Raw genomic sequence first — 56,742 nt, forward strand, 5'->3', positions numbered from 1 at the left:
TCCATAGCTCAGTTGGTTAGAGCACCACCTTGACATGGTGGGGGTCGGTGGTTCGAGTCCACTTGGACGCACCATTTACTTCGCAAAGCAATTTTCACACAGTGCGTCCATAGCTCAGTTGGTTAGAGCACCACCTTGACATGGTGGGGGTCGGTGGTTCGAGTCCACTTGGACGCACCATTTCTCAGCAGTTTCGTTTTACCTCCCTTTTCAATTCATCCGGTTTTCAGTCAGTTACCCTCTTCTGTTTTCATGGTACTTCTGCGTATTAATACGGCTGATTTCTTGCGTTACCGCAAGAATGTTAATTTATTTCTGATTTTATGATTCAAATCACACTAATAACCCTCTATAATGCCTGCATAGTTGTTGAATGGATTCAGCTTGCTGATTTACAAGCACTGAAACAGAGAGGCGTGATAAAAAACACGCTATACTGAATCTGTTTTTTTACAAAAACGACTAATTTTAATAACCGGGGATCCCGACAATTGCCTATTCTTACTCATGCGGTGTGAATACAGGCAGTTGTTCACTATTTACTCTCAATAACTGTAGATGGGCTGTCATGAAAAAGACCAAAATTGTTTGTACTATCGGACCTAAAACCGAATCAGAAGAGAAACTCGAAGCACTGTTAGATGCCGGCATGAATGTTATGCGTCTGAACTTCTCCCACGGCAATTACGAAGAACATGGTCAGCGCATCAAAAATCTGCGTGCTGTCTGTGCGCGTACCGGTAAGAAAGCAGCCATTTTGCTGGATACCAAAGGCCCTGAAATCCGTACCATCAAACTGGAAGGCGGCAATGATGTCGCACTGGTGGCGGGTCAAACCTTTACCTTTACCACGGATAAATCTGTCATCGGTAACAATGAGCGTGTTGCCGTCACTTATGCGGGCTTCGCTCAGGATCTGAAACCGGGCAATATCGTTCTGGTCGATGACGGCCTGATCGGCATGCGTGTCAAAGAGACCACCGCAACAGAGGTTATCTGTGAAGTTCTGAATAACGGTGACCTCGGCGAAAACAAAGGGGTTAACCTGCCGAATGTGTCTATCGGCCTCCCGGCCCTGGCAGAGAAAGACAAACAGGATCTGATTTTCGGTTGCGAGCAGAATGTTGACTTCGTTGCCGCTTCCTTTATCCGTAAACGTTCCGATGTGGACGAAATCCGCGCTCACCTCAAAGCCAACGGCGGCGAACATATCCAGATCATCTCCAAGATTGAAAACCAGGAAGGGATGAATAACTTCGACGAAATCCTCGAAGCCTCTGACGGTATCATGGTTGCCCGTGGTGACCTGGGTGTGGAAATTCCGGTTGAAGAAGTGATTTTCGCGCAGAAACTGATGATCGAAAAATGTAATACCGCCCGTAAAGTGGTCATTACTGCAACTCAGATGCTTGACTCCATGATCAAAAACCCGCGCCCTACCCGTGCGGAAGCCGGTGACGTTGCCAACGCCATCCTCGATGGTACCGATGCGGTTATGCTGTCCGGTGAAAGTGCGAAAGGGAAATATCCGGTTGAAGCTGTCAGCATTATGGCGACTATCTGTGAGCGCACTGACCGCGTGATGCACAGCCGTCTCGGCGATTTACAGGCCGGTAAAAAACTGCGTGTGACTGAAGCAGTCTGCCGTGGTGCGGTTGAAATGTCAGAAAACCTGGATGCCCCGCTGATTGTGGTGGCAACCGCCGGTGGTAAATCCGCGAAATCTGTCCGCAAATACTTCCCGAAAGCCCCGATTCTGGCCCTGACCACCAACGAAACCACTGCCCGTCAGTTACTGCTGGTGAAAGGCGTGACCACCAAACTGGTCAGCGAAATCTTATCAACTGATGATTTCTACCGTATCGGCCGTGAAGCGGCGCTGGAAAGCGGTCTGGCCACCAACGGTGAAATCGTGGTGATGGTCTCCGGTGCATTAGTGCCAAGCGGCACCACCAATACCTCATCCGTACAATTACTGTAATATTTTTCAGCATTATCTGAATTAATGAGAGCACCCGCTGCACGGGTGCTTTTTTTATTCTAAACTGTAGAGGAATATGAAATGAAGCAACGGGCCGCAGAATAATTGTCGCTTTCTGAATACGGGATGATACTGCGCTGTCTTATCAGACCCCGCATCAGATTATTTGGTTGAGAATTACGCAATTGCCGTTTTTTTTTGATTTATTTTGCGGTTTCAGGAAAATAATCTTTGTAAACGCTGAATTTCTATTCTCTTTCCTTATTGAAATGTGTAATATCATTACTGCTACTTGGTGATTAACTTTAATCTAGAGGGTATTAAAATGGGTCGTTCTAAGATTGTATTAGGTGCTGTAGTTTTAGCTTCTGCATTATTAGCAGGTTGTTCTTCTAACGCTAAATTTGACCAACTGGACAACGACGTTAAGACGCTGAATGCCAAAGTTGATCAACTGAGCAACGACGTTAACGCAATCCGCGCTGATGTTCAGCAGGCTAAAGACGAAGCAGCACGCGCTAACCAGCGCTTAGACAACCAGGTTCGTTCTTACAAAAAATAATTTGTAATCACGATCTGAAGAACAGGTGGCGTAGCATAAATTATGTTACGCCATTTTTTTATGCCTGAGATTTATGCCGGGGATAAAAAAACCGCCTCACAACGGAAGCGGTTTTCATCTGTCACAGCGTAAGAGCGATATTACTCCGCAGTGTTTTCCTCACGGACAATCGGACCCGGCTGGGTTAACTGACCCGGTGCAAAATCGGCCGGTTTCAGGTTCAGTGCTTTCACTTCCGCTTCTTCGTCCATTTCCACCGGTGCAAAGTTGGTTTTCTCTGCCGGTACCGCTTCCTGCTTATACTGTGCATCACGGCTGACATTGACCGGCATACCGGAGCGGCGTGCAATCGCCTGCTCAACGATAGCACTGTTGGTGTCCGGAGACTGAATAAAGCTTGTCAGCCCGGCTGAACGCGCAATCGGCATAGTCTGCGGATCGTCATTCTTATTACGGGACAGCGGCTGATGCACTTCCACATAACGCTGACCATCCGGTTCAATGGCATATTTCACCGGCTCATTCACGATCTGAACCCGGGTACCTTTCGGAATGGTTTTAAACAGCGCTTCGATATCATGCGGACGCAGACGGATACAACCGGAGCTGACACGCATACCGATACCAAAGTCCGCATTGGTGCCGTGGATCAGGTATTCACCGCGACCGTGCGCCAGACGCAGAGCAAACAGCCCCATCGGGTTTTCCGGACCGGCCGGGATAACGGCAGGTAAGGTGATCCCCTGAGCCGCATAGGCTTTGCGGATATTTGTGGTTGGTGTCCAGGTCGGATCTTTGATCAGCTGGGAAACTGAGGTGGTCATGACCGGGGTATCACGCCCCAGCTGACCGATACCAATCGGATAGACCCGCACGGTATTGGTGCCCTGCGGGTAATAGAACAGACGCAGTTCCGCCAGGTTAATCACAATACCCTGATGCGGAGTGTCCGGCAGGATCAGTTGTGACGGGATAATCAGTTCGCTGCCGGGTTTCGGCAGATACGGATCCGTCCCCGGGTTAGCTTCCAGCATCGCCAGCAGGCCGATACCGTATTCGGCGGCAATCGCTTCCAGTGAGCGTCCGTCATCCGGCACAACATAGGTGACGTTTTCACCGATGACCCGGCCCTTATCCGCAGGGAGTTGATATTCGGTTGCCCGGGCTGTTAACGCAGTAACCGCTAACAACAGCCCGCCCAGCAACGGGAGAATTCGTTTCATTCCAGATCCTCAGCTGATGGTATAAAAAAATACGTGGCCGCTTTCCGGCCACGCCAGGTAATATATTATTAGCAGAGTAAGTAAAAGGGAACGATGTTTTATCTCATTTGCTGCGTGTTTTGTATGATTGTTCTGACCATGGCGTTCAGTCCCTGAGTACGGGACGGGGTCAGATGGACAGAAAGCGCCAGTTCCGAGAAGATTTGCGCGATATCCAGATCATGGATTTCCGCCGGCGTTTTTCCCTGATACAGCGCGATAACCAGGGCCACCAGGCCTTTGACAATCGCGGCATCGCTGTCACCGGCGAACCAGACCCGCCCTTCCTCATCCTGCTGCAGGATGATCCAAACCTGACTCTGGCAACCCGATATTTTATACTGCGGCTGCCGCTGCTCCTCAGTCAGCACCGGTAATTTCTCTCCCAGCTCAATCAGATACAGATAACGCTCCTCCCAGTCATGGCAACGGGAAAAATTGCGCAGTAATTTTGCCTGATCCGGCAGCGTAATTTTCATCAGGATCCTTAACCCAGCAGTTTTGCGGTACGTTTCAGTGCGTCCGTCAGTATATCAATATCAGCTTCCGTGGTGTAGAGCGCCAGTGAGGCACGGCACATGGCACTGACACCATAGTGCGCCAGCAGCGGCTGTGCACAATGATGGCCGGTGCGGACAGCCACGCCGTAGCGATCCAGAAAGGCACCGGTATCAAAAGCATGGTGCGCTCCGAGGTTAAAGGCGATCACCCCTTCCCGCTGTGCATTGCCGTATAAAACAATACCGGGCACCTCTGCCAGCCGGGTCAGTGCATACTGCATGAGTGTGTGCTCATACGCGGCAATCTCCGCCATCCCGATGTTATTCAGGTAATCCAGCGCAGCTCCCAGGCCGATAATGCCCTGGATATTGGGTGTTCCCGCCTCAAAACGCCACGGCACATCCGCATAGGTAATGCCGTTTGTCAGGCTGACCTCTGCGATCATCGCACCGCCGCCTTCGCGGGGCGGCATGTTATCCAGCAGAGATTTGCGTCCCCACAAAATACCGATGCCGGTCGGCCCGTACAGCTTATGGCCGGAGAATGCATAGAAATCACAATCCAGCGCCTGCACATCCACCGGCTGATGCATTGCGCCCTGGGCACCGTCCACCAGCACCGCCAGTTCCCCTCCGGCGGCACGGCTCAGTTCACGCGCCTGTGCAATAATCGCTTTCACCGGGTTCACGGTGCCGAGCACATTAGAAAGATGGGTAAAGCTCAGCAGACGGGTGCGGCTATCGATCAGCGCCGGCAGTTTGCTCAGCACCAGGGTGCCGTCATCCGCCATCGGCAATACACGGATTTCAATCCCCGCACTCTCTGCCAGCATATACCAGGGCACAATATTGGCGTGATGTTCCATCTCCGTGATAACGATATTGTCACCATCGTTACAGAACGCGCGGCCAAAACTGTCCGCCACCAGATTGATAGCCTCCGTGGTGCCTTTGACAAAGATAATCTCTTCCGTCTGCGGCGCGTTAATAAACGCCGCCGCTTTCTGCCGCACCGCTTCCGTAGCCGCTGTTGCCTCTGCGCTTAATGTGTGAATGCCGCGGTGAACCGCGGCGTAATGGTGAGCCGTAAAATCACTCACCGCATCAATCACCTGCTGCGGTTTCTGGGCGCTGGCAGCACTGTCGAGGTAGACCAGGGGTTTGCCGTTCACCTCCCCGGCCAGCACCGGGAAGTCAGCCCGCCGCTGTTGTGCTGAATAACTCATTACTGTTTATCCCCCTGATCCAGCGACTGACGGATACGCGCCATCACCACGTTATTCAGGACTTCATCGCTGATCGCATCCGTCAGTTCTGCAGCAAACGCAAGGATGATCATCTGCTTCGCGGCTTTTTCCGCGATCCCGCGTGTGCGCAGATAAAACAACTGCTCCTCATCGATCCGTCCGACCGTCGCACCGTGGCTGCATTTAACATCATCGGCATAAATTTCCAGTTGTGGTTTGGTATCGATTTCCGCTTTCCGTCCCAGCAACAGGTTATTGTTGGTCATCTGGCCGTCTGTTTTCAGTGCATGCGGTGCCACTTTGATCATGCCGTTAAATACCGCACGGCTGTTATCCATCACGATAGTTTTATGACGCTGGCGGCTTTCACAATACCCTTTGTTATGTTCCAGGTACGTGCGGGTATCAGCGATTTCGCCGTGTTTCGGCAATACCAGGCTGTTCATGGCCAGCACAATACCTTCGCCGTTAAGCTGTGTGCTGGTGTGATGCCGGGTCAGTTTACCGCCGAACAGGAAACTGGTGCTTTCCACACGGGCGTGTGCTGAGATAACCAGGTCATTATGGGCAAAATGATACGCCTGCGGATTTTCAAACCCCAGTTTCAGATGGCGGAAGTCACTGTTTTCACCAATAGCGGCAGTCATCCGGGCACCGGTGAAATGCGCTGATTGCTCATCCGGACTGATAAAGTGCTCAATCACCGATACAGCCGCGTTCGCGCCGATATCGAGGTGATAACGGCTGTGACGCATATTCAGTGCATCATTATGTGCCGTTGAAATATTGACGATATACAGGGGTTTTTCCGCCTGCGCACCCGCTTTCACACGGATCATCAGCGGTGACTGCGCCAGGCTTTCTGTCAGATGCAGGAAAATCTCACCGTTAACCGGCTCAGGAAATTCGCGGTGACTGTCAGCGACTGACAATTCAAACACCCCCAAATCCGTATCACTCCACTGCGGGGCAAACACGCCATCCACCAGCACCACCCGGCAGGCATTCAGCGAGGTCAGCACCGCGTCCGGTAACGCATTCAGTGTGCCGGTCTGCTGCTGATAATCCGCCGTCAGCAGCGTATCCAGTGAGGTATAGTGCCAATCCTCCTGATGAAACACCGGGAAGCCGGTTTTTTGTGCCTGCTGCCAGTGCTGCGCCGCGTGTCCGGAGAGCGGATGCTGCGCGATAAGCTGCTCTATCCGGCCCATGGCAGCCAGGTTGCGCTCACTGACCTCACGGCGTTTCAGCGCACGTTCACTGTTGGTCAATAAGCCAGCCATATCCCTGCTCCTCCAGTTTTTTCGCCAGTGAGAAATCACCGGATTTGATAATTTTGCCCTGATACAGCACATGAACAAAGTCAGGCTTCACATAATCCAGGATGCGCTGATAGTGAGTGACAATAATAAAGGCACGCTCCGGGCTGCGCAGCTGATTCACGCCGTTAGCCACGGTTTTCAGGGCATCGATATCCAGTCCGGAATCCGTTTCATCGAGAATGCAGAGTGACGGCTCAAGGGCAGCCATCTGCAGGATATCGTTACGCTTTTTCTCACCGCCGGAGAACCCGACGTTCACCGCACGTGTCAGAAGATCCTGCGGCATATTCAGCAGCTCAATTTTATCTTCGATAAAATCAGCGAAATCAAAGCGGTCCAGCGCCTCTTCACCACGATATTCGCGCACTGCATTGACTGCGGTTTGCAGGAAGAACTGGTTACTTACCCCGGGAATTTCCACCGGGTACTGAAAGGCGAGGAAAATGCCTTCACCGGCACGATCTTCCGGTGCCAGCTCCAGCAGGTCTTTACCTTTAAAAGTGACGGATCCGCTGTCAATTTCATACTCTTCCCGGCCGGCCAGTGTGGCAGACAGGGTACTTTTACCGGAGCCGTTCGGCCCCATAATGGCGTGGATTTCCCCCGGTTTCACGTCCAGTGATAACCCTTTGAGGATTTCGTTACCTTCCACGCTGACATGTAAATCTTTTACGCTTAACATAATGTACTACTCCGTCCCGCCGGTTATCCCGCAGGCGCTGATTCTGATGGATTAACCGACACTGTGTTCCAGGCTTATCGCCAGCAGTTTCTGTGCTTCCACGGCAAATTCCAGCGGCAGCTCAGAGAACACGTCTTTACAAAAACCGTTTACAATCATTGAGATGGCGTCATCTTCGCTGATCCCGCGCTGTAAGCAGTAAAACAGCTGGTCTTCACCGATACGCGAAGTGGTGGCCTCATGCTCCAGTTGCGCACTGTTATTCATCACTTCCACATACGGGAAAGTGTGCGCGCCGCACTCTGTGCCGATAAGCATCGAGTCACACTGGGTAAAGTTACGGGCGTTTTCCGCGCCCGGCAGTATCTTCACCAGTCCCCGGTAGCTGTTCTGGCTTTTCCCGGCGGAAATCCCTTTCGAGATAATGGTAGATTTGGTATTGCGGCCGATGTGGATCATCTTGGTACCGGTATCCGCCTGCTGTGTGCCGTTGGTCAGGGCAACAGAGAAGAATTCACCGACAGAGTTATCCCCTTTGAGGATCACACTCGGGTATTTCCAGGTGATAGCTGAGCCGGTTTCAGACTGTGTCCACGACATTTTGGCGTTTTCGCCCTCACACAGTGCCCGCTTGGTGACAAAGTTGAGGATCCCGCCTTCGCTGTCACCGCCGGAGAACCAGTTCTGAACAGTGGAATACTTCACTTCCGCATCTTTATGGATGATCACTTCCACAACCGCCGCATGCAGCTGATAAGTATCACGCACCGGTGCGGAGCAGCCTTCAATATAGCTGACGTAACTGCCTTCATCCGCAATCAGAATGGTGCGTTCAAACTGGCCGGTTTTGGCCGCGTTAATGCGGAAATAGGTGGATAACTCCATCGGGCAGCGCACCCCTTTCGGGACATAGACAAAGGTGCCGTCAGAGGCAACCGCCGAGTTAAGCGCGGCAAAAAAGTTATCGTGATTGGATACCACGGTACCGAGGTATTTCTGCACCAGTTCCGGATAGTCGTGAATCGCTTCCCCGAATGAGCAGAAAATCACACCGTGTTTTTTCAGCTCATCACGGTAAGTGGTTGAGACGGATACGGAGTCAAAAATCGCATCGACTGCCACCGCCTGCCCTTCGCGGACCGGTACGCCGAGTTTTTCAAAGGCTTCTTCCACCTCACTGGTCAGGAAATTGCCTGCCGGGCTTTGCACCGCCCCCGGCTGTGAGCCGCAGGTATCATCACACGAGCCGCATGACGGCGCGGAGTAATAGCTGTAATCCTGATAATCCAGCTGCGGATACTTCGCCTTCAGCCAGTGCGGCTCTTCCATCCCCAGCCAGTGCTGAAAAGCCTCCAGCCGGAAATTGAGCATCCACTCCGGTTCATTTCGTTTGGCGGAAATGGCGCGGATCACATTTTCATTGATCCCTTTCGCCAGTTCGTCCGTGGCGACGTTCGTGAAGAAGCCCTCTTTATAGCGCCCGTCATTCAGCCAGGTCTGAACGTCTTCACCAATCTCTGCATTGCTCTGAGACATAATATGGCTTCGCTCTTAAACCCCGAAGCTTTCACCACACCCGCAGGCATGCTGAGCTTTCGGATTATTGAATTTAAATATCTGATTCAGCCCTTCACGGACAAAATCCACTTCGGTGCCGTCGATAAACGGCATGGCTTTGCGCGGAACATACAGCCGGGCGCCGTCGCGCTCAAACAGCATATCCTCTGCCTCTGCCTGAGTAATCATTTCAAAAACGTAACCAAACCCGGCACAACCGGATTGTTTGACACTCAGGCAAAGCCCGATACTGTCCGGGGTGTTCTTCATCAGTGTCACAATCTGTTTTGCAGCGGCCGCTGTCAGTGTGATACCTGTCCAGTCATTATCATTCAGTGAAAAGGTTTCCACCGGGTTGGTGCTGTGTGTTGTCATTATTGACCTCATAAAATTCGACGGGAGCTCTCCGTAAACATCATGTTAATGATAATATTTCTCACTTCAACCACTTGCTTTGAAAGGATATTCCGATTATTGATTAAATAATAGACAACCATGTCAGGCAGGCGTTATCATTTTTGAGCGGAAAATGAATTAATCTTTTGTTTATAAAAGAGATTATTTATCAATGATAAATGCTTATTACCGTACCGGGTAGTACAGTATCAATGGCACAAAAGGATCATTATAAATACGACTTTTGCAGAGAAGTGCCGGTACACGGAAATTCCGGGCGGAATTCACGCAATACCGGCTGATATGTTGCTCAGATGTTAGTTTTTTGACCCGCGCAGAATTGCAGTGGTCAGACGTGAAATACAGCATAACCGCTGCTGTTCATCAAAAATCTCAATAGACCAGACCTGCTGGTTACGCCCCAGATGTACCGCCTTACAATAACCGGTGACAACACCACTGCGCACCGCACGCACATGGTTGGCGTTAATCTCAACACCGACCACGGTTTCATCCCCTTCACTGCACAGATAACCGGCCACTGAGCCGAGACTTTCCGCCAGTACCACCGATGCCCCGCCGTGAAGCAGCCCGTGCGGCTGTTTGGTCCGGTCATCAACCGGCATTGAGGCAATCAGTTGTTCCGGCTCCACCGCCGTAAACAGAATGCCCAGATGACTGAGCATATTGCCTTCCGAGATGCGATTCAGTTCTGCCGGTGTTGCAGGTCGTTTCCATATCATTAATAAGCTCTCCGCGTCGTGTTTTATCCCGCTGTCAGGATACCAGTGTCAGCAGCGCCTGCAACGGGTGCAGCATCACGTTACCTTCCATCCGCTTTACCTGGCTGCGGCAGGAGTACCCGGTGGTCAGGCAGCGCTCTGACGGCAGCGACTGGTACGGCTGTGCCCAGGAAAGCTGATAAATCCCTTTCGAACGCGCCAGGTTCGGCATCTCATGGCCGTAAGTCCCCGCCATACCACAGCAGCCGGTGCTGACCGATTGCAATGTTGCGCCAAAACGGCGGAACAGATTCTGCCAGATTTTCACACTGTCCGGCAGCGCAGTCGCCTCGGTACAGTGACTGAACAGATACCAGGGGGGAGTATCCTCACGGACATCTTTCACCGGTAATAAATCCGTATATTCCGTCAGAAATTCATGGACTAACATCACGCGAAACTGCTGTTTCTCCGGTGGCAGAACGGTTTTGTATTCATCACGGTAACAGAGCACCAGCGCCGGATCGACACCCGCCATCGGGCAACCGAGCCGCGCCACCCGGTTGAGGAAATCCGCTGTTTTGTTTGCCGTGCGGGCAAACCGGGAAAGAAAACCTTTAATATGCTGCGCTTTTCCGTTCGGGCTGAACGGCAGCAGCACCGGCTGAAAACCAAGCTTTTTCGCCAGCGCGGCAAAATCAGCCACCACTTTTGCGTCAAAATAGCTGGTGAACGGATCCTGAACGATAAAGAGATAACGTCCGGCCCGGCGCTGTTCCTCACTCATGCTTTCCAGCATTTCCAGTGTGACAGAAACGGCGTTACTGCCTGCCAGCTGTTGTTTCAGTGACGGTGACGACAGCAGCGGTAAATCGGTCATACCCACTGTTTTTTCACTGAGTTTCTGCACCCACGGCTGTTTCAGGAAAAAGTTAAACACCTTTGGTGCTTTCGCCATCAGCGGCGCGCCGGTTTCCACATTGGCCACCAGATGGTCACGCATCGGGCGCAGATAGCGCCCGTGATACAGTGCCAGAAAACGGGCACGGAATTCCGGCACATCAATTTTTATCGGGCATTGTGTGGAGCAGGCTTTGCAGGCCAGACAACCGGACATCGATTCCTTCACTTCATGGGAGAAATCATATTCCCCGCGGGATGCCCGCCACGTATTGCCGATTTTTTCAATCAGTCCGCGCAGAGAAATCCGGCTCTGCGGTACAGCCTGTGATAACAGCGCCGGGTCCGTGCCCTGCTCTGCCAGCAGCCGCAGCCACTCTCTCACCAGTCCGGCACGGCCTTTCGGTGAATGAAAGCGCGATTGCGTCACTTTCATTGATGGGCACATCGGACTTTTGACATCAAAATTAAAACACAGGCCGTTGCCGTTACAGTTCATCGCACCGGAAAAGGTATTTCTGACCTCAACGGGGATCGTTCTGTCATAGGTGCCGCGCTTAATAGCATCCACCTGCATCATTGGTGCGTCACTGGTTAACGGCGCACAGATTTTGCCGGGATTAAGCCGGTTTTCCGGGTCAAATGCCCCTTTTATCCGGCGCAGTTCGCGATACAGCGTGTCACCGAAAAAAGCCTCACTGTACTGCGCCCGGAACCCTTTACCGTGCTCACCCCACAGCAGCCCGCCGTATTTGGCGGTCAGCGCAACGATATCATCGGAAATCCGCTTCATCAGTATTTCCTGTTCCGGAGAGCACATATCCAGCGCCGGACGCACGTGCAGAACACCCGCATCCACATGGCCGAACATGCCGTATTCCAGATGATGGCTGTCCAGCAGCGCGCGGAACTCAGTGATGTAATCCGCCAGATGTTCCGGCGGCACACAGGTATCTTCCACAAACGGGATCGGTTTTGCCGCCCCTTTACTGTTACCGAGCAAGCCTACCGCTTTTTTGCGCATTGCATAAATACGCTCAATACCACTCAGTTCACGGCAGACCTGATAGCCAATCACACCCGCTTCATTATTTGCCATTAATGAATCCAGGCGTTCACACAGCGACGCAACCTGTCCGTCGATAAGCGCTTCATCATCACCACAAAATTCAACGATATTTAATCCCAGCAGGGTTTTATCCGGCACATCCGTGATCAGTTCACTGACGGAATGCCAGACGATATCTTCCCGCGCCAGATTCAGCACTTTTGAATCCACGGTTTCCACTGACAGCGCCTGAGCCGCCACCATAAACGGCGCATTGCGCAGCGCAGAGTCAAATGCATCATATTTGACATTCACCAGGCGGCGCACTTCAGGGAGCGGCGTGATGTTGAGTTTTGCCTCAGTGATCACCGCCAGTGTGCCTTCCGAGCCGGTCAGGATGCGGGTCAGGTCAAAGGTCTGCATATCATCACTGAAGACATGGCGCAGATCATAGCCGGTCAGAAAGCGGTTGAGCTTCGGAAAGCTGTCCAGAATGGTCTGCCGGTGAGTTTCGCAGCTTTCCAGTGTGGTTCGGTAAAGTTCTCCCGCAGTACTTTCCTCCTGCGCACAGCGCCGGGCCTCACTGACCGGCAGCGGCGCGGTATCCAGCAGATCACCGTTAAGCAGTACCGAACGCAGTCCCAGCACATGATCAGAGGTTTTGCCGTACACCAGTGAGCCCTGGCCGGAAGCATCAGTATTAATCATTCCGCCGAGGGTCGCCCGGTTGGAGGTGGATAACTCCGGTGCGAAAAAATAGCCATAAGGTTTCAGATACGCATTGAGCTGATCTTTAATCACGCCCGCTTCCGCCCGCACCCAGCCCTGCTCAGGGTTAATTTCAAGAATGCGGTTCATATAGCGGGATAAATCGATCACCACCCCGTTATTCAGCGACTGACCATTAGTGCCCGTACCGCCGCCGCGCGGGGTAAAGGTAACAGATCGGAATTCATCCTGTGCGGCAAGGCGCATCACCAGAATCACATCAGCGGTCGAACGCGGGAAAACGATTGCCTGCGGCAGAAGCTGATAAATACTGTTGTCGGTCGCGAGTGTCAGCCGGTCGCCATAGCGGGTGGTGGTATCGCCGGTAAATCCGCTTTCATTGAGGGCGTGAATATAACGTTCAACCGCCGGGCTTACCTGTGGGGATTGCGTTAATCGTGGGATCATTATCTGCGGCTCTTTTATCATAAATGGTCACATTGCAAATCTGACAATATAATTATGTGGTTAACTCTTCATTCTGATGCATGATTCATGCGAGAATATTCACCTTAACACACAATGTATTCATTTTGCGCCTGCAATAAAATAACGCAATATTTGCGCTCCTTTATCGGGAACAACCAGTTAATTCATTTACAAAGGGAAACTTATCCGTGGAAAAATCGCAACCGGGTTATGATTTACCTAAACTAATATTCGCCGTCGGAGCGATATCAATTCTCATTGTCATTAGTTTTTGGGTATTAAGTCCGTTTCTTCCCGGCTTTGTCTGGGCGGGTATGATAGTCATTGCCACCTGGCCGGTTTATACCGCTATCCGCCGCCGTGTCCGCAACAGCCGCTGGATAGCCGCATCCATTATGGTCATGCTGATTATTCTGTTGTTTGTCTTTCCGCTGGCATTGCTTATCAACAGTATCGTCGAAAACAGTGAGCCTCTGATGCGCTGGGTCAAATCCCCGGGGCAACTGACACTGCCGGAGCTCTACTGGCTTGACTCAATCCCGGTTATCGGGCCGAAACTGTTTGCCAGCTGGACAACCCTGGTCGCCAGCGGCGGCAACGCGATGATGGCCAAAATCCAGCCTTATCTCGGACAGGGCGCGGCCTGGTTCCTGACTCAGTTACTGAGCGCCGGTAAATTCCTGTTCCATCTGGCGATTATGCTGCTGTTCAGTGCGCTGCTCTATCTCCAGGGCGAAGAAGCGATGCGCGGCTTCCGTCACTTTGCTCTGCGTCTCGCCGGCATGCGCGGTGATGCCGCCGTACTGCTGGCAGCGATGTCTGTACGCGCCGTGGCACTGGGTGTGGTGGTCACCGCACTGACACAGGCAATTATCGGCGGCCTGGGGCTGGGGCTGGCCGGTGTGCCGTTTGCCGCTATCCTGACGGTGCTTATTTTTATCTGCTGTGTGGCACAACTCGGCCCGCTGCTGATTATGATCCCGTCCATCATTTATCTGTTCTGGACCGGAGATACCACCTGGGCTGTCGTCATGATTGTCTGGGCCGGTATTGTTGCCACCATGGATGGCGTACTGCGCCCGTACCTCATCAAAATGGGGGCGGATTTACCGATGGTACTGATTCTGACCGGTGTTATCGGCGGGATGTTATCGCTCGGAATGATCGGGCTCTTTATCGGCCCTGTCGTGCTGGCGGTATCCTACACACTGCTGAAGGCGTGGATGAATGATGTGCCGAAGCCGTCAGATGACCTGACCGAGGTTCGCGCTTATATGGAAGAACAACTCTCAGAAAAAGAATAAGTTTTTAATCAGAGGTGCAGAAATGCACCTCTGATATATTTAATTAATTATTCAATTATGGTTCATAAATAGCATTAATAATTTGAAATATTAATATAGATTGCGAGAACCACACCGGACTTATTCCGGATACGGACAGAGGTTCTGAATATATTTCACTTATCTAACAATCAGTAAATATATATATTGAGACAATTCTTAATGCAGGCATATCTTAATTATTTTAATATATCAGCCATCAAGTAACGAATTAAAAGGTATTGTTATTCATTACAATGATACCTTCCGAATACAAATATTGCTGTGTGTAGTCTTTGCCTGTCAGCCCATGATAGGCTTTTTTTTGCCTGAAATTCAGGATATCTGATTTGGTTTTATTTTGATTTGCCTTAAGTGCTCACAGACATTCTAACACCGAATGATAAAAAAAAGCCCGAAATAATCCGGGCTTTTAATCATTTTAAATGATTGAATCAGTGATTTTCTGCTAATGAAATCCAGGTTTTCACTACAGTATCCGGATTAAGAGAAACACTGTCGATTCCCTGCTCCATCAGCCAGGCAGCGAAATCCTGGTGGTCGGATGGTCCCTGACCACAGATTCCCACATATTTGTTACGTGCTTTCGCCGCTTTGATAGCCATCGACAGCAGCGCTTTCACTGCATCGTTACGCTCGTCAAACAGAGTGGAAACCACACCGGAATCGCGATCCAGACCCAGTGTCAGCTGTGTCATGTCGTTAGAGCCGATAGAGAAGCCGTCAAAATATTCGAGGAACTGGTCTGCCAGCAGTGCGTTTGACGGGATTTCACACATCATGATCAGGCGCAGGCCATTTTCGCCGCGTTTCAGACCATGAACCGCCAGTTCATTCACCACGGCTTCTGCCTGTGCCACAGTACGGACAAACGGGATCATCACTTCGACGTTAGTCAGATCCATATCATTACGCACACGTTTTACTGCTTCACATTCCAGCGCGAAACAATCACGGAAATCATCATGCACATAACGGCCTGCACCACGGAAGCCCAGCATCGGGTTCTCTTCATGCGGTTCGTAGATATCCCCGCCGACCAGGTTGGCATATTCGTTGGATTTAAAGTCAGACAGACGGACAATCACTTTCTTCGGATAGAACGCCGCAGCAATAGTGGCAATCCCTTCAACCAGACGGCCGATATAGAATTCAACCGGATCATCGTAGCCCTGCATCATGCTGCGGATTTCAGCCTGTAATTCCGGAGTCTGCTGATCAAATTCCAGCAGTGCACGCGGGTGCACACCAATCATACGGTTGATGATAAATTCCAGACGTGCCAGGCCGACACCTTCATGCGGCAGGCAGGCAAAGTCAAATGCACGGTCAGGGTTACCGACGTTCATCATGATTTTGGTGCCCACTTCCGGCATTTTATCGATTTCAGAAGAGTGGATATCAAAATCCAGTTTGCCGCCGTAGACGTAACCGGTATCCCCTTCAGAACAGGAAACAGTCACTTCCTGGCCTTCTTTCAGGAGTTCGGTGGCATCACCGCAACCAACCACCGCCGGGATCCCCAGCTCACGGGCAATGATTGCTGCATGACAGGTACGGCCGCCGCGGTTGGTAACAATCGCTGCCGCTTTCTTCATGATCGGTTCCCAGTCCGGGTCAGTCATATCAGTGACTAATACATCACCCGGCTGAATACGATCCATCTGGCTCAGGTCATGGATAACTTTGACCACACCGGCACCGATACGGTGACCGATTGCACGGCCTTCAACCAGCACATTACTCTGGCCGTTCAGCTGATAACGTTCCATCACCTGCTGGTTAGAACGAACAGTTTCCGGACGCGCCTGAACGATATACAGTTTGCCGTTGTTACCGTCTTTCGCCCACTCGATGTCCATCGGACGACCGTAGTGTTTTTCAATGGTAACAGCCTGTTTTGCCAGTTCTTCCACTTCGCTGTCGGTCAGTGAGAAACGTTTGCATTTTTCTGCATCCACATCCTCAATACGCACCTGTTTGCCGTGGCTGGTGTCATCCGCATAAACCATCTGGATTTTCTTGGAACCCATGGTGCGGCGGACAATGGCCGGACGGCCTTTTTCCAGGGTTGGTTTGTGGACATAAAACTCATCCGGGTTTACCGCGCCCTGCACCACCATCTCACCCAGCCCGTAAGCGGATGTGATAAAGACAACCTGGTCAAAACCGGACTCAGTATCGATAGTGAACATCACGCCGGAAGACGCGAGGTCAGAACGCACCATGCGCTGAACACCGGCAGACAGTGCAACACCACGGTGGTCATAGCCCTGATGCACGCGGTAAGAAATCGCACGGTCATTAAATAATGAAGCAAATACGTGCTTGATGGCGACCATGATCGCATCAATGCCCTGCACGTTTAAGAAGGTTTCCTGCTGTCCCGCGAAGGAGGCATCCGGCATATCCTCAGCCGTTGCGGAAGAACGCACAGCAAAAGATGCGCCTTTCTCGCCTTCAGACAGCTGCTCATACGCGTGACGGATATCCTGCTCAAATTCCGCGGAGAACGGGGTATCAATTACCCATGCGCGGATCTGTGCACCGGCTTTCGCCAGCTGGTTGACATCGTCAACATCCGTTTTATCCAGCAGCTCATAAATGCGCTGGTTGACGCCACTTTGCTCAAGAAAGTCATTGAAGGCCTGTGCCGTGGTGGCAAAACCATTGGGAACAGACACGCCTAATCCGGAAAGATTGGTTATCATTTCGCCTAAAGACGCATTTTTACCACCGACACGGGGTACGTCATTCATACCTAACTGGTTATACCAAAGTACATTACACGGGGTTTGACCATTGTTGGACATTGCAAGCAATCCTTTTAACATTCAAAAGAAGGTAAAATCGGAAATACGGGCTCTGCTGAGCATCAGAAACAGATTATCACAATGTTTGTAAGAATATAGACAGGTGAATCGATCAACCCGATTACAATATTTTTTTATCCTTTATAATCATGTTTTAATTTATTTGTGCCGTTGCTCCGGATTATCGATTCAGCAAAAAACATAGGAAAATAAATAACATGTCTATCACAACCGGCTCATCTTCTGATACACAAAATAAAGAAACACGGAGTGTCTTCTTTATTTCTGACGGAACGGCAATTACGGCGGAAGTATTAGGTCATGCTGTATTGTCACAGTTCCCTATTGATATTATCTCTTACACCCTGCCTTTCGTGGCAACTGTCGAGCGCGCGCTGGAAATCAGACAAAAAATCGATACCATTTTTGAAACCACCGGGTTACGCCCTCTGGTGTTCTACTCCATTATCTGTCAGGACGTGCGCGAAGCCATTACCGGCAGCCAGGGCTGCTGCCAGGACATAGTGCAAACCCTGGTCGCGCCGATTCAGAAAGAGATTCAGATGGATCCGCAGCCGATATTCAACCGGACCCACGGCTTATCCAAGCGCAATCTGAGCCAGTATGATGCCCGTATCGCGGCCATTGATTTCGCACTGGCACATGATGACGGTGTCTCCCTGCGCAATATGGATCAGGCGCAGGTCATTCTGCTCGGCGTTTCCCGTTGCGGTAAAACCCCGACCAGCCTGTATCTGGCCATGCAGTTCGGTATCCAGGCCGCCAACTATCCGTTTACCGCAGATGATATGGATAACCTGCAGCTGCCTGCTGCCCTGAAGCCGTATAATAATAAGTTATTCGGTCTGACCATTGATCCTGAACGTCTTGCCGCTATCCGCGAAGAGCGCCGCGAAAACAGCCGCTACGCCTCAATCCGCCAGTGCCGGATGGAGCTGGCAGAGGTGGAAGCGCTGTACCGTAAACACAAAATCAGCTACCTCAATACCACCAACTATTCGGTGGAAGAGATATCGACAAAAATCATCGATTCTCTGGGATTAAACCGCCGTATGTTCTGACAGCGGAAACGGTTAAGTGGATCACATTCCCCCGGTGATCCACTTTCTGCAATTGTACCTTGTAATCATCACGTTTTCGTTTATTGTGATCGGTATCACTGTGGTTTAACACAGCAACTGACCGAATTCAGAGACAGCACTAATCTATGGAAAAAACGGATGAACTGCGCACACGGGCGATAGACAAACTGATCACCCCGTCCGCGCTGGCCGGTGAGTTTCCGGCCACAGAAGCAATTAATAAGAATGTCACCACATCACGAACCCGTATTGAACGTATTTTAACCGGTGATGACCCGCGTCTGCTGGTGATTGTCGGCCCCTGCTCCGTGCATGACCCGATTGCCGCGCTGGATTACGCTCAGCGCCTGAGCGAACTGCTGCCGAAATACAGCTCACGCCTTGAAATCGTGATGCGCACCTATTTTGAAAAACCGCGTACCGTGGTCGGCTGGAAGGGGCTGATTTCAGATCCGCGCCTGGATAACTCCTGCCAGGTCAATGAAGGTATCCGGCTGGCGCGCAAACTGCTGATCGACGTTAACGCACTGAATGTCCCGACAGCCACCGAGTTTCTCGATATGGTCACCGGGCAGTATATTGCTGATCTCATCAGCTGGGGGGCCATCGGTGCCCGGACCACGGAAAGCCAGATCCACCGTGAAATGGCCTCCGCGCTCTCCTGCCCTGTCGGCTTCAAAAACGGGACTGACGGTAATATCAAAATTGCGATTGATGCCATCCGCGCCGCACAGGCCGGTCATATGTTCCTGTCACCGGATAAAGACGGGCAGATGACCATTTACCAGACCAAAGGCAACCCGTTCGGGCACATTATTATGCGCGGCGGCAAAACACCGAACTATGCTGCCGGTGATATTGCTCACGCCTGTGATCAGCTGCGCCAGTTTGATCTGCCGGAACATCTGGTGATTGATTTCAGCCACGGCAACTGTCAGAAAATCCACCGCCGTCAGCTGGATGTCGCCAAAGATGTCGCACAGCAGATTAAAGATGGTTCGCGGGCTATCGCCGGTGTTATGGCCGAAAGCTTTATTCAGGAAGGCACACAAAAACTGGTGAATCACAAAGCGCCGGTTTACGGGCAGTCAATTACCGATCCGTGCCTGAGCTGGGCAGATACCGTCACCATGCTGGATATTCTGGCTGACGCGGCGGATGCCCGTTTCAGCTGAATCTATTCCCTTGTTATGAAACAGGATGCGCCCGCATCCTGTTTATTCATCACCCGCAGTTATCATTCCTCCCCCATATAGTTGAGATGCCGCTCACTTTTTCCGTGTAAATTCACTCTCCCGGAAAAAATCACTTGAACCGGTTTCGTCAGCTGCTGATAATAATTTGCGAATACGAATTGATATCAAATAAAATCATATGACTGAAAATAATCAGAATTCTGTGATATCCGGACTTGCCGGATATAAAAATACAGCAACAGATAAAATCACGGTTATCAGCAGTGAGGCACTCCTGGGGCCGCAGCAGCGGATTATTATCCGCCACCAGAATGAGCATGATCGGAGAAAATACATTATTTATCAATGTTATACATAATAGAATATCAACAAAAAATATGATTATGAGCATCATTATGTACACATGTCTAGTGATTGCTGGTGACTACTCTTGACATCTACCGGTTACAAATCTAAATTGGAACTGTATATTTAACCAGTAAATTAAGAGGTGCTCACATGCTACATATTGAAGTTATTTTCAGCAACAACCAAAAAGAGATGGTACCACCAGGCACATTTGAAGCACTGGAAAAGGAAATTGACCGAAAGCTACGGGCTCAGTATCAGGATATGAACATTCGTATTGTGTGGGGAACCAATGCGGCAATGTCAGTAACCGGCGGGAAAAATGATAAAGATAGTAAAAAAATAAAAGAGATAGTGCAGGAGATTTTTGAGGATGGCAGTTGGGTGCCTGAAATGGAAGGCGCCTCTGATGATGTAGATTATTTTGATAAATAACACTATTGAATTCATATTTTGTTACATATTTCAGAAAAGGAGATTATAATAAAAAAAATTATCTATCTGATCTCTCTAACAATGACGAATACAAAAAACAGCGTGGACATCAACATAGGTTGTAAAATTAAAGACGCGCGAATATCTGCCGGAATGTCCGGGAATGACCTTGCCATAAAGATTGGTGTCTCACAGCAGCAGGTATCGCGTTATGAATCCGGGCAAACGCCAATGACCATAAACACGGTTATAATGATTGCTCATGTACTTAATGTCTCTGTAAATGAATTACTGAGTGATTACCTTTCCTCAGAGTACAGTGACATCATGCTTTTGATGAGCAATCGTAATACAGAAAAATAGTCACACCGGACGTCCACCAGCGCGGCTTTGTTTATTTACATTGTGGCAGGAAAATACCGGTAAATTGTCGATACCCCCACACCATAAATAATCGCCATCTGCTGCCGTGAATGCCCTTTATCCAGCAGACGGCCGATTTGCTCCCGGTCATTCTGTGTCAGTGCCGCTGGTCTTCCGCCGACTCTGCCCTGTGCTCTCGCTGCGGCCAGCCCTGCTAATGTCCGCTCTACTATCAGTTCGCGTTCCATTTCTGCCAGTGCTGACATGACGTGAAAGAAAAAGCGCCCCATAGCCGTACTGGTGTCGATACTGTCCGTCAGTGATCGGAAGTGTGCGCCGCGTTCGTGCAGATCAGATATCAGCGCTATCAGGTTTTTGACACTGCGCCCGAGCCTGTCCAGTTTCCACACTGCCAGTGTATCGCCCGGCTGAATGGCCTTTAATGCCCGTTTCAGTCCCGGCCTGACGGCGGTTTTACCGCTCATTTTGTCCTCAAAAATCTGGTCGCAATTTATGCTGATGAGCGCATTTCGCTGTAAATCGCTGTTTTGGTCAGTTGTTGATACGCGGATATAACCGATGACCGCCATTGTTTTCCCTCATGTTTACTGTAATGACGGGATTATTACGGATTTATCCGGTTATGGCTGCATTCCCGGAAACCTTGGTTTGGGAGAAGCGGCAAAAAGTGATGTGGTTCAGGTGGCTGGATCATCAAAAATATCAGTGATCAGTCAAGATGGTGCGACAAAAGCATTCGCATCATCTGAATTTTTTCGTTATCTGCCAAATGAATACACAGTTATATATTCACCCAACAAAACATACAGAATTGTTGTTTTTAATGATGGTGCATTTGGTTCATATCTTACTGATGGCGGCGTGGCAATTGTCTCGTTTGATAAAACCGGAAAAATGACGAAGGGCGAGATACCAACAGATAAAATTTCCGGGCTTAAACAATCTCTGGGCAGTGGCACGGATACGATACCAAGCGAAAAAGCGGTAAGTGACGCACTCGATAAACAAAAACCGCTCGGCATGGGGCAGTCATGGCGAGATGTGACTTTCGCCAGGAGCGCGGGAGTGGCATACCCAAACAATAAAAACAGGTCTATCGAAGTTAACGTAAGAACAGAGCGACTAACAGGAAGTGGTGTGGCGGGAATCACGCTTGAATGTGATGGTCTTGTTATATCATCAAACCGGGTGTCTGGCTCTGGCGCTCAGGCTTTTGTTTCTGCGGTTATTCCGGATAAATCAAGTTATAAGGTGTCTGTGGAAGGTAGTACTATATTTCAATGGTCGGAGCTGACAACACAATGAATACTCAGATTATAGGTCAGAAATTTTTTAAAGATGCGGATGATAATGTTTTTTGCCTGGATATCATGCCGATGAATGAAGATAGCTGGGAGAGCGAGATAAAATACGGATGGACTGAAATCAGCAAAGATGATGCGATGAGTATAGCCAACCCACCGCCGACAAAAGAACAGTTGGTTGAGCTGGCAGAGGCTGAAAAGCAAATATTGATTGCGGAAGTCACCTCCGAAACAGAAATGCTTCGGACAAAGTTGGCACTTGGCCGCATCAAAGATGATGAAAAGGCGCTGTTAATCGCCTGGCTGGACTATCTGGACGAACTGGAAGCGGTGGACGTATCCACCGCCCCGGATATTATCTGGCCGGTGAAGCCGGAGGTGTAGGCCATACCACAGCAGCCCCGAGGGATGGATCTACCGCCTGAACCTCCTGCACGTACAGCATCCATTCTTTAAGGCTGGCTTTATCTTCTTCCGTGATGATGCCGAGCATAAGCTGAGTCTGCCAGAGTTGGGTTTTCTGGCTGGCCTCCGCAATCAGTGCCTGCTTTTTGGCCTCTGCCTCTGCAGTCAGTTGCTCTTTAGTTACCGGCGGGTTGATGTGTGCATCAACCTCTTTGGCTGTCATTTTGTGCATACCTTTAATTTTCTCGTTAATTTCAAAGAAAATAGCCGGAACCTGCTCTTTTTCATTATCAAAATCAGGCTCATTTATTCTGTCAATCACAGCCATTTGTTCAATATCGTATGCATAAACAGTGCCTGATTTATCTTTGTAGTAGTTCATGGGCGAAATTCCATCCATTTTTTGTAATTTATTTGAGTAGGGTCGGCATTAAAGACATACTCCCCGCCTGGCTGGACTGGCACCGATAGCGCCTCCATCCACATGTTATTTGTCGCGGTAGCGGAGTAAAGTACTTCCCCGTCAACCCCAAAACCAAAACCAACATATTCGCCATTCGCTTTGTTTGAGTGAATGTGGCTTATTGCAATAAAAATAGTTTTTGGTGTTGTGTTGGTATAAACAACCCCCTGCTGCCGTGATGCAGTAACATTCACCCACCGCTGTCCGGCACCGAACAGTTCATCTGTATGAGCCACATCCCCAGTTTTTCCCTCCCTGAAATTGTTGTATCCAACAACACCGTCTTTTGTTCTGGCTACGCCTGAACCACCTGACACTGAACGATAAAACCAAATCCTGTCATTCGGGTAGTCTTTATTTTGATACGAAATATCAGGAAATGAATTATTATCAAGACTGCGTTTTTTATTCACCTCACTTTGCAATGCGTAATCACCTGCTGGTTGATAATCACCTTTCGGCTGATATTTTTCCGGTAAACCAAGGTTTTTGATAAAGGTCTCTTTATTTGGGATGTCTGCGCCGTTCTGGTCTTTGGCGAGATATTTCTTCAGGTCTTCAAGCGTGGCGTAGTTCCAGCTGGAGATTATTTTTTTGATCGCTTCCTTCAGCTGGTTATCATTATTTTTATCCTGTGAAATACCAGCTTCAATCAGCACACCAAGAATTTCCCGCTGGACGGAGTTAAGCCAGCCCGCTTCCAGAATTGTCGGTGCGATACCGGCGGCCACGTTGCCGTTTGTCCACTCGCCGTTTTTATCGGCGGTACTGGTGACATCACCAATTTTTTTCATAACAAAGCCTCACTCAGTGAAGGTGATAATTAGTTGTTGATAATCAGGGTTTACTGGCCGTAACCGACCTGAAGGATCGTGTGAGAGGGGGAAATCTGGTTAAACTGGCACTCGAGGTAATGTTCCCCCCACGAACGCAGCGGATCACCACAGTAACTGCCGCCGGCGACCGCATATGTCACCTGGGTGTTTCCGGCATTTATACGCCAGACGAACGGCCATTCATCACCGTTCAGTGCATCACCGCAGGCCGACAGCCCCGCCCTTGCCTGCCGGAATTCGGTAATGGTGATGGTGTAACCCATCTCGGCCGCCAGGCTGATGTAATAGGGCTTTGACATCCCGCCGGTACGCAGCAGCGTTGAAAGAACCGCGGATTGTCGTTTCGGAATGGTGTCCATCTCCCCGATCCCACAATCATCCGGCAGACCGAGTGTTTTTTCCCACTCAGGTAATAACGTTGTGGCCGTCTTCGGAAATGCTCCCTCAAGCAGCTGAACAGCGTCAATATCCGAAGCCTCATAACCGCGCGCCAGTGCCCGGAGAATAGCATGCATATTCGACCCCGGCCGCCAGTCCCACGCCATGCCCTGCGGTGCCAGTCCGATCATCGCCTGAGTGTAATCGTCAGCGGTGTAATTCATGTGTATGACACCTCCCCGCGCTGCGCCAGTTCACCGGTGCTCAGAACTATATTTTCAGCCGGTTTTTTCAGGACAAAGCCGGTGGTGCCGGGGATATCAGCAATCGCATACTGCAGGTCAGAAAGGTAGATTTTTGTGCCGCCGGTCGGGTCACTGTCCCGGAAGAACACATCATCAATGGCTTTGGCTATCTGCTGATGTAATTCCGAGGTTGCCCGGCTCAGCCCTTCAATTTCAAAATCTATCTTTTTCGCAACAGGTGAACAGACCCACACCAGCGCCGTTACCGTCTGCACACCCCAGATATGATCTGCAACACGCAACTGGTCACCGGTCGCATGCACTGAATAAGTTTCTTTGGTAGCCGGTCCGTCTGTTCCCAGCGGAAAGCCGCCGTTGCTGTTGCCGTCACACATAATGTAAATGCCGACCGACCCGGCCCCCAGCAGGCGGCGTTTTACCCAGGCGCGGGAAATGCCCGGCACTTCTTTCGCCCAGCCTTCATAGTCTGTATCGCTGCCGCCCTGCGGTGGTTTTTGGTACGCATGCAGGACCCGCTGCCGGAAAGCCTCTTCATTCTCAATATCACTGCCGCCGGTGATCGGATCAACAGCAATACAATCTGAAGACACTCCGGATATCGCTATCTCAAGCGTCAGTTTTGTCCCGGCCGGTGAGTTACCCGCCGCGCCGCCGCCGTAAATATTATCGTCAATGCCGGGCAGAATGGCTTCAACAGACGTGAAGCCTTTCCCGTCAGCATTAATATGGACCTCAGTAACAAACTGGTACCGGTATCCATCTCCGCGGGTCATCGCCGTACCGGCCGGAATGATACTGCCCGGCACGCCGTCAAACTGCACCTTTGTACAGGTGGCTTTGTTCGGTGGTTTGCGGTACACCCGTTTCAGCGCCCCCCATCCCGCCAGGTTTTCATCCGTTGCGGTAAACGGAGTTGCCTGTTTTGCAATGTAATCCAGATAGGCATAATGCAGGTGCGCCATACCGGCATCCATATCCGCCAGTACCCGCATATTGGAATACCGCAGCAGCGCACCGGGCTCTTTCAGTTCATTGCGCAGGAAATTCTGGTTCTGCTCCCGCAGCTCCGTCAGTGTTTTACGCTTAAACGGCATTTATTGTTTCTCCCATACCCAGTAAAAACGCAGATCTTCCGCACCGGCGTCCGGCCGGTGATAACGGATAACCATGTTCAGTCGCTGCGGCCACACGATTTGTGTCCGGATCTGAATATCAGACACGACCCCGTCGGTTATCAGCCAGGCCAGCGCCTCGCGGGCGTAATCCTCGGCTTTCTTTGCCACCTGCGTAGTCAGTTTCTGACGTCTCAGCAGCCAGAGACGGGAGCCGATAAACCCATCAGTTCCTGTATCTGCCCACCATCCCCGCCGGTACTCATCGTCGTAATCATCATCACTGTGCGCCAGCCGGTCAGTGAACAGACTGATCATAATCGCTGACTGTAAATCATCACCGGAAAGCAGGTCACCGTTTCCGGCTATCCAGTCCGCCCGCAGTGTGTCCGCGTTCCACCAGGAAGAAATATCAGACATCAGACTTTCTCCTTAATCGGATTACTGGTTTTGGTGGCACTACCCGGTTCCACATTTTCCACATCGTGGTCGTGCTTGTTATAACTGTCCCGCAGTGCTTTCAGTGTGGACGGGTTGCTTTCGTAGTTATCAATGACATCACCGGACACTTTCAGGATCGGCGTATTCAGCACGACTTCTGTTTTGGCATTGACCGTCACCTTATCGGCGTTATTGATGGTCACGTCTTTATCTTTGGCTTCAATCACAATGCCGTCCTCTGTCATGTGGATGTACATACCCCACAGGTTGTACATCACGCTTTCACCGGGTGAGAGTCCGGTATGACGGGAACCGGGGTGATTACTGCCGATGACCACCGCACTGGAGCGGTTTCCGCCGAGATAGGCAATCAGAACATCCGACCCCGGCGGAAGAGAAGACGAAAAACCAAATTCCGTCATACGGTAAGTGCCGTCCCGGACTTCCAGCGCGGTGCTGTACTGAATGGTCTGAATCGCTCCGTCATCTTTGGTAATACTGGATTTACCGGCGCCGATCATCATTGACATCCGGGTTGTTAAATCGCGGACCTGATCACTCATCATTACACCCTTATTACCTGGTAAAATTCATACGGTTCAGCAATGAAGGCTTCCGGCGGCATCAGCTGTAATGTCGCGCGTGTCCCGCCGGCATCCCGCAGATAGGTCACATCAGAAAGTGTCCAGAATTTATCCGTCACACCCAGAACGGGGATATCTATCGGGATCAGTGTATTCGGTTCCCACAGCTTCCCTGAGGCGTCCCGCCAGCTGTCCACCATCACACTCAGGATTTTGGAACGGCCGTAACGGCGGTTCATTTCCCAGTCGATACTTTCCTGCTCACGTTTAGCGGTGATCAGGGTGCTTTCGATGATGGTGATATAATTCCGGTACCGCATTTTTCCCGCTTCCGGATCCCGCGCCGAGGCGTTCTGTACCGCTGACACATCTCCGGCAAACGGGGTAACAGACAATGACACGCCGGTATAATCGGAATAGCGCTCTGCCATAGAATCCGAGAAATCAGCACTTTCGATATTTTTCCCCTGCTCCACGCCGCTGGCCGCCACCTTGTCACTGACGCGGGTCAGCAGCAGGTTTCCGGACGGCTGTTCGTAATACAGCAGCGCAGAATACCGGCAGCAGCGCTCGATCACCTGTTGTGAGGATTCACCCCAGTTCAGGGTGAATTGCGGGACAATCTGTAACCCGCCATCGGAAACGGTGCTCGATACTTCAATGCCGTACCACTTCGCCAGTTTCTGTGCGATTTGCAGGGCGTTAGACTGGCTGATCACGTTGTTCGGCCAGTTGGCAGAGCAGTCCACCAAATCCTGACACTTACCCCTCCCGGAGACGCTTATCTGGTGCTGGTTTTTATTGATCTGCCCGTTCCACGTGTCGATATAACCGGTAATAACCCGATCCTGACCGAGAAACACCTCACAGGGATCACCCGGTTTAAACAGCTGTTTTTCATCCGTTGCCGGGTAGTAATCCATCAGGCTGATTTCAAAATCGTTCGGCAGCCGTTCAATACCACGGGTAACCCGGACACTGTCCCAGCCGGAAATACGCTTGCCGTTTATTACCAGGGATAATTCTTCGGTTTTTTTCGTCTCTTCCGTCATTTTTTCAGTGCCTTAAATCTGACCGGCATAAACGCCGGATGTCGTGGCTGAGTCTCCATCACCAGTTCGTCACTGCGGGTTGCATCCTGATACAGGCGGTTAGCCACATTGAGAGACGGCAGCACCGACGGCAGAGCGTAAGACGACAGGCGGCCGCGTTCAGAGCCTTTATCGGTGAAGAAAATGACAACCTGTTCGCGCCGGTTCAGGAGGGTAAGATAGATGTCATCCAGCGCCAGATCCCCGGTGATAGTCATGGCATCATCGAGGGATTCACAGACTTCCCGCTGATATCCGGCGGACTCAGTGCTGTTTGTCGGGTCAGACTGACCGGCCACCACGGAAAGTGCCGATGCAGCCAGCACAACCAGCATCATTTCAGTCAGTGCGGCAATTCTCTTATCCTGCTCCGTCTGCTGATATTCCAGATTGCGGAAACGGGATAATGTATTCAGGATCCGCATCTTCTGGCCGGTGTCACCATCCATTGTTATCAGGATGACAAACACCCGCTGTATCTGTGCAATCACATCTTCGGGGGTTTCAGCATCACTGACCGCGCTGAGTGTTTTATCCAGCCGTTGCCGGTCAATAATGGCCTGATTCAGCGTTTTATCGATAATTTCACGGTCATCAGTATCACCCTGATGTATGCGCTTGCCGGTCGCACCGGACACCGCCCCGCCCGCGCTGCCTTTCTGATAGCGACCGTATTTATTGCTGCCGAATACGCTGTTCAGCGAGTTACTGAGATTAGTGACCTCATCAACTGAACTGCTGACCATATTTACCCAGAAATCCGCAGTCTGTTTCAGCGTCTTCATCATCTGCGTAACAGATCGGACTTCGCCTTTAATCATGGCGATCGTTTTCAGGGTGGTATGCGCTGCTTCTTTCAGCCACTGCCCGAACGTCAGTTCACCGGTTTTTTCACTGCCGGTGATGGCGAACACCTTCAGGCCGGACTCGATAACCACCAGCTCAAACTCAAACACCCGACCGCTTTCTGCGTTTTCAGACACCCGCAGGCCGCTCTCAGTCACGCTGACGGTCATTTCTCCGAGTGTCGGGTGAACCAGCGTTCCGGCCTCACCAACTTCACAGGCGGCCACCAGATTATCGCGCTGGGTGATAACATCCGGCGCGTCATAAACGAGACTGTCCTGAATCAGAAATCCCTTTATGGTGATCCGCCGGTTGCTGCGCCCCATATCCTCTATCCAGGACTGATCGCGGTAGGCATATTCGTGAATAGCCTGGCGGCGGCCGAAAACACTTTCACCACTGATCACACCGAACGGCACACCACGGAATGAAGCCTGCTGCAGGTGTTCAGACCAATTCCAGTCCGGCTCAATGCCGAGTACATCAGATATGGCGTCTTTGATAATTGGCATGTGGGCTCCAACGACAAAACCCGCAGTTAAGCGGGGAGCATAAATTATGGGAGTTATTTGAGGAAAGTGACTGTTAAATTAATCATGGTCACATAATGCACTTTCCTTCAGATAGCCTTGCTTATTCATTATGCAAATTTCTTTTTTTAGATTAAAATTCGCCACCTGAATACTTTAAGCAACGCAAGAATATGAAATACACCTTATTACTACTGACGCCATTACTCCTGACGCCATTACTCCTCACCGGATGCCAGGGAAAAAATTATTGGGAATTAACTCCGGCAGAAAAAGCAGAGGTCAGAATCATGCATGATAAGAACGCTAATGTATCCAGAAAATGCAACCGGATAAAAAACCAATCTGAGCGCACCGAATGCTTTCTCGACAGAAACGACGATGACTTTAATCGAATGTACTAGATGATAACTCCCTGGCGGGAGAATGTCGGACGTAAAGCTAAACCAACAAAAAACCCGCCGGAACGGGTCTTTATGCCGAAGCGTTTAATGCCTGGTATAATTTATATACCCCAAAGATCACGGATGGCAGCCCGAGAATCCACAAAATAATATTAAGCCTGATATCTTTTAATTTACCTTCAGTTTTTTCAGTAAGCAGTTTTATTTCGCTGCTCATTTCAGTGAATTTTACATTTAACTTATCTTCTGATGGGCGCTTAGATACCTTGTCCGTCATCTCGGCTAATGTACTGTTGATTAAATCAAATTTACCATTGGTTTCTTCAGATGATGGTTGGCCGATAACCATTCTTTTTATGTCAGATGTTGCATCAGTGAGTCCATCTATTTTTTGTATCAGGACTAACATGTTTGCTTTAAGATCAGCGTTATCTGAGGACAGTTTTCTGATATCAAATTTTATATCTGAAATGTCGGTTCTGATATGGCTGACATCAGACTCCAGCCGAGCTACTCGTGATTCCATATCTCCGCCTCCCCCTCCAGAGTTATTTTTTCCATCTTTAATTTTTTCTCTGGAACCTTTATTTTTAAAATCAGCAAAACTAATATTACTGGGTCCCATCTATTGGTTCTCCATATTTATGTAAAAATATGTATCCAATGTATGGATGACTTCTCTGGCAACATCATCCCCTTCATTTGGTGTAAGCCCTTCCCGCAGCTCTATAGTTGCTTTGTGTCGCCCTGATTTCAAAATATTAGTATCAACATCCATTTTTGCCAAAGCTATCACTTCTTTCTCGTATTCTTTAATTTCCGAAGATATATTGTATCCATCAACAGCAATACGTTGATCTTCCGTGCTTGATAGCTGGTTTCCACTATCATCGGCAATAAAAATTACGGTATGATAATTGTTATCAATAGACAACATGACACCAAAAGAAAAACCAACGGTGATCACTCCACCTTTGGGTAAATTGTAAGTCGGGCTGGGTGGTGGCAATGCCCCCTCCCTAATATTGAATTGCTCACGATCAAGTACTGTATAAAAAAACATGATTTTGGATGAATCATTCATATCAATACCAAGCAGTTAATACCATATACCTTATTTAACCATCAATACCTAAATTTGGTTACTTGTTTTTGTCTTTTTTGGACAAACATGGCACCATTTCCCCCGGTTACAACCACTACGGCATATTCATCGCAGTTGTCACCCTGCCTTTCGGTTTCACGTTTACGGTACTTTTTGTTCCGGTTTCCGCGTTAGTCAGGACAATTTCCAATGTGCCGCCCGCCTTGTTTTCCTGAAGAACTTGTGATAATTGCTCGGTGAAGGCCAGTAATGCCTGGGTCGGGTCTTTGTCTATTTTAAAGTCAGTCGCTGCTGATGCAGTCTCTTGTTGTTGAGTCTGCTGCATGGCTATCATGTCACGCTGTTCTCTGACCCTATCGGGGTTACGAAGCCCTTTCCAGCGATCATCCATAATTGAATCCATTATGCCATCCATTACCTCCTGGTAGCTGTACGGCTGCTCGATGTTTTCGACCTTAATCATATGAGGAATGACCTTAGCCAGTACATTAGGATCATGCATATTAAGCGGCTCATGCGGACCAAATCCAGTGCCTTTTGATACCCGATCTATGTATCCCTGAGTGTTATTTTTTGCCTTAGCTGGTGCGTACTTCTTCAGGAGTCCGTCGAAAGTATTCAGCCCATCTTCAGCATCAAGCATTAGCTGGCGTGACATTGCTGCTATTCCGTCTCTGGATGACCCGAATTTGACGTACCGATGGTCGTTACCGTAATCATACCCCGTGCTGTTTGGTGCAGCGATCAGGTTGCCAGGGTTGTTATTTCTCAATCCGCGCCGGTTTGGGTTATATTTTTCATCCTGCACCCAGTTATCAGGCACCTTGCTATTTAATGCTGGCTTGTTTTTACCGGCTTCAGCTCGCTCCCTCTGTTCCTCCCATTTATCACTCCATTTGTTATAGATATCAGTATACATTTTGTCGTCCGGGTCGAGGGCGGTCATCCGCAAGTCCTCAAACCAACTTAGTGAATCCCTGTACTCCTTGTCTTTAGCAGCCCAACGAATAATATCCTGACGCTTATCACCATGATAAAAGTTATCTTCCGTATCATTTATACGCAGCTCGGATTCACGGATATTTTTCATAGCACCATCAAGATCACCGAAATCAGGGATTATGCTGGGTGAATCAATAAACTCATAAAGCGACTTCTGTATCTGATTCATTTTACCGGTCAATTTAGCACCAGCTTCGCTTAACTGAGTATCCACCTCAGTCATTTTTTCAGCGAACTCCCCATCCATGGTCAGGCCAAATTTGTCCGAGTTATCCAATCGCTCCTGGAGTTTTCCTTCCCGTAACAGGGCAATAAGCTCCGGTGGTAACTTTAGTTTATCCCGAAGCTCCCAGTTTCGATGTTCCGGCAGTATTTTAATCGCGGCTTCAAGACTCTTTAGTGTCTCAACCATATTAACGCTGCCGTCTTTATTGGTGGAAATTTCAGCGCCAATACTGCGAATGGCAGCCCGTAAATCATTATCATCGCCATTTTGAGCGCGGCTGAACTGCTCAAACTGCTTTTCAATAATATTGCGGGAATCGTCCACACTAACACCGCGCTGATGGAGAGTTCCGCTCAGCCGGGTACTTTCCTCTACCGTCATACCAGTATTGGCGGCTGATGTAGTGATATTTTTACCTTCCTCCGCCATCCCCGTAATCAGCTTTCCGCCACCGGCGATAATTGCACCGATACCACCAATACCAGCCAGCTTCCCGGCCAGCGCACCGAAGTTTTTCAGCGGCGGGATCATGTCTCCGATACTCTGAACGCCGGATTTCGCCTCCTCGGATACATCACGGAGTAAATCACCGATACCACGCAGCCCGGTTACTGATTCATCACCGCCGAGTTTCAGTTTATCCCGCGCCTCATCCAGTGCCGGATTCAGACTACGGATCTTTTCCTCAAGAACCGTAATCTGACCGCTTGCTCGATCATCCGCATTCAGTTCAAAATCAAAGGCATTACCCGCCATAATTAATCTCCGCTTTTAATCTCTTCGGCCTGCTCAACCCACCAGTGCAGACGGCTTTTTGACAGGAGCCACGCATCACGCGGCCCCCACCTGTAAAAATATGTCACCTTTGCCGCCAGCCGCTGCCATGACCGGAGAGCATTTATGCCAAAAAAGGGGTCAGAAAATCACGGCACTGTTTAAAGTCTGTGATCGCCATTTTTTTCAGTTCTGTTTCCGGGATTTCACTGACCAGGGAAATCAGCCGGCGCATACCGGGAAGCGAGTTGCTGGCCTTATTCTGTACATCATAAAACTGCTCTACTTCGATAAGGCACGGCTCACGCAGGTTAACTTCCTCATAACGGACTTTGCCGTCATTGGATTCCAGCGGTTTACTCAGGGTGATAGTTTTTGTTGTTTCCACAATTAATTCTCCGTTACCGAACGACCTTCAAAACGCACGTCAAATACAGCGTCTTCGCTGTTTACTTCCTGAGTCTGAACAACCCAGAGCCCCTGACCGATGATGGTTTTGCCGTTCGCCAGTTCGGCCACCACGTTCACATTGGTCATGCCGTTAAAATCCGCCACGGTGGTACCGCCGGAATCACGGACACGCATCGCGATAAAACCGGCAACCGGCTTTTCTTTGTAACCGTGGACAAAGTCCATACCGCTCAGGGTTTCGCGGGTGACAGTGGACGGACTGTATTTAAAGTCCGCCGCCACCATAATTGACATACCGTTGACGGAGACGTGAGCCGTTCCCGCCAGACGGTTGGATGTATCGCCCATGATTTCTCCTTAGTTGCCCGGCATCAGGCGGAACTGGTTAAGCAACGCAAACACGCGCAGCTGGTTAATGAGGGTGCCGGTCCACAGGACATCAACACGATTCGGGTTCTGGCTGTTGCGCTCGACTTTCAGGCCTTTGGCAAACCCTTTCGCGTCCTGCACATGACCGTTAAATTCCAGGAAGCCATACTGGGCGATCAGTTCTGCTTTAATGATATTCGGCGTGACGATTGCAGCCCCCGGCGCAAAACGGGTGCCGTCTTCAGCCAGCTTCATACGCCCGAATTTACTGGTCACCTGGGTACGCAGATAGCGTGATACAAACATCAGCAGATACAGGGTTTCCACCTGCAGATAACTGTCGTCATTGTCGCCGTAGGCATTTTTCTGGTAGGTCGTGATGATATTCTCAACCCGCACGGTACCGTCATCGTCCACGGTAAATGTGGAAATGCCGCTGTGCAGCAGATTGTTACGCTCGGTCAGTTCAAGAATCTTCGTGTCGTCCGGCGGCAGCACACCACTGATAACCAGCGTCTGTAACGGGCGGCCCGGGTCATTACGCAGGCTCTGGGCAATGGCACCGGTATATGCCGCACTCCACTGATAATCCGGTGAGGGTGAACCGTTGACCCCGAGCAGTGAGGCATGCTGGTCGTTCCGCTTTTCACCAAGATCAGCCAACTGACCATAAGTGCCGGTGATCACCCCGTAGCTGTGTCCGTATAACTGTTTGTCCCACGCCCAGCGGTCTGCCAGAAAGGTTTTCACCACATCGAGAGACGCCGTATCGGTATACGGGTTCACGATAAAATCAAAGGATCGGTCTTTCAGGTTCGCCAGACCATTAAGCAAATCCGGAGCGCCGTTACCGCCGGACATCGCCGTGACGGTCATTTCAAAACCGGACGGTGTCGACTCGCCCCCGGTCAGCCCGAGGTAGTTCAGCCGGATATCAATCCCGTTACCGTGAACGCCTTTGTTTTTGGCCGTCAGCGTCACCGTATCTGTCTCGGCTGCTGCCGTTACCGGCAGGTTCGCATTGCGGTTAATCACTTTAGCCAGTCCGGTTGCGATAGCTTCCGCTGTGTCCGTGGCCACAACGGCCATCTGAACACGGATACCCGCGATATACAGTGAAATCACACCGGTATCATTGGCAGCACTGGTAATTTTCAGTTTACCGGCGGCGGCTGTCTGCGATTCAGTATCTGCCAGCGGTAACACCCACACCTCACCGGCGGTATCATTGCGGAAATACGCATCAGCCTCTGTGTGCAGCATGGATCCGCGACCGAAACGCTCTGCGGCCTGCATCCCGGATGTGATGCGCTCAGGAATGCTGTCTTTTCCCGCCGCACCGTCCAGCATCTGGCCGATTAACAGCGTGCGCTGGGTGGCGGTTGCGGTGTTGGCCATCGAGTTATCAAACTCAACGAAAAACAGCGGGGTCCGCAAATTCTGCGGAATAGTGGCAAATGGCACGGTCATGCTTTTTGCTCCTTCACTTTCTGAGGATTACCCGGCACGACATCCCCCTGATTCAGACGGGTGCGCCAGAAAACATTATCGGGGACGTCCTGCCCGGATTCAGGCAAAAGCTCCCCTTTGACCGGACAGCGGACGCTGCGGCCTTTTACAGGTTTTACAAACATGGTTACTCCTGATTAGTCAGGTCGATGGAGACGTGATGTTCCGGGCTGCCGTCAGGCATCTGAACGCTGATGTCGATACCGGTTAGCGGATCCGCATCAACCGGGTAGAATTCCTCCGGCCCCTGGTAATACTCGATATCCAGATCCATCAGCAGTTGCGCCATATGGCCTTCACCGGCAGCACTGATGTTTATCTGAGATCGGATATTCAGGAACTGCTGGATTTTCCGGGTCAGCTCATAACTGTTAATTACCGCCCGTTCAATCTGTTCCCGCAGGGCTTCGAGAGCCAGCTCTGCTTTTATGGCGCCGTTCCGGTCTGCCTCATCGAACTCTTCCAGGCGGCCGGTGACCCGGACCGTGGTCACGGTGTTAAACTGCGGAACGTTACGGCCGAGTGAATGTTTTTCATCAAACGGGGTCTGCACGATAATGCAGGGGTATTCTGCATTTGTTGTCGGCCAGTCCTGCGGGGAATACACACGGTCTTCCGCGCTGGTTTTCCCCTTCAGGGCCGCGACAACGAGCTCACGAACTCTGGCTGCATTCATTATTTCACCTTATTCAGGATCAGGTGTGTCCCGCCGTGACTGTCCGGCTGCACATCGGATACCACAAACAGAGTGCTGACGCTGTAGACAAATACCCGATCCCCTTTCGCCGGAGGCACAGTAAAAATAACATCGCGTACACCGAGGATCGGACGGGTGGTATTGATACCACTTTCACCGTCCATGCTTTCATAGTTCTGGAAATAGGCCCGGTCAAAAATGCCGTCGATGTCGTAAAATCCGGCGCCTTTGGCACTTTTCACCGGTTCCCAGCGTACTTTTTCCGCAAAGACGTTATGCAGCGGCCCCAGCAGGTGTTTATCCCAGTCAATGCCCATTGATGGTTACAGTGCCGGGCGGGTTGGCTTTCGCCAGTTTTTCCCGCACTGCCTCCAGAGACATCACCACGCCCAGCTCAATCAGGCGGACAGCATCAGAATCATCCAGCGTGATTTGCTGGTTTTCCCGGTAAAACTCACCGTCATGCTGCACACTGCGGCCTTTGACCACCACATACACACCATCGGATTCCGGGCCAGGTTCCGGAGTGAAATTCTGCGCTGATACAGTTTCGGTTACCGGCTCATTGCCGGCAGTCTCCGGATCCTTCACCGGATTAACCTGACCGGGAACCATCAGCTCGGGCGGCAGGCCGCCCGGCTCCTGTGGTTTCTCCGGCGTATTTTTTTTATTCACCATCAAATCCCCCTGTTAAACCACAACGGCACACAGTGATGCGTTAACACGGCTCGGAATGACCAGCGGCGCAGACTGAACCATAATAAAACGCTGCGCCGGATCGTGCTGCAGCCAGGACTTCGGCGCATATGCCATCGGGCCGTAATTGAATGCCGGGTCGATAATGGCACCAAATGCACGGGTCCCCATCAGGTCAGCGCCTGACATAATCACCGAGCCGTCAGCAATCATCGGTTTTTCTTTACCGTCCAGCGGATCAATAAACCAGTCGTTGTATACCCACAGGTCATAGTTACCCCAGCGGCCTTTGTATACAGCACCTGTTTTGATTTGCGCACCGGGGTTAATCTGGTTACCGAACGGAGAAAGCGCGGGGAAGGTAATGGCGCTATCCTTAACCGAAGTGTCCAGACGGAAAGCTTTCCACGATTTGGTGGTGAACACGATATCGGTCGCCACCGCACCGGACTCCTTCAGCATACGCTGCGCCCAGTCTTCGATGTCAGCGCTCGGTTTGGTGTTGGTTTTTCCTGCTTCCACGGTTTCCGGCCATTTATCGGCACCGCTCAGGGCAATAGTCAGATCGGACGAACGCCCGAAATCCACCACCTGAGTTTCATAACCTTCACCGGTTACTGTCACCGTGCCGGTCTGGAGTGCGCTGGCCGCCATCCATTCCAGGCGGCGGTTAATCATGTCAATCTGGTCAGTCAGCTCGAACTGCAGGTTCAGCATTTCACGTTCAGCGGCAGAATACTGACCGCCGATGCGCTCACCAATCTGACGGCGGATGGGTTTACGCAGATCCGGTGCACGTTTGTCTTTGATGTACGCTGGTTTAAAGCTGTTGGTCTGGAACTTACGGGCTTCCACCAGCTTACCTTCCACCAGCGGCGAAACGAACGGAGCCAGACGGCGCAGACCGACATCAACATCAATGGAAACCTCTTCGGTATCGGATTCCGTGATATTCGGGAAAAACTTATCCAGCAGCCAGTTCTGACTGGTCATCAGATTCGGAACAACCTGGATTAATACATTGGTATCGAAAATATTCATGCTTTTTCTCGTATAAAAGACGTCACAACGCCTGCCGTGACCGGCATCAGGACGTCTGTATTAAAGGGAGGGATCAGGCCTGTATGCTGTCGCGCAGGAAGACGGAGAACTTACGCAGGGCATCTTTCAGCTCTGCCGCAGTCCAGCTTTCATCATGAATAATGCGGTTCTGATTAAATTCACCCATCAGATAGACACCGCCGGAAACGCTGCTGTCAGTGGTATCGACATCATCCGCCAGGATAGCACACGGAATTTCACTACCGTCAGCCGCCCCTTTTTTGCTCAGCGCATACTCACCGGAATCAGTGACTTTACCGAGGATGGTACCGCGTTTCAGAATACCGGCTTTGGCAATCATGCCGGTATCTGTCACGGTCTGTAACGGACCGGAAATCAGCTGATCCGGATTAAATACCGCCTGGCGTACTCCCGGCTGAAACGGGTTCTGTGAGAACTGATCCATTATTTCGCTCCCTTGTTGCTGTTATAAAGACGGGTCATCTGCTGCACCAGAGCATCTGCAGATCCGCGAGCCGGTGCCTGTGCATCCGGACTGATACGCACCTGCTGCTCTGCCCGCATGCGGCTGTCGAGCGATGCGCGCTGTGTTGCAGGCTGTACCGCACCCATCGCTTTCAGGGTGCTGATAGCTTCAGATGAAGACATGCGGGTATTGAATGCCAGATGTGCAGCCATATCCGGACGACCGGCAGCAGCCTTGCTGCCAAAGATGCGGGCACAGCGCTTGCGTTCAGCGCGGCGGCCTTTTTTCACATCTTTATTTTCATCGTCGTCTTCGGCGTCTTCGTCATCACCTTCCGCGTCTTCATCATCTTCGGCGTCAGGGTCGTCGTCATCACCTTCAGCTTTTTTGGCTTTGCGGCCCTGCTTTTCGTCGTCCTGTTCTTCTGCATCCTCACGATCTTCATCGTCTTCCGCATCTTCGTCGCGCTCGTCCTTTTCCGCTTTGCGGCCTTTGGCTTTGCGCACTTTTTTATTTTCATCCTCTTCCGAGGCTCTGGCTTTTTTACCCAGGCCAATCAGATGTGCAAAGGTAAACTTATTGTCTGCCATAGTTAAATTACTCCGGATTCTTTCATCAGTTCCTGAAATGCGACATCAGGACTGGCAACCGCATCAGCCAGACCCATCTGTACGCCCTCGGCTGCCAGATAACAGGCGGCCTGTGTATTGCGGATCACTGTCTCAGACAGTCCGCGGTTACGGGAAACAGTGCTCACAAACAGACGCCCCATTTCATCGACATCGTGCTGAATGGCCGCTTTCGCCTCGTCACTCAGCGCCACATACGGGTTACTTTCCGCTTTACGGTTCCCGTAGGTGATAATGGACACTTTCAGCCCGTCATCCTTGATACGCTGTGACCAGTCACAGTGAATAACGATCACCCCGACCGAACCGACACCACCGGTGCGCGGGACGCAAATTTTGTCCGCAGCGCTGGCAATGGCATAAGCAGCGGAAAAGGCATTTTCGGACAGAATGGCGTGAATGGGTTTTTTGCTGCGTTCGGCATAAATCAAATCAACCAGGTCAAAACAACCGGCCACTTCACCGCCGGGAGAATCGATATCCAGACAGATACCCTTCACTTCCGGATCGTTAACAGCGGTCAGGAAGACCCGGCGGATGCCGTCATAACCGGTCATACCGCTGTACGGCCGCAGTGTGCCGAGTTTCTGAACCAGCGTGCCGTAGACCGGGATAACCGCGATGCCCTCCAGCACGTCATACCCGCTGTCTTTCCGGGCTTTACGACTGAAATATCCGTCATCGTCTTCCATCATGGTACTGCGGATCTGCGTGATACCGAGCCGCTCTGTCAGTGATGACACAATCACTTCCGCTTTCTGCGGGTGTATAGCAAGAGGCGTGTTAAACAGCTTCTGTGCCAGGTGGGGTAAATTCACTTCGCCTCCTGTTTGTTATCGGGGTTTGGTGCAAACTCTTCTGCCACTGCCCAGCTGGGCGGCGGCAATCCGAGCTCTTTAAACCGCTGAAGTTCATAGCTGCGCTGATCGACCAGCTCTTCCCAGTCCTCACCCATGTTTTCAGCCACTTCCATTTCCAGTGTTGAGAAACCGGCTTCCATACTGAGGATGGCGCCTTTTTTCTCTGCGACCGGATCCACCCAGCCGCGACCCGGCCCCATCCACCGCGCGCGGCAGTAGGATGCTGATGCGTCCATAAAGTCCGGGGCATCATTCGGTAACGGAACATCTTCCACATCGTGGATTTCTTCGGCAAAGGCCACCGCTATCGGTTGTGCGAAACCGTTTGAGAAGTCATCACGGCGCCGGGTCAGGGTTTTCCAGGCTTCCAGCATGGCGGCACGGGCTGAGGAATAGTTAACATCAGACCAGTCCTGTGTGACCTGCTGGGCTGACAGGCCGGTTGCCGCAGAGATGTTCCGCAGCACCGCACTCTCAAAACCGTCAAAATTACTGGTCGGCCGGGCAGCGGACAGTGTGACTATTTTTTCATTCGGGAACAGGTGCGGGATCCGTGCGCCGTTCTGAAGATTGAGACGCTTGTCCTGATAGTATTCTGTCCGCTGTGTCTGGTAGGCGCTGAGTTCATCACCGGTAAAATCGCCGGTATCCCCCAGGGCGGAAGCCACCATCTGCGCATCATACGGGGATTCGATATACGCCCCGAAAATAGCGTTGAGGATTGCCGCCTCCAGTTCTGATTCATCGTACTTAATCAGCATTTTCAGCTTCTGAACGATAGGGGCCAGAATACCGATCCCCCGGTGCTGAGCACCGCGCTCCATATCAAAATCATGCACCACCACCGGACGACCCCATGAGGTTTCACGCTGAATGCGATTCCAGGTCATGGTTTTTTTACCCGCCCACCAGTCGCCCATATGGGCTTCACGGATGTGATAGGCGATCGGGGCACCGTCGCTGTCAATCTCCACCCCGCCGCGTATATTCGGCATATCAAAATTATGCTGCGGGTTACTCAGGCGGTCGGGATCAATAATCTGAACTGTCGTCGCATAACGGGCCTTACCGTGACCAAGCCGGTCAGGACGGTACTGCAGAACCGCCAGCGCGTCACCGTCCAGCAACTTGTGACGGAAAGCCAGCCGCAGCATCTGCGATACGGTCTGTTTACGTTCAACATCACAGTACCGGCCTTTGTCATTCGCCCATGAGCGCCAGTGCGCGGTAATAAACCGGCTGTATTCAGCTGCCCACACCGCATCAAATGCCTTATTGCCGGTCAGTTGCCTGAGCATCCGGTAATCGGGTTTGAATACCGGCCGGTAACAGGCGCCCACCGCATTATCCAGGACACGGGTTATTGAGCCGGACGCCCAGCCGTCATTTCGCGCCAGGTCACGCATACGTGACACAATGCGGTCACGGTAGATGTTAATTTCATTATCCGGTGACCACAGCGCTGGCTGCCAGTTCGCCATCTGATCACTGAATGAATCCGCCGCGTCATACGGCACTCTGCCACTGCCGGACAGTGCTCCATACTTCATTTTCGGGGCAGAAGGTGGCAACGGGCGCCCGTCTGCCCCTAAGATTTGTACAGTCATCAGTACCTCACCCTGATTGGACGCCTGCGGGATATCCCCAGCATGGCCTGTATTGTCTGGATCAGCGCCAGCAAATCCCCCAGGCTGGTCTGCTGATAGGACACCGACCGCGTTCCGTCACCCTGTGTATAGGAAAATGAAACGCCTTTGGCACCGGTTGACAGATCGATATAGGCCTGCTGCGCCTGAACAAGCGCCTGCTTTAACTGCGCATCACTCATGCCGGTAAGCAGCGTGGTAATTCGTGACATTGACACTCCTTATGGCAAAAGCTGGGATATCCGCTTCCGCTGAGGCTTTTCATTGGTTTCCTCCGGGATGATGGCCCCCGGGAAGCGAAGGTTAACTTTGGTTTCCGGATTCTCTGCCGGTGCAATAAGCCGTTCCGGATTACCGGCGACAGCGTCAGCCAGCGCATTAAGTTTCAGCCCCATATACATCAGGCCGCACAGCGCGGCATAGCTGTACACGCGGCAGTCCAGCGCTTCGTTTGCCCGCCCCGGTATCTGCTCCCAGACCCGGTACCGCTGACCGCCGGACACTTTAATTACTGACCGCTCGGCCAGAAGCTGACCGAAATACTGCAAATCACGATCAACCGGGAAGTGCATATACGCCGGTGCCGGTTCGCCTGCTGCCGGCGGTTCCAGATGCAGACGACCGCGCACCGCATCTTTGGCCGCGTTCACACCGATAATTACCGGTTTAAATCCGGCTTTCGAACGGGATGTAATGCGTTTTGTCGGCCAGATCGGTGAGCGTTTACCGCCACGGGCGGATTCGCCTTTGACAGCCCAAATCCTGCGACCGAGACGCGCTTTACAGAAATCATAAACGGCCTGGGTGTGATGTCCGCCGGAGTCCATGCAGGCCGCCATGATGGCAAACCCACGACCATCAGCACGCCGCCAGATTTGTTTCAGGTACGCATCGAGGCGCTCCCACGGCTCCGGTGTTTCCAGATCCCCCTCAATCACATCATGTGCGACTGACCAGCTTTCCTCACTGCGCCCCCAGCCGACCACCTCAATTTCAAAACGGTCATCCTGTGTATCGATACCGGCAGTCAGCAGCGTGATGCCGTCCGGTACTTCCGCCGCCCACACTTCACAGCGTTCCAGCAGTTTTTGCTCACTCAGGGCTTTTTCGCCCCGGTCCTCATATGGCTCACCGAGAACCAGGTTGATAAAGGTCTGCCGCATCAGCGGATCATCTTTCACCCGCAGCCATTCTTTCACCAAATTCGGCCATGATGCATTCGGGAACAGACTGTACGCCGCCCAGATATGAAATCCGGCGTGACCGGTAAACGGCTTTTCAGCGCGCCATTCCCCGTTTTTAATCATCAGCGGTTTGTCGCTGTCGTGAATAACACATCCATTGTGGCGGCAGACGTAATAGGCGGTATCCGGCAGGCCGTTACCGTCAGTATCCTTATCCCACTTCATGCCGTACGGTGTATCGGGCCCGCCCCATTCCAGAATCTGAAACTCGCCGCAGTGCGGACACGGTACCCAGTAGTGCCGCTGATCACTTTCGTTATAGGCTTTCTCGATACGGCTGACATTCTTTACGGTCGGCGTTGAACCGAGGCCGATTTTCCGGTTCCAGAATGTTTCCGAGCGTTTGATACCCAGAGCAATCTGGTCACCCTCCGAACCGGCACCGCCGGACGGATAACCGTCCACTTCATCAAACAGGATGATCCGGCAGGTGATACGACGAAACCCGCCGGGTGAATTTGCACCCACCAGCGTTAAATTGGCTCCGTTGGAAAACTGCTTTTTGAGGATGGTCTGGCCGCTGTCTTTAGCTTTGGCCTCACCTGCAATGGCTTTCAGTGCCGGGGTATCACGCAGCATCGGCGCAATTTCGGTCTTACTGTAATCCTCCGCATCCTCCACGCGGGGCTGAACCACTAGGATCGGGGACGGGTCATGCGACAGGTAATAAGCAACAGCATGGTCGAGAATCTTGGTATACCCGACACGGGCAGATTTCATCACGGACACCTGGGTTACCGAAGGATCGGTAAAGGCATCCATAATGCCGTCCTGATATTTAAATGACCGGAAGCGACCGGTCTGTGCGGCGTTTTCTTTCGACAGCACCGCGTATTTGTTCGCCCACTCGCTCAGCGATAAGGCTTCCGGAGGTCTGACGACAGCGCGTTTCTGACTCAGTGCACGGGTGAATTGTTGCCATGCATTATCCCCCCTGTTCACTGTGGTCAAGGCTCAATTCCTCCATCGCCTCATGAATAATATCCTGCAGCGCGGCCACAAACTCTGTATCAGAGGAAGTCAGTGCCAGCGACCGCAGGCGGGGGCCGTGTTCAGGGGCTATAGCAATCAGGCGGGTGCGCATGGCGTGGTACTCCTCCCCCACCTTGTCGATCATGTCCTGCCACGGCAGAACCAGACCGGATTTCTCTTCGTACTCCAGCCGGGCCAGCTCTGCAAAGTAGTGCTCTTTGATAGCTTTCGACTCTTCCAGATCCCGGACTTTCACATCACCAGAAACCAGACCGGCATACACCGACTCGGCGCGCTGCTGAAAACTGCCTTTTTCTTTTGCCGGTTTTTTCTCCGGAGCATTGGATTTTTTCGCTGCATTTTTCGTGCGTGGGTCTTTGCTGTCCCGGTACTTTTTCAGATTCCGGTCACTGGCCTCCACGTCGATTTCATCACCGGACATCACAATGTATTTTCCGGACTTCATCCACCGGGTGATCGTCTTGCGGTTCACATCCGCATGCTTCGCATAGTCGGAAATATTCATCGTGGTCATGGGACATTTTCCTGCTGACGTGGGACATCGGGACACATGGGACATTGCGCGGGACATGTCCCACATTTAATGGGACACAAAACTCAGAAATTTTTTACGTAACTTACTGAATCAGAAATGAAAGCACCTGCCCGCTGTCATGGGACATGGGACACAAAATCAAAATTTCACAGCTAGCCGCAGAACGCGGCGCGCAATGCCCGTGTAATATCAAAGGCTTAGGAAGGACCCAAAAAATTCTATGGGTGACGCTGCCACTTGCCCCACTGAAAAATCGGATGATTTTCTTTATTTTCCGGTTCAGTAGTCAACTTTCCTGTCACTTTCATTATTCACCTCGCTGTTCGTATCGCCTCTGCTATTGCCCGGTTAATCTCCTGCGGCAGCAGCGACTGTGTCATTTTCATTGCTCTGTCCTGATATCCGAGCACAGGTTCAACAGGCAGGGCATCACCGAAACGGATTAACAGTTTCGGCATTGGTTGTTTCTTCCTGTCTCTGCGGGTTCCGTTAGGTGACCGCTGCAGGCGCTTCCGGCCTTTCTTACCCTTCTTCGCTTTCTTCCGTTGCCACACGCCATTAACACCACCGATATCACCGATGAAAGTGTTTTCTTTGCTCTTTAGGCTGGATAGTTTATTGCGCGGCAGGTTACCGTATTTGTTCAGCTTGATGTCTTTAGGGTTCAGCAGTGCAGACCCGTTGAGTTTGTGCACCCCGCCGGTTTCAAACGGCTCAAGGTATGCAGCAGCGGTATTCATCACGAACACTTTCGCTTTCAGGTCGCTTTTTCTGGCACCGCGGCTTTTAACACTCTTCACCGTGAATGGTGTCGGATTATCCAGATTGCGCTGCATAGCAACCTTCTGAGCACCCTCAATCTTTCTGACGACCGATGTCATAGCCTGCGCAGTGGCAAAGGGTATCTGCTTCCGCAGGGTTCGGAGCTGGTTGCTCAGGTCTGTGAGATTTGCCATAGACACCTCTGTTTTATATTCCGCTCACCACTCGTAAATGATGACCGGAATACCGCCGTCTCTCCGGCTGTCACGCCTTGCTGCTCCGGCAGCTGACGTTGCTGCCTACCTCGGTAGTAGCTGACCGTGGATTCGTTGTTTTTGATTCTCCCCGTGCACTCACCGCATAAGGTGGACGGGTCATAGTTAACACAGGGAGACTGCGACAACGCCGCGCATAAAAAAGCACCCCGCTATTTAGCGAAGCGCTATTGATTAACTCACAAAATTGCCTGTATATTGAACACGGTAGTTAGAGTAAACATCCTTTATCAATTGCTTATTTGCCCTGTAAAGCAGGGCATTTTTTATTTGTTCCGCATATTGAAATTACGGAATTATCGGGGATATACTCAGCACGAAAATAACAATAACTATTTCCTGAATCTTCCATATGCGCCCCTTTATTCTGGGGCTTTTTTTTGCCTCTCCGCTTCAATCTCCCGTATTGCCCGTTTATCGTGATTGCAGTTGGCAATGTATTTCATAGCATCAGCCAGCAGCTCTACGGCACCACCGAACGTCAGATCATCCGGTATCTCTACCTGCTCACAATCGGCGGTCAGTTGCGGCGGAAGCGGCACCACTGGCGCGGGTATTAATTCCGGTCGCGTATCTGCGCAACTCACTGACAGCATCAGCGGGAACAGGAGCAACAGCGCATTCACTGTCTTTGAAAACAGTTTTGATAACAGTTTTAACGTTGACATGCTCTATGTCCTCAACCTGTTTGGCTTTGATATTGTCGAGTGCTGCGCGGTGTCTGATGGCAACGGCTGAAAGCGTGATGGTATTTATCGTCTGCTGTGCTGACAGCTGTCCGGACAACGTTGTGTTATTCACCTTCAGCTGCTGGTTATCCCGGTAGGTGTCATATACCCACCAGGCAGCAGTAATAAACAGCGCAGCAATTACCGCTTCTTTCCAGTTCATGGCGCTTCACACTCATAATGGATCACACCGTCCAGCGGGTTACCCGGCAGCGGACTACAGTGATTCGGTAGTGAATACAGATAACAACCCGCCAACAGAGCGGTAGTCAGCAGAATGATAGCAATGATGATCAGCGTTAAAGGGTTCCGTGGCATACCGCTTTCTCCGTACCTTTCATGCATCCTTTTGACGGTGCATATTCACCATAGTAGCGATTTTCCGCCTCTATCCGCGCCGCTATAGCTTCCGGTAATGTATAGAAGTTACCTACCGACAACCTTTTCTTTCCATGTGTAATTCGGACCCTCCACTTTGGTCTGCCGGTTTTCGGATTATGGTATGAGATCCCCCTGAAGCCAGACCTGTTTACAGATGATTGCCAGTTCTTATTCAGGCAGTTTTTCGCATCGTTAGTGACACGGAGATTCGATATCCTGTTATCAGCCTGCTCACCATTAATGTGGTCAATGTCACCCGCTGGCCATACTCCGTACACATACAGCCACGCAAGGCGGTGCTCTTTAAAACTTTTGCCACAAAAACCAATGTACCGGTACCCGCTCTTATGGACATAACCAGCCCTGTCACCGGGTTTTGACTGCCCTCTTTGGATTTTGTAAGTAAAAATTCCTGTGTCATGGTCATAATGCAGAACATTTCTCAATAAAAACAAATCAATGGTCATCCCGCCTCACTTACTGAACACTCAGAAAAAAGACATAAAAAAAGCACCTTCAGGTGCTATTTCGGATAATTGCCAGGTGTTGATGTCTATTACTCCATCATGCAGAGTTCGCGCTCAATCTCACGACGAGTAACCAAGCCATTCCATTTAACGCCACCGGCATAAATCCATCGTCTGAGTTCGTTACAAGCACCAACCTGATCGCCGGCATTTAGCTTTTTAAGCAATGTTGATTTTTTAAATGCAGCGACACCGATGTTGTATGTCAGTGAGTACAATGAAACTTTCTGGTAATCATTCAGCGGGACTTTTACCAGCGTATCTACAGCCCTGATTGCTGGCTGCATGTGTTTTACCAGAAGGTCATCACATTCTTTCTGTGTGTACTTCTTACCCTGAATGACATCACTGCCGGTTATTCCTGCACAAACCGTCCAAACCCCTGCCACATCCTGATAAGGCTCATATCTGACACCTTCTAACGCGGGAATCAGCACCAACGCACCGGCAATCGCGCCAGCAGCACAAGCGGCCATTACTTTTTTATATAATCGGTTATTCATGATGTTCTCCGGCTTTCAGCTGGAATTCCTTCCGTTTGTAATACCAGTTCACCAGGAACGTCCCGACAGTACAGATGATCCCGGCGACAATAGCCCACTGGTCCAGAGATAAAACGCCAAAAGCAGAGGTTATAAGTCCCCAGGCGTATGCTGTAGGGCTGGAATATTTGTCAGGCATGCGCATATCCACCCCCTGCGGAGTGTTCCGTATGTTGAGTGATAGGGGTAATGCCGCAACCGGGTTATATGTTTTAAACAGGTTAAAATGAGGTGGCTGCGGCATTGTTCTGGTAATCCCACCAGCGGCGGGAAAGCAATAAAAAGAGCACTGTGGCCGAATACGGATTAGGTAATGAGCCTGTCTTATTCCAATGCTCTTATTGTTGCTAATGGTAAAAAGCCGCACACAGCTCTTGTGTTAAGTGATAACGAGGTGATTGATACTGTGGCGACGTAAACGGAAAAGGCCGCACATGGCGACCTTTGTAATACGTATACTTTTAATTCACACAATAAATATCTGATTGATAAGTCTATAAAAGACACGTTCGCATGTTTAATCGTTTTTCAAACTTATTACGGATAAATGCGCATTTTCAGGTTATAATCGAAATGTAACAAAAACCTAAAGTTATATGTCGTTTATTCTTTATGCCGGTTATTCCCAAACCGGCTTTTTTTGTACCTGAAATGAGTGGCTGATTTAGTTCAGCCGGACTGCCCCGCGCTACCAGAGCCTCACAGCAAAGTATCCTGTTGTTCCTGGGACCATTCGATATTTTGAACTACGAAAAGTTTTCTCGCAGTTGCTCTGTATCAATGCAGCGCTGCCGGTCACGAACTTCTTTGATGCTCATGCCGAATACTTTTCTGTGATTAGCGCACATCCAGCAACCACACAATGCGGGAGTACGGTAACACATACCGATGTTGCGCTTAGTGGCGTATCCGGCATTGTAATATTTGCTGCGCTTAGATTTGAGGCGTTTCTCGTGATGGCGTCTTATTGCTTTACTTCGCATTAACGACTCCGTAATTCAGTTGTTCGGAATAACCGAACATGTGAACTATCCGGAAATTCCGGAAAGTTGAACCTGTAAGTAACTCTTACGAGTTGGATTTCAGGCAATAAAAAACCTGTGAGTGCGAAATTTAAGCTTATAAGCAATAGATACAGCAGGGATCACCCAATGGCAATCTCTGTAACTTATTTGTACAGAGAATTCTCTCCCGGAGGTCTGGTCTTAAACCTTCTGTGTGCCCACAAGTATTGGTCCGGAGCATGCATGATTTCTGTCTCAATAATTTGATTTAGCTTCTCAGCATCTGCCGAGTCATCTCCACGCGGAAAATCAGTAATTTCTTTACCAATTATTAATTCGTAAGGCCTCTTACCACTTTCATTATTTCTTACCATCGTTGCAGTAAGTATCGGGGACTTTGATAATTTGGCTATAGTTGCCACACCTTTTGATGTTGAAGCCTTCGCTACCGAAAAGAAAGGGGCGAAGATAGTGCCTTTCGTTCCAAAATCCTGATCAGGAGCAAACCAAATAGCCTGCCCGCGTTTTAGTTCAGATACCATAAACTTCAGATTCTTACGGTCGATCATCCCACTTCCGGAACGGCTTCGGCATCTTGTTTGTATATACTCCATTGCTTTATTGTTGTGGGGACGATACATCGCATTTACAGGAAAACACAGCCCCATAACTCTGCCCCCAAGTTCCAGCGACATGGAATGAATACCAATAATTAAAACACCATTATTTCTGTCATATACATCATTAAAGTTATCACAACCCGTTACTCTAAATATTTCATTAATTCTTTTGTCATTCCAGAACCAGGCAATACCGGTTTCAAATAATGCAATCCCTAAAGATGATAGATTACTTGCGACCATACTCTCTATCTGGATTTTATTTCTGTCAGGAAAACATAATTCTAAATTTTTTTTAATTATGGATACCCGCCTTTTCAGGAATAAACCAGAAAAACGACCTAACTTATCGCCTAAAAACACAAGCCATGGATAAGGCATCTGAACCAAACAGAAAAGCAATAGGATACCAATCCAGGTTAAAATGTACCTTGGGTGAAGAAGCCTGATAGAAAATTTATTCAGAGAATACATTTTTTCCTGATAAGTAATAATTACTACATAATAAAAAGGCCTGATAATATTATCAGGCCTTGGAATTTAGTTTTTCTATTGCCTGGACAACAGCATCACCGTTTTACAAAAAATGCATTTTGCTCCATGCGGATTTGATGCAGAAACATCAAAGTGCGAAGTTCGGTATTGTGTTCCACTGCAACAGGGGCACTGAAAGAACAGTGCTATCATCACCGGTGCGCCTTAAAGACCCACCACATTTGCAGCAGACGGACCTTTTGCCCCGTCTTCAATATTGAAGGTAACATTCTGACCTTCATATAACGTTTTGAAACTGTCGCTCTGGATCGCAGAGAAGTGAACAAACACATCTTTGCTGCCATCAGCCGGTGCGATGAAGCCAAAACCTTTCGATTCGTTAAACCATTTTACTGAGCCAGTCATTGTATTAGACATAGAATTTCCTTTAATTTTTTTTGATTGCCATAAGGCATATGAGGTTTGTTTTTTATTTTTACTTATGGGAATTAATTAGAAGGAATTCGCAATGAAGTGGTATCAGGGATAACGCTAAATGGTGAAAAACTTTAAACTGACTAACATAAATAGGCCTGTACTTCCAAACCAGTGACACCATTAAGCCACAAACCTTCCGCTTAAGCAAATTATATTTTAAACTTTATAAAAATTTTGCATTCTATAATATCCGAAACTCCGGAAGTACATGGATTACATACCATGAACTTCCGCCCGAACTTACCTGAATAATACCTCAGCACACGCCAGTTCCGCTGCAGTCTGCTCAAACCGCTCTGCTTCCATCTCTACACCCAGAACGCGGCGGTTGTGCTTCAGTGCGGCTTTCAATGTCGCTCCGGATCCCATAAAGAAATCAGCGACCAAATCACCTTCGCGGCTGCTGGCTTTTATGATGTGCTCCATCATTGCAGCCGGTTTTTCACAGGGGTGCTTTCCGGGGTAATACTGAACCGGCGGGAATGTCCACACATCGGTATAAGGCACATCAACTGATACCGTGAAGTATCGACGTAACAGCGAATACTGATCTGCCAGTTCGTGATATTCATGCCTGAGTGTATGTTGCTCACTGACCAGATCATTATGTTCACGGTATAACGGGTTATTTCGCTGACACTCTGCAGCTGTCCGCTGAAAAAGTGCCTGTAATTTCCGGTAATCCGCTTCATTCGGTAACTGCCACTGACTGTACCCGAACCAGTGTGAAGACATCTGCTTGCCGGTTGCCTGGTCAATTTCTTTTGCCGTGATACCCAATGCATCACGCGCCTGCCGGAAATACTCAATCAGCGGGGTAAACACATTTTTCTTCAGTTCATCCCGCAGCTGATGGTACTCACTGCCTTTTCCTTTTACCGGCCCCTGATAATGCTCCGCAAACAGAACCCGCTCAGTAGACGGGAAAAAACAACGCAGGCTTTCTTTGTTTTGCCGCCGCCACGGGCCGGAAGGTTTCGCCCATATGATATGACTGAGAACGCTGAACCTCTCCCGTAACAGTATTTCTGTATCTGAGGCCAATCGTGAACCACAAAACAGGTACAGGCTGCCGTTTGGTTTCAGTACCCGCCAGAATTCAGCCAGCATTTCGTCCAGCCAGGAAAGGTAAGCAGAAACATCCGGCCACTGATTATCCCAGGCACATGTTTTTACCTGAAAATACGGCGGGTCAGTGGCGATTAAATCAATGCAATTATCCGGGAGGGTTTTGATATAGCTGAGTGAGTCGTCGTTGACTAAATTAATACTGTTTAAATTAACAGTGTTTTTCATAGATCCGGGTAACCTTTTTTGTTAAGCTCCCTTTGCTTTGTGCACACAAGCAGTGGGCCTTGGTTTATCCGTGATCTCACAAACGGGTAAATGGCTGGGAAGGTGCTACCAACACCCACCAGCCGCCCATTTCACAGTTTAAAGTCGCTTGAATAGTTCACCGTTGCCACAGTCTTTCAAAAGACCAGCAAGGCTGAACTGAGTAAGAAGCAGTTGGCAACGCGGCAGGGAAAGCCCTGACAAGGCAGCCGCATCACTGACAGAGAAAACCCCGTCCGGTAACACCTCAAAAAAACAAGCCGCTGCTGTTGTCATATCACTCTGTTTTAACATGATATTTTATACCTTTGGTCAGTTATTGTGCATAAATACACATGTAACTCTGACCAAACGTAACAGCAAGTCTTATGTTTATTTCAGGCAATAAAAAGCCCGGTGCATTGGCTGTGCTTTGTTCTTGTGAGAGAGAATGCACCAGATACAAAAACGCCCCGGTGCAGTGTCGAGCTACAGAGGGGCATAACAAACATACAGGATGTTACAGGCATAAAAAAACCCCGCAAATGCGAGGTTTAGAATTTGTGTAGTGCGGATATGTATAGAAATCCCACTATTGAGAGATAATAAGGCAATTTTATGCAAAAAGCAAGTTCAATGTATAGATATACAGTTACCGTGTGATTTTACCGAAAAATGCCTCAGCCTCGCTTTCCTCTGTGTAGCACTTTCCTGCCAGGCTCTCATAAAATGGCTTCCAATTCCGTGACCAGGTTGGCTGTGTTAACTCTGGTACAAGATGTTTTATCGCCTGATAAGCCACTGACGACGGAACTCGCTTATACCCGCGCCCTGAGCATTTCGGGCAGTCTTTGAATACCGGCGCACCCTGTAATTCGCTCTGCTCTTCGTCGTACACTTTACCCCGTCCTTTGCAGCGGCACCTGTGGGTTAACTGCCCTTTTCCGTTGCAGGTCGTACATAGTTCATTTACCAGCTCATTACGGACTACAGGCGCAACAATCACAGTGCCTTCTATATTGGTGATACCCGGATGCTTCACCACCTCTTTCCGGCGATAAATCAGCCCTTTTCCGCCGCAGTCCTGACACTGGCATACAGAACCCGCTGAACGGGCGTAATCCTCAAATGCCATTGTGGCCAGAATCTTCATGCACTGAGCAACACGGTTACCGGCTGCTTTTGCCACCAGCTTTGGCACCGTGCGCAGGGCGTACTGCGTCAGTGCTTCAACAGTCCTGAATTTATCCTCAACACTGACATCATTTTTACCAAAGAACGCATGCATGCCGAATGCGGCCCGCTGTGATGCCATACCCATTGCCGCTGCCGAATCCATGCCTTTCAGTCTGTCAGGAGCCGTGGAATTGGAGCTGTCACTGAATGTCGGTGACTTCGGATGAAATTGTTTTAATGCGCTTTCGAGTTTCATTACGCAGCCTCCTGGTGCTTTTCCCGGTAAAATGTCAGTTCACGGACTTCACTTCCGTCACGGATCAGGTCATTAAAATCACCTTTATCCGGCCAGCGGACACTGACTTTTTCCACATCGTTGTTTGCAACAAGGTTACGCTTGGCACAGGCAAAAGCCGCAGCATGTCCGGTTGCGCTGCCCCAGTCAGCATCAGCGAAAACAATCAGGTGAGTCACTCCTTTCGGTGCAGTGAACTTATCCATAAATCCGGCATTAATCGTTGCCCAGGTGTTTACCCCGTAAACCTGTTTACAGGACAGCGCTGTTTCTATTCCCTCTGCCACTCCCAGCGTGGATGCTACCGGAAACATGCGGATCGCCACTGACTCGGCATAATCCAGATAATTATCTTCCTGCAGCTTTGTCATGCGCTTTACCACGTTGATATCGGCCTTCCGGTCACCGTCCAGATACGTGCGGTGCAGGTAACACAACTGGCCTTTTGAGTCCGTGGCCAGCGCCCACATGGCCTGATAGTTGATAACCGCCATGCCTTTACGGGTCGGTTGTCTCTCACAAAACCGGATATGATCTGCCGGCAGCGTAAATATGCCCCGGTTTTGCAGGTAGGCCGCCGCTGAGGTGTCTTTCAGATCCGGCATCTGAGCATAGCAACTGATAAATTTTTCACGGTCTGAACGGGTATTGCTGCCGACCGGCTTCGGAACCTCTTTTTCCCGTTCATTTCCGAGCAGCCGATCAATCTCATCAGCCAGCTGCTTAAAGCTCTTACCCTGTGTTTTTTCCAGTAACTGAAACCCTGTGCCGGAACTGCAGGTGCAGATATACGTTCCCCGCCCATCCTGGTCGTCTATGCGAAATTTTCCCTTTTTCTCACATATCGGGCACTTTCCTGTAAAATGCCGTTTCCCGGTGATCGGCGGCAGCCCGTAGTATGCAAAAATCTTATCCCACTGCCCCTTTGCTGCTTCAACTGTGTTCACAATAATTCTCCCTGCTGTGCGTTTTTATTCAGTTGCTGTTTTAAATCTGCGATTCTCTGCGGCATCAGTGCTTCGGCTTTCTGTTTGCGCCTGACCCACTGAATACGTTTGTGTGTGATGAAATTGGATACCTCCGGGGTTATTTCCTGCGGTGTGGCATGCAGGCTGCGCGGCCATTCACCGAACTTATCTCTGAAAGTATTTGAGACCCACCCGTCACTGACCGGCTTTCCTTCGGTGGCGCGGATGTTCTGGTAATATTTGAGCTGAGAGTAAAAGCTCTGCTTGTCTCTTGTGGTGTAAACCTTTTCGGATTTACCCATTTTTTTGATATTGCGGGAGGTATCAACGTCGATATCTTCACCGGCCAGCGGTTTGAACCCACATTTCGGGCAGACGTAAACACCGGCAGGCTTCATGTAGTGACAGGATGTGCATTCCTTCGGCTTTTTCTCCCGCTTTTCCTGGTCACGGGCAGAAGATGATTCTTCCATGCCGTCACTTTTACCCGGCAATTCGTCATATTCGATATCATCAGGAAAACCCAGGCGGTGCACAGATCCGGAGTGATCGAAAATAAGGCATTTATCTTTGCCTTGTGCTTTACGCAGTCCGCGGCCGAGACACTGCACCCAGCGGATCTCCGATTTCGTCGGACGGGCGTAAATGATGCACCGGACATCACTGTCAAACCCGGCAACCAGTGTGCCGACGTTCACGATGATTTTTGTTGCGCCCTGTTCGAAGCGATGGATGATAAGCTGACGCTCTTCATGCGGGGTATCTGCGGTAATAATCTCAGCATTCACACCCGCCCGGTTAAACGCTATCGTGACAAAATTTGCATGGCTGACGGTCACACAAAAACAGATGGTCGGCAGGTTCTGACCGTTGGCCAGCCAGTTATCGACCACATCACCGACCAGATCCGCACCCGACATAATTTCAGCAATGTCAGCCTCTTTGTAATCGCTGCCATACTCTGCGCTGCTGGTAGATTTAACCGCAGAAAGATCCGGCTTTGTCGGGGCGTAAAACTCATACGGACTCAGGTCCCCGCGTTCGATCAGCTCTTTCATCGTGGTGGGTTTGATCAGTCTTTCGTAATACGTCCCCAGGAACGGAGAAAACGGTGTGCCGGACAGGCCAATCACCTTAAATTCATTATCGCGGATAACTTCCAGCAATTTTTTACGGCGCAGATGGGCTTCGTCGATAAACAGCAGATCGATGTTGTCCGGAAATTCACGGCGGATCAGCGTATCGGCTGACGCAATCTGGATCAGCCGTGTCGGGTCATAGTTCGGGTGATCACGCCAGACAAAACCGATATCTTCCATCGGAATCCCGTAATCGATAAACCGTACTGCGGTCTGTTCAATCAGGATCGTATACGGCACAACAAACATCACCCGCATATCACGGCTGTTGCAACCGTGCGTGATGAATGCAGCCAGCGCTGTTTTACCGCTGCCGGTCGGACTGCTGATCATGAACGTGCGGTGTGATTTCCACTCGCTGCGCAATAACCGCAGTGCTCTTTCCTGTGCAAAATTTGGTGTGATAGTTAACATGCCATTACCTCAATTTTATCGACCAGGTAGCACTGCCAAGGAGAGGGGTATTTTTAAAAAACGGACGTCTATACGTCTGATGCCATTTTTAACCCCTACAGAGATCTATCTTTAAGATCTGAGTCCTTCCCTTGGCAGTGCCTTCCCCTACACCCCTTTCAAAGATCACCCCCCTTACCCCCCTAGAAAGTTTTCCCCTCTTCCCCAAACCGGAAAACCATCTGGACGGCTAAACGTCTTAACTTCCACACCTCCTGATAATTTTTATCACGCAACTTTCTGTGGGTCTGCGGTGTAACCCTGCATGGCTCTGTTAAACTTCCTGACGTATTCCCTGAGCCGTTTATTCGCTTCCCTGCGTGCTGTGTTGTCTTTCCTGTACGGGACAGGCTCTGCTTCCCACTGCTCCTGATACACCGCTGAGTAAGCCACCAGCACCCTGTTTCTGGCTCCCGGTGATAACTGCAACAGCATTTCCTGAATCCATTTACTGTCATCAGGAAAATAGCTGTCAGGCATCAGTATGTTTTGGTTCGGATGCATAACATTCCCCAAATAACTCAGGTAAATCAGGGCGGATTTCGCAGGCACGAACGATGCCGTTCGTTGACTTCACAATCAGAGGGACAATCTCAGGGGATACCCGCGATTTATTTTTTAACCACTTGTAAACCGCCTGCTGAGTCACGCCACAAGCATCTGCAAGTTTTTGCTGAGTGCCGAGCAAACCTATTGCGGTTTTAATCGCTACATTCATAACAACCTCCGTTTTATTTTCACATAATAAAACTATAGTTGTTTTTAATCAACAACCAAAATCTTATTGCCTAAAAACAACCGAGGTTGTATATTTCGATTATGAAAACGACACTTGCACAACGATTAAAACTAGCCAGGAAGCATGCCAATCTCTCTCAGAAAGAGCTTGGTGATGCTATTGGCGTATCGCAGGCAGCAATCCAAAAAATTGAATCCGGAAGCGCTCAGACATCAACAAAGCTGATTGAGATAGCCGGAGCACTGTCTGTACCTGTAGAGTGGCTGGCATACGGCGACGGGGATAACCCGCTACTTCCGGTCGGCGATACCTATTCAGTTAAGGCTGAGCAGGCGATTCCCGCTGTTATAAAGACTTATAAAGTGGAAATCCTCGATGTTGAAGCCAGCGCTGGCCCTGGTGTGATGGTGCTTGATGATTTTATTGAAACCATTACGGCAATTGAGTATTCGGCAGAAGAGGCAAAGAGACTATTCGGCGGAAGACCAGCTGAAACAATCAAGATGATCACCGTGAAAGGTGACTCTATGGCGGACACCTTCGAACCACGCGATCAGATATTCGTTGATATGACTGTCAACCATTTTGACGGTGACGGAATTTATGTCTTCATACTGGATAATCAACTCTACATTAAGCGCCTGCAAATGCAGTACAAGCGCCTTGCCGTTATCTCTGACAACGCGAAATATGAAACATGGCACTTAAACGAAGAGGCTATTGACGGCGTATTCATACAAGCCAAGGTGCTGGTTAGCCAGTCTATCAAATATAAGTTCCACGGCTAACAGTGGCCTGACGACACATTCTGATGAAGAGAATAAGCGGCTGGTTCAGACGCAATAAGTTACTCACACTACTGGTTGCGCTGATAGCTGCCGGCGCTTTAGTTTTAGAGCTTATCTTTGAATGTACGCTGATACCAGTTCTTATTTGGCTGTCTGAGGTCTAACACTGGAGGGTGT

Annotated in this window: 62 protein-coding genes, 1 tRNA gene and 1 pseudogene; 11 read left to right on the top strand and 53 right to left on the bottom strand. The window is 50.2% G+C overall.

All coding sequences use genetic code 11. From position 1 onward, the window contains the following. The first annotated feature begins 103 nt into the window (after positions 1-103). The 3 genes from AB7038_RS01280 (at position 104) to AB7038_RS01290 (ending at position 2,543) form a co-directional block, all read left to right on the top strand. Positions 104-180 (top strand) — tRNA-Val (locus tag AB7038_RS01280). Between the two features lie 388 nt (positions 181-568). Further along, a complete protein-coding gene (gene pykF / locus AB7038_RS01285) occupies positions 569-1,981 on the top strand; it encodes a pyruvate kinase PykF (RefSeq protein WP_072868378.1) in 1,413 nt (470 codons plus the stop codon). Positions 1,982-2,306: 325 nt separating this feature from the next. Beyond that, positions 2,307-2,543 carry a major outer membrane lipoprotein gene (locus AB7038_RS01290; RefSeq protein WP_004239093.1) on the top strand — a complete coding sequence of 79 codons (237 nt, stop codon included), beginning with the start codon at positions 2,307-2,309 and terminating at the stop codon, positions 2,541-2,543. A 140-nt stretch (positions 2,544-2,683) separates the two neighbouring features. On the opposite strand, the gene AB7038_RS01295 is transcribed toward AB7038_RS01290, so the two are convergent. From AB7038_RS01295 to ydiJ, 9 genes are all read right to left on the bottom strand, one after another. Further along, the gene (locus AB7038_RS01295) at positions 2,684-3,766 is read right to left on the bottom strand and encodes a L,D-transpeptidase family protein (RefSeq protein ID WP_369452627.1); all 1,083 of its coding nucleotides are present in this window, start codon (positions 3,764-3,766) and stop codon (positions 2,684-2,686) included. 98 nt (positions 3,767-3,864) lie between these two features. After that, a complete protein-coding gene (sufE, locus tag AB7038_RS01300) occupies positions 3,865-4,284 on the bottom strand; it encodes a cysteine desulfuration protein SufE (protein ID WP_368889224.1) in 420 nt (139 codons plus the stop codon). Positions 4,285-4,292: 8 nt separating this feature from the next. Next, the gene (gene sufS, locus AB7038_RS01305) at positions 4,293-5,531 is read right to left on the bottom strand and encodes a cysteine desulfurase SufS (RefSeq protein ID WP_369452628.1); all 1,239 of its coding nucleotides are present in this window, start codon (positions 5,529-5,531) and stop codon (positions 4,293-4,295) included. After that, on the bottom strand, positions 5,531-6,835 hold the full coding sequence (sufD, locus tag AB7038_RS01310) for a Fe-S cluster assembly protein SufD (RefSeq protein ID WP_369452629.1): 1,305 nt from the start codon (positions 6,833-6,835) through the stop codon (positions 5,531-5,533). Before sufD ends, sufS begins: the two co-directional genes overlap by 1 nt. After that, positions 6,810-7,556: a Fe-S cluster assembly ATPase SufC gene (gene sufC, locus AB7038_RS01315; RefSeq protein ID WP_004235432.1), complete on the bottom strand. Its 747-nt coding sequence runs from the start codon at positions 7,554-7,556 to the stop codon at positions 6,810-6,812. The genes sufD and sufC overlap by 26 nt, the downstream gene beginning before the upstream one ends. 51 nt (positions 7,557-7,607) lie before the next feature. After that, positions 7,608-9,092, bottom strand: a complete 1,485-nt coding sequence (sufB, locus tag AB7038_RS01320) for a Fe-S cluster assembly protein SufB (protein WP_369452630.1) — start codon at positions 9,090-9,092, stop codon at positions 7,608-7,610. 15 nt (positions 9,093-9,107) lie between these two features. Beyond that, entirely contained in the window at positions 9,108-9,488 is a 381-nt protein-coding gene (gene sufA / locus AB7038_RS01325) for a Fe-S cluster assembly scaffold SufA (RefSeq protein WP_368889219.1), read from the bottom strand. Between the two features lie 338 nt (positions 9,489-9,826). After that, complete coding sequence (locus tag AB7038_RS01330; protein ID WP_369452631.1) at positions 9,827-10,252, bottom strand: hotdog fold thioesterase; 426 nt, start codon at positions 10,250-10,252, stop codon at positions 9,827-9,829. Positions 10,253-10,286: 34 nt separating this feature from the next. Beyond that, positions 10,287-13,355, bottom strand: a complete 3,069-nt coding sequence (gene ydiJ / locus AB7038_RS01335) for a D-2-hydroxyglutarate dehydrogenase YdiJ (RefSeq protein WP_369452632.1) — start codon at positions 13,353-13,355, stop codon at positions 10,287-10,289. A 209-nt stretch (positions 13,356-13,564) separates the two neighbouring features. On the opposite strand from ydiJ, the gene ydiK reads away from it, so the two are divergent. Next, positions 13,565-14,680, top strand: coding sequence for an AI-2E family transporter YdiK (gene ydiK / locus AB7038_RS01340; protein WP_072868395.1), 1,116 nt, complete (start codon positions 13,565-13,567; stop codon positions 14,678-14,680). 473 nt (positions 14,681-15,153) lie between these two features. Here ydiK and ppsA read toward each other — a convergent pair whose 3' ends face one another. Further along, positions 15,154-17,532 (bottom strand): phosphoenolpyruvate synthase, encoded by a 2,379-nt coding sequence (gene ppsA / locus AB7038_RS01345; protein ID WP_004239083.1) that lies wholly within the window; start codon positions 17,530-17,532, stop codon positions 15,154-15,156. A gap of 218 nt (positions 17,533-17,750) precedes the next feature. Here ppsA and ppsR point away from each other — a divergent pair, with 218 nt between their 5' ends. From ppsR to AB7038_RS01365, 4 genes are all read left to right on the top strand, one after another. Next, positions 17,751-18,614, top strand: coding sequence for a posphoenolpyruvate synthetase regulatory kinase/phosphorylase PpsR (gene ppsR, locus AB7038_RS01350; RefSeq protein WP_369452633.1), 864 nt, complete (start codon positions 17,751-17,753; stop codon positions 18,612-18,614). Positions 18,615-18,760: 146 nt separating this feature from the next. Beyond that, entirely contained in the window at positions 18,761-19,810 is a 1,050-nt protein-coding gene (locus tag AB7038_RS01355) for a 3-deoxy-7-phosphoheptulonate synthase (RefSeq protein WP_032098088.1), read from the top strand. Positions 19,811-20,329: 519 nt separating this feature from the next. Then, positions 20,330-20,614, top strand: a complete 285-nt coding sequence (locus AB7038_RS01360; protein ID WP_195432542.1) for a DinI-like family protein — start codon at positions 20,330-20,332, stop codon at positions 20,612-20,614. A gap of 81 nt (positions 20,615-20,695) precedes the next feature. Further along, positions 20,696-20,977 (top strand): helix-turn-helix domain-containing protein, encoded by a 282-nt coding sequence (locus tag AB7038_RS01365; RefSeq protein WP_051456193.1) that lies wholly within the window; start codon positions 20,696-20,698, stop codon positions 20,975-20,977. Positions 20,978-21,012: 35 nt separating this feature from the next. Here the strand turns inward: AB7038_RS01365 and AB7038_RS01370 are convergent, their stop codons facing one another. Beyond that, positions 21,013-21,567 carry a recombinase family protein gene (locus AB7038_RS01370; protein WP_195432541.1) on the bottom strand — a complete coding sequence of 185 codons (555 nt, stop codon included), beginning with the start codon at positions 21,565-21,567 and terminating at the stop codon, positions 21,013-21,015. Between AB7038_RS01370 and AB7038_RS01375 the strand changes: the two genes are divergently transcribed. Both AB7038_RS01375 and AB7038_RS01380 read left to right on the top strand, forming a co-directional pair. Next, positions 21,557-22,303, top strand: coding sequence for a hypothetical protein (locus AB7038_RS01375; protein ID WP_195432540.1), 747 nt, complete (start codon positions 21,557-21,559; stop codon positions 22,301-22,303). The two genes, AB7038_RS01370 and AB7038_RS01375, sit on opposite strands and share 11 nt — an antisense overlap. Continuing rightward, positions 22,300-22,686: a tail fiber assembly protein gene (locus AB7038_RS01380; protein WP_229064371.1), complete on the top strand. Its 387-nt coding sequence runs from the start codon at positions 22,300-22,302 to the stop codon at positions 22,684-22,686. The genes AB7038_RS01375 and AB7038_RS01380 overlap by 4 nt, the downstream gene beginning before the upstream one ends. Here AB7038_RS01380 and AB7038_RS01385 read toward each other — a convergent pair. From AB7038_RS01385 to AB7038_RS01590, 42 genes and pseudogenes are all read right to left on the bottom strand, one after another. Further along, the gene (locus AB7038_RS01385) at positions 22,658-23,107 is read right to left on the bottom strand and encodes a tail fiber assembly protein (protein ID WP_369452634.1); all 450 of its coding nucleotides are present in this window, start codon (positions 23,105-23,107) and stop codon (positions 22,658-22,660) included. The genes AB7038_RS01380 and AB7038_RS01385 overlap by 29 nt on opposite strands. Further along, on the bottom strand, positions 23,086-23,964 hold the full coding sequence (locus AB7038_RS01390) for a hypothetical protein (RefSeq protein WP_369452635.1): 879 nt from the start codon (positions 23,962-23,964) through the stop codon (positions 23,086-23,088). Before AB7038_RS01390 ends, AB7038_RS01385 begins: the two co-directional genes overlap by 22 nt. A gap of 50 nt (positions 23,965-24,014) precedes the next feature. Next, positions 24,015-24,608 carry a YmfQ family protein gene (locus tag AB7038_RS01395; protein WP_195433315.1) on the bottom strand — a complete coding sequence of 198 codons (594 nt, stop codon included), beginning with the start codon at positions 24,606-24,608 and terminating at the stop codon, positions 24,015-24,017. Further along, entirely contained in the window at positions 24,605-25,744 is a 1,140-nt protein-coding gene (locus AB7038_RS01400; RefSeq protein WP_195433314.1) for a baseplate J/gp47 family protein, read from the bottom strand. Before AB7038_RS01400 ends, AB7038_RS01395 begins: the two co-directional genes overlap by 4 nt. Further along, positions 25,745-26,182, bottom strand: a complete 438-nt coding sequence (locus AB7038_RS01405; RefSeq protein ID WP_112549502.1) for a phage GP46 family protein — start codon at positions 26,180-26,182, stop codon at positions 25,745-25,747. It abuts the gene before it with no gap. Next, positions 26,182-26,769: a phage baseplate assembly protein domain-containing protein gene (locus tag AB7038_RS01410; RefSeq protein WP_419358540.1), complete on the bottom strand. Its 588-nt coding sequence runs from the start codon at positions 26,767-26,769 to the stop codon at positions 26,182-26,184. The genes AB7038_RS01405 and AB7038_RS01410 overlap by 1 nt, the downstream gene beginning before the upstream one ends. Beyond that, positions 26,769-27,839 (bottom strand): phage baseplate assembly protein, encoded by a 1,071-nt coding sequence (locus AB7038_RS01415; protein WP_195433312.1) that lies wholly within the window; start codon positions 27,837-27,839, stop codon positions 26,769-26,771. The genes AB7038_RS01410 and AB7038_RS01415 overlap by 1 nt, the downstream gene beginning before the upstream one ends. Next, on the bottom strand, positions 27,836-29,236 hold the full coding sequence (locus AB7038_RS01420; protein WP_195433311.1) for a DNA circularization protein: 1,401 nt from the start codon (positions 29,234-29,236) through the stop codon (positions 27,836-27,838). Before AB7038_RS01420 ends, AB7038_RS01415 begins: the two co-directional genes overlap by 4 nt. A gap of 492 nt (positions 29,237-29,728) precedes the next feature. After that, positions 29,729-30,283 carry a hypothetical protein gene (locus AB7038_RS01425; protein WP_061057418.1) on the bottom strand — a complete coding sequence of 185 codons (555 nt, stop codon included), beginning with the start codon at positions 30,281-30,283 and terminating at the stop codon, positions 29,729-29,731. After that, positions 30,284-30,742: a hypothetical protein gene (locus AB7038_RS01430; protein ID WP_195433310.1), complete on the bottom strand. Its 459-nt coding sequence runs from the start codon at positions 30,740-30,742 to the stop codon at positions 30,284-30,286. 115 nt (positions 30,743-30,857) lie between these two features. Continuing rightward, entirely contained in the window at positions 30,858-32,747 is a 1,890-nt protein-coding gene (locus AB7038_RS01435) for a hypothetical protein (protein WP_186758922.1), read from the bottom strand. A gap of 142 nt (positions 32,748-32,889) precedes the next feature. Continuing rightward, positions 32,890-33,153 (bottom strand): phage tail assembly protein, encoded by a 264-nt coding sequence (locus AB7038_RS01440; protein ID WP_004904813.1) that lies wholly within the window; start codon positions 33,151-33,153, stop codon positions 32,890-32,892. A gap of 2 nt (positions 33,154-33,155) precedes the next feature. Continuing rightward, positions 33,156-33,524, bottom strand: a complete 369-nt coding sequence (locus tag AB7038_RS01445) for a phage tail tube protein (RefSeq protein ID WP_186758923.1) — start codon at positions 33,522-33,524, stop codon at positions 33,156-33,158. A 9-nt stretch (positions 33,525-33,533) separates the two neighbouring features. Beyond that, positions 33,534-35,015 (bottom strand): phage tail sheath subtilisin-like domain-containing protein, encoded by a 1,482-nt coding sequence (locus AB7038_RS01450; protein ID WP_260241817.1) that lies wholly within the window; start codon positions 35,013-35,015, stop codon positions 33,534-33,536. Further along, entirely contained in the window at positions 35,012-35,179 is a 168-nt protein-coding gene (locus AB7038_RS01455; RefSeq protein ID WP_004904824.1) for a DUF2635 domain-containing protein, read from the bottom strand. Before AB7038_RS01455 ends, AB7038_RS01450 begins: the two co-directional genes overlap by 4 nt. A 2-nt stretch (positions 35,180-35,181) precedes the next feature. Then, complete coding sequence (locus AB7038_RS01460; RefSeq protein ID WP_163623380.1) at positions 35,182-35,730, bottom strand: ATP-binding protein; 549 nt, start codon at positions 35,728-35,730, stop codon at positions 35,182-35,184. Continuing rightward, positions 35,730-36,068, bottom strand: a complete 339-nt coding sequence (locus tag AB7038_RS01465) for a head-tail joining protein (protein WP_163623379.1) — start codon at positions 36,066-36,068, stop codon at positions 35,730-35,732. Before AB7038_RS01465 ends, AB7038_RS01460 begins: the two co-directional genes overlap by 1 nt. After that, a complete protein-coding gene (locus AB7038_RS01470) occupies positions 36,058-36,429 on the bottom strand; it encodes a hypothetical protein (protein WP_195433411.1) in 372 nt (123 codons plus the stop codon). Before AB7038_RS01470 ends, AB7038_RS01465 begins: the two co-directional genes overlap by 11 nt. A gap of 12 nt (positions 36,430-36,441) precedes the next feature. Then, on the bottom strand, positions 36,442-37,488 hold the full coding sequence (locus AB7038_RS01475) for a major capsid protein (RefSeq protein ID WP_163623377.1): 1,047 nt from the start codon (positions 37,486-37,488) through the stop codon (positions 36,442-36,444). Positions 37,489-37,561: 73 nt separating this feature from the next. Then, a complete protein-coding gene (locus AB7038_RS01480; protein WP_195433413.1) occupies positions 37,562-37,954 on the bottom strand; it encodes a head decoration protein in 393 nt (130 codons plus the stop codon). Further along, positions 37,954-38,565 (bottom strand): hypothetical protein, encoded by a 612-nt coding sequence (locus AB7038_RS01485; RefSeq protein ID WP_260241820.1) that lies wholly within the window; start codon positions 38,563-38,565, stop codon positions 37,954-37,956. Before AB7038_RS01485 ends, AB7038_RS01480 begins: the two co-directional genes overlap by 1 nt. 2 nt (positions 38,566-38,567) lie before the next feature. Then, a complete protein-coding gene (locus tag AB7038_RS01490; protein ID WP_260241821.1) occupies positions 38,568-39,422 on the bottom strand; it encodes a S49 family peptidase in 855 nt (284 codons plus the stop codon). After that, a complete protein-coding gene (locus AB7038_RS01495) occupies positions 39,419-41,071 on the bottom strand; it encodes a phage portal protein (protein WP_375295728.1) in 1,653 nt (550 codons plus the stop codon). The genes AB7038_RS01490 and AB7038_RS01495 overlap by 4 nt, the downstream gene beginning before the upstream one ends. After that, positions 41,071-41,322 (bottom strand): gpW family head-tail joining protein, encoded by a 252-nt coding sequence (gene gpW, locus AB7038_RS01500; protein ID WP_004904843.1) that lies wholly within the window; start codon positions 41,320-41,322, stop codon positions 41,071-41,073. The genes AB7038_RS01495 and gpW overlap by 1 nt, the downstream gene beginning before the upstream one ends. A 9-nt stretch (positions 41,323-41,331) precedes the next feature. Then, positions 41,332-43,305 (bottom strand): phage terminase large subunit family protein, encoded by a 1,974-nt coding sequence (locus AB7038_RS01505; RefSeq protein WP_195433339.1) that lies wholly within the window; start codon positions 43,303-43,305, stop codon positions 41,332-41,334. Further along, complete coding sequence (locus AB7038_RS01510; RefSeq protein WP_247718825.1) at positions 43,280-43,861, bottom strand: RNA polymerase subunit sigma-70; 582 nt, start codon at positions 43,859-43,861, stop codon at positions 43,280-43,282. Before AB7038_RS01510 ends, AB7038_RS01505 begins: the two co-directional genes overlap by 26 nt. Before the next feature lie 332 nt (positions 43,862-44,193). Continuing rightward, on the bottom strand, positions 44,194-44,838 hold the full coding sequence (locus tag AB7038_RS01515; RefSeq protein WP_186722850.1) for a hypothetical protein: 645 nt from the start codon (positions 44,836-44,838) through the stop codon (positions 44,194-44,196). 443 nt (positions 44,839-45,281) lie between these two features. Next, a complete protein-coding gene (gene lysC / locus AB7038_RS18165; RefSeq protein ID WP_046894973.1) occupies positions 45,282-45,515 on the bottom strand; it encodes an Rz1-like lysis system protein LysC in 234 nt (77 codons plus the stop codon). Then, positions 45,427-45,810, bottom strand: a complete 384-nt coding sequence (locus tag AB7038_RS01520; protein WP_186758928.1) for a hypothetical protein — start codon at positions 45,808-45,810, stop codon at positions 45,427-45,429. Before AB7038_RS01520 ends, lysC begins: the two co-directional genes overlap by 89 nt. Beyond that, positions 45,807-45,965, bottom strand: a complete 159-nt coding sequence (locus AB7038_RS01525) for a hypothetical protein (RefSeq protein ID WP_162894877.1) — start codon at positions 45,963-45,965, stop codon at positions 45,807-45,809. The genes AB7038_RS01520 and AB7038_RS01525 overlap by 4 nt, the downstream gene beginning before the upstream one ends. Further along, the gene (locus AB7038_RS01530; RefSeq protein WP_186722775.1) at positions 45,947-46,495 is read right to left on the bottom strand and encodes an HNH endonuclease; all 549 of its coding nucleotides are present in this window, start codon (positions 46,493-46,495) and stop codon (positions 45,947-45,949) included. The genes AB7038_RS01525 and AB7038_RS01530 overlap by 19 nt, the downstream gene beginning before the upstream one ends. Before the next feature lie 89 nt (positions 46,496-46,584). Beyond that, positions 46,585-47,058, bottom strand: a complete 474-nt coding sequence (locus tag AB7038_RS01535) for a lysozyme (RefSeq protein ID WP_195433347.1) — start codon at positions 47,056-47,058, stop codon at positions 46,585-46,587. Next, positions 47,051-47,242, bottom strand: a complete 192-nt coding sequence (locus AB7038_RS01540; RefSeq protein WP_024474664.1) for a phage holin family protein — start codon at positions 47,240-47,242, stop codon at positions 47,051-47,053. The genes AB7038_RS01535 and AB7038_RS01540 overlap by 8 nt, the downstream gene beginning before the upstream one ends. A gap of 1,023 nt (positions 47,243-48,265) precedes the next feature. Next, positions 48,266-49,195, bottom strand: a complete 930-nt coding sequence (lpxL, locus tag AB7038_RS01545) for an LpxL/LpxP family Kdo(2)-lipid IV(A) lauroyl/palmitoleoyl acyltransferase (RefSeq protein ID WP_186758856.1) — start codon at positions 49,193-49,195, stop codon at positions 48,266-48,268. A 90-nt stretch (positions 49,196-49,285) separates the two neighbouring features. Continuing rightward, a pseudogene (gene ymcF / locus AB7038_RS01550) lies at positions 49,286-49,408 on the bottom strand (cold shock small protein YmcF); the annotation flags it as partial. Positions 49,409-49,420: 12 nt separating this feature from the next. Further along, positions 49,421-49,633 carry a transcription antiterminator/RNA stability regulator CspE gene (gene cspE / locus AB7038_RS01555; protein WP_112544615.1) on the bottom strand — a complete coding sequence of 71 codons (213 nt, stop codon included), beginning with the start codon at positions 49,631-49,633 and terminating at the stop codon, positions 49,421-49,423. A 300-nt stretch (positions 49,634-49,933) separates the two neighbouring features. Then, positions 49,934-50,989, bottom strand: a complete 1,056-nt coding sequence (locus AB7038_RS01560; protein ID WP_369452636.1) for a DNA-methyltransferase — start codon at positions 50,987-50,989, stop codon at positions 49,934-49,936. Positions 50,990-51,127: 138 nt separating this feature from the next. After that, positions 51,128-51,322, bottom strand: a complete 195-nt coding sequence (locus AB7038_RS01565) for a hypothetical protein (RefSeq protein WP_163628271.1) — start codon at positions 51,320-51,322, stop codon at positions 51,128-51,130. A gap of 337 nt (positions 51,323-51,659) precedes the next feature. Next, positions 51,660-52,439: an antitermination protein gene (locus AB7038_RS01570; protein ID WP_195433355.1), complete on the bottom strand. Its 780-nt coding sequence runs from the start codon at positions 52,437-52,439 to the stop codon at positions 51,660-51,662. Next, entirely contained in the window at positions 52,439-53,425 is a 987-nt protein-coding gene (locus AB7038_RS01575) for a DUF7146 domain-containing protein (protein WP_195433366.1), read from the bottom strand. The genes AB7038_RS01570 and AB7038_RS01575 overlap by 1 nt, the downstream gene beginning before the upstream one ends. Next, positions 53,422-54,999, bottom strand: coding sequence for a DEAD/DEAH box helicase family protein (locus tag AB7038_RS01580; protein ID WP_369452637.1), 1,578 nt, complete (start codon positions 54,997-54,999; stop codon positions 53,422-53,424). The genes AB7038_RS01575 and AB7038_RS01580 overlap by 4 nt, the downstream gene beginning before the upstream one ends. A gap of 511 nt (positions 55,000-55,510) precedes the next feature. Next, positions 55,511-55,756 carry a transcriptional regulator gene (locus AB7038_RS01590; RefSeq protein ID WP_186722769.1) on the bottom strand — a complete coding sequence of 82 codons (246 nt, stop codon included), beginning with the start codon at positions 55,754-55,756 and terminating at the stop codon, positions 55,511-55,513. A 101-nt stretch (positions 55,757-55,857) separates the two neighbouring features. On the opposite strand from AB7038_RS01590, the gene AB7038_RS01595 reads away from it, so the two are divergent. Further along, positions 55,858-56,565 (top strand): XRE family transcriptional regulator, encoded by a 708-nt coding sequence (locus AB7038_RS01595; RefSeq protein ID WP_186722768.1) that lies wholly within the window; start codon positions 55,858-55,860, stop codon positions 56,563-56,565. The last annotated feature ends 177 nt before the right edge of the window (positions 56,566-56,742 follow it).

The organism is Morganella morganii (assembly GCF_041099235.1).
GTDB lineage: Bacteria > Pseudomonadota > Gammaproteobacteria > Enterobacterales > Enterobacteriaceae > Morganella > Morganella morganii_E.

Bases quoted from the DNA above. Each gene is read 5' to 3' on its own strand.
- pykF (WP_072868378.1), top strand. From the start codon at position 569: ATGAAAAAGACCAAAATTGTTTGTACTATCGGACCTAAAACCGAATCA.
- AB7038_RS01290 (WP_004239093.1), top strand. From the start codon at position 2,307: ATGGGTCGTTCTAAGATTGTATTAGGTGCTGTAGTTTTAGCTTCTGCA.
- AB7038_RS01295 (WP_369452627.1), bottom strand. From the start codon at position 3,766: ATGAAACGAATTCTCCCGTTGCTGGGCGGGCTGTTGTTAGCGGTTACT.
- sufE (WP_368889224.1), bottom strand. From the start codon at position 4,284: ATGAAAATTACGCTGCCGGATCAGGCAAAATTACTGCGCAATTTTTCC.
- sufS (WP_369452628.1), bottom strand. From the start codon at position 5,531: ATGAGTTATTCAGCACAACAGCGGCGGGCTGACTTCCCGGTGCTGGCC.
- sufD (WP_369452629.1), bottom strand. From the start codon at position 6,835: ATGGCTGGCTTATTGACCAACAGTGAACGTGCGCTGAAACGCCGTGAG.
- sufC (WP_004235432.1), bottom strand. From the start codon at position 7,556: ATGTTAAGCGTAAAAGATTTACATGTCAGCGTGGAAGGTAACGAAATC.
- sufB (WP_369452630.1), bottom strand. From the start codon at position 9,092: ATGTCTCAGAGCAATGCAGAGATTGGTGAAGACGTTCAGACCTGGCTG.
- sufA (WP_368889219.1), bottom strand. From the start codon at position 9,488: ATGACAACACACAGCACCAACCCGGTGGAAACCTTTTCACTGAATGAT.
- AB7038_RS01330 (WP_369452631.1), bottom strand. From the start codon at position 10,252: ATGATATGGAAACGACCTGCAACACCGGCAGAACTGAATCGCATCTCG.
- ydiJ (WP_369452632.1), bottom strand. From the start codon at position 13,355: ATGATCCCACGATTAACGCAATCCCCACAGGTAAGCCCGGCGGTTGAA.
- ppsA (WP_004239083.1), bottom strand. From the start codon at position 17,532: ATGTCCAACAATGGTCAAACCCCGTGTAATGTACTTTGGTATAACCAG.
- ppsR (WP_369452633.1), top strand. From the start codon at position 17,751: ATGTCTATCACAACCGGCTCATCTTCTGATACACAAAATAAAGAAACA.
- AB7038_RS01355 (WP_032098088.1), top strand. From the start codon at position 18,761: ATGGAAAAAACGGATGAACTGCGCACACGGGCGATAGACAAACTGATC.
- AB7038_RS01360 (WP_195432542.1), top strand. From the start codon at position 20,330: ATGCTACATATTGAAGTTATTTTCAGCAACAACCAAAAAGAGATGGTA.
- AB7038_RS01365 (WP_051456193.1), top strand. From the start codon at position 20,696: ATGACGAATACAAAAAACAGCGTGGACATCAACATAGGTTGTAAAATT.
- AB7038_RS01375 (WP_195432540.1), top strand. From the start codon at position 21,557: ATGACCGCCATTGTTTTCCCTCATGTTTACTGTAATGACGGGATTATT.
- AB7038_RS01370 (WP_195432541.1), bottom strand. From the start codon at position 21,567: ATGGCGGTCATCGGTTATATCCGCGTATCAACAACTGACCAAAACAGC.
- AB7038_RS01380 (WP_229064371.1), top strand. From the start codon at position 22,300: ATGAATACTCAGATTATAGGTCAGAAATTTTTTAAAGATGCGGATGAT.
- AB7038_RS01385 (WP_369452634.1), bottom strand. From the start codon at position 23,107: ATGGATGGAATTTCGCCCATGAACTACTACAAAGATAAATCAGGCACT.
- AB7038_RS01390 (WP_369452635.1), bottom strand. From the start codon at position 23,964: ATGAAAAAAATTGGTGATGTCACCAGTACCGCCGATAAAAACGGCGAG.
- AB7038_RS01395 (WP_195433315.1), bottom strand. From the start codon at position 24,608: ATGAATTACACCGCTGACGATTACACTCAGGCGATGATCGGACTGGCA.
- AB7038_RS01400 (WP_195433314.1), bottom strand. From the start codon at position 25,744: ATGCCGTTTAAGCGTAAAACACTGACGGAGCTGCGGGAGCAGAACCAG.
- AB7038_RS01405 (WP_112549502.1), bottom strand. From the start codon at position 26,182: ATGTCTGATATTTCTTCCTGGTGGAACGCGGACACACTGCGGGCGGAC.
- AB7038_RS01410 (WP_419358540.1), bottom strand. From the start codon at position 26,769: ATGATGAGTGATCAGGTCCGCGATTTAACAACCCGGATGTCAATGATG.
- AB7038_RS01415 (WP_195433312.1), bottom strand. From the start codon at position 27,839: ATGACGGAAGAGACGAAAAAAACCGAAGAATTATCCCTGGTAATAAAC.
- AB7038_RS01420 (WP_195433311.1), bottom strand. From the start codon at position 29,236: ATGCCAATTATCAAAGACGCCATATCTGATGTACTCGGCATTGAGCCG.
- AB7038_RS01425 (WP_061057418.1), bottom strand. From the start codon at position 30,283: ATGGGACCCAGTAATATTAGTTTTGCTGATTTTAAAAATAAAGGTTCC.
- AB7038_RS01430 (WP_195433310.1), bottom strand. From the start codon at position 30,742: ATGAATGATTCATCCAAAATCATGTTTTTTTATACAGTACTTGATCGT.
- AB7038_RS01435 (WP_186758922.1), bottom strand. From the start codon at position 32,747: ATGGCGGGTAATGCCTTTGATTTTGAACTGAATGCGGATGATCGAGCA.
- AB7038_RS01445 (WP_186758923.1), bottom strand. From the start codon at position 33,524: ATGGGCGATACATCCAACCGTCTGGCGGGAACGGCTCACGTCTCCGTC.
- AB7038_RS01450 (WP_260241817.1), bottom strand. From the start codon at position 35,015: ATGACCGTGCCATTTGCCACTATTCCGCAGAATTTGCGGACCCCGCTG.
- AB7038_RS01455 (WP_004904824.1), bottom strand. From the start codon at position 35,179: ATGTTTGTAAAACCTGTAAAAGGCCGCAGCGTCCGCTGTCCGGTCAAA.
- AB7038_RS01460 (WP_163623380.1), bottom strand. From the start codon at position 35,730: ATGAATGCAGCCAGAGTTCGTGAGCTCGTTGTCGCGGCCCTGAAGGGG.
- AB7038_RS01465 (WP_163623379.1), bottom strand. From the start codon at position 36,068: ATGGGCATTGACTGGGATAAACACCTGCTGGGGCCGCTGCATAACGTC.
- AB7038_RS01470 (WP_195433411.1), bottom strand. From the start codon at position 36,429: ATGGTGAATAAAAAAAATACGCCGGAGAAACCACAGGAGCCGGGCGGC.
- AB7038_RS01475 (WP_163623377.1), bottom strand. From the start codon at position 37,488: ATGAATATTTTCGATACCAATGTATTAATCCAGGTTGTTCCGAATCTG.
- AB7038_RS01480 (WP_195433413.1), bottom strand. From the start codon at position 37,954: ATGGATCAGTTCTCACAGAACCCGTTTCAGCCGGGAGTACGCCAGGCG.
- AB7038_RS01485 (WP_260241820.1), bottom strand. From the start codon at position 38,565: ATGGCAGACAATAAGTTTACCTTTGCACATCTGATTGGCCTGGGTAAA.
- AB7038_RS01495 (WP_375295728.1), bottom strand. From the start codon at position 41,071: ATGACTGTACAAATCTTAGGGGCAGACGGGCGCCCGTTGCCACCTTCT.
- gpW (WP_004904843.1), bottom strand. From the start codon at position 41,322: ATGTCACGAATTACCACGCTGCTTACCGGCATGAGTGATGCGCAGTTA.
- AB7038_RS01510 (WP_247718825.1), bottom strand. From the start codon at position 43,861: ATGACCACGATGAATATTTCCGACTATGCGAAGCATGCGGATGTGAAC.
- AB7038_RS01515 (WP_186722850.1), bottom strand. From the start codon at position 44,838: ATGGCAAATCTCACAGACCTGAGCAACCAGCTCCGAACCCTGCGGAAG.
- lysC (WP_046894973.1), bottom strand. From the start codon at position 45,515: ATGCTGTCAGTGAGTTGCGCAGATACGCGACCGGAATTAATACCCGCG.
- AB7038_RS01520 (WP_186758928.1), bottom strand. From the start codon at position 45,810: ATGAACTGGAAAGAAGCGGTAATTGCTGCGCTGTTTATTACTGCTGCC.
- AB7038_RS01525 (WP_162894877.1), bottom strand. From the start codon at position 45,965: ATGCCACGGAACCCTTTAACGCTGATCATCATTGCTATCATTCTGCTG.
- AB7038_RS01530 (WP_186722775.1), bottom strand. From the start codon at position 46,495: ATGACCATTGATTTGTTTTTATTGAGAAATGTTCTGCATTATGACCAT.
- AB7038_RS01535 (WP_195433347.1), bottom strand. From the start codon at position 47,058: ATGAATAACCGATTATATAAAAAAGTAATGGCCGCTTGTGCTGCTGGC.
- AB7038_RS01540 (WP_024474664.1), bottom strand. From the start codon at position 47,242: ATGCGCATGCCTGACAAATATTCCAGCCCTACAGCATACGCCTGGGGA.
- lpxL (WP_186758856.1), bottom strand. From the start codon at position 49,195: ATGTATTCTCTGAATAAATTTTCTATCAGGCTTCTTCACCCAAGGTAC.
- cspE (WP_112544615.1), bottom strand. From the start codon at position 49,633: ATGTCTAATACAATGACTGGCTCAGTAAAATGGTTTAACGAATCGAAA.
- AB7038_RS01560 (WP_369452636.1), bottom strand. From the start codon at position 50,989: ATGAAAAACACTGTTAATTTAAACAGTATTAATTTAGTCAACGACGAC.
- AB7038_RS01565 (WP_163628271.1), bottom strand. From the start codon at position 51,322: ATGTTAAAACAGAGTGATATGACAACAGCAGCGGCTTGTTTTTTTGAG.
- AB7038_RS01570 (WP_195433355.1), bottom strand. From the start codon at position 52,439: ATGAAACTCGAAAGCGCATTAAAACAATTTCATCCGAAGTCACCGACA.
- AB7038_RS01580 (WP_369452637.1), bottom strand. From the start codon at position 54,999: ATGTTAACTATCACACCAAATTTTGCACAGGAAAGAGCACTGCGGTTA.
- AB7038_RS01590 (WP_186722769.1), bottom strand. From the start codon at position 55,756: ATGAATGTAGCGATTAAAACCGCAATAGGTTTGCTCGGCACTCAGCAA.
- AB7038_RS01595 (WP_186722768.1), top strand. From the start codon at position 55,858: ATGAAAACGACACTTGCACAACGATTAAAACTAGCCAGGAAGCATGCC.